The sequence below is a fragment of the Salinimicrobium sp. CAU 1759 genome (assembly GCF_054482715.1).
This window is the reverse complement of record NZ_JBTLRK010000001.1, coordinates 1,689,263-1,746,933: the sequence shown is the minus strand read 5'-3', so window position 1 is coordinate 1,746,933 and position 57,671 is coordinate 1,689,263. Positions and strand designations below refer to the sequence as shown.

The window sequence follows — 57,671 nt, the reverse complement described above, 5'->3', positions numbered from 1 at the left end:
AGGCTCGCATGAGTAATTTCAGCTTTGAATACGCTACCCCTTCCTCCCTGATTAGCTACGGCAGCATTCCGGGCTACGAAAGCATGGAAACCACCCACTACTCTATTGTAGATCCTCAGGGTAATGCAGTTTCTGTTACCACCACGTTGAATGGTGCTTATGGCTCAAAGCTTTATGCTGAAGAACTAGGTTTTTTCCTGAACAACGAAATGGATGACTTTAGCGCCAAACCGGGAGTGCCTAATATGTTTGGATTGATAGGAGCTGAAGCTAATGCCATTGAACCAGGAAAGCGAATGCTGAGTTCCATGACTCCCACTATTGTAGAAAAAGAAGGAGAGCTTTGGATGGTGCTCGGATCTCCCGGGGGGTCAACGATCATTACTTCAGTATTACAGACCATCCTTAATGTAGCCGAATACGAAATGGGAATGCAGCAGGCGGTGAACGCTCCCCGCTTTCACCATCAATGGCTTCCCGATGAAGTGAGATTCGAACCCAATTCCTTTAATGATGAAACTCTAAATGCTCTAAGAAAAAAGAATTACAATATCACAGTTGGAGAATCCACCATTCTGGGTAAAGTGGATGCTATTCTTGTACTTCCCAATGGAAAACTCGAAGCAGGAGCCGATCCTCGTGGTGACGATGCTGCGGCAGGATTTTAAATGGTGAGGGACCGTCAGTTCTGGCATTTTCATTTTGAGCGACAGCAAAAAAAGAAAATGTATCGAAAACAAAGGCAATACCTCAATCTCATTTAAAGGTTGAGGTAAAAAAATTGATAAAGAGAATATTATATTATCAAAAAAAACTTTATTTGTTAGAGAAACCGCCAGTGATGAAGAAGTACAATATCTTATTGGTCTGCCTTTCAGGATTTCTGATATTGCTCAATTTCTTTCTGTTGTGGCAATATGGACCTGAAGTTCATCGCTGGGGCAGGGTAATAAGCACCCTTACATTTTTAATACTTTTTCTCAAACATTTCCACCCAAAGAAGATCTTGTTATTAGGGGCATTAGTTCTGCTTATCATTGCCGATGCATTTGCTCTGGAATATCATCAAGCTCTGTCACAGCAGGCTTTCTTTGCTTTACAATCCCTGGCCTATCTCTTCCTTGTTTTTCACATAAGTAAATATCTGGTAAAGCAAAAACTGAAACCTTACCAGATCGGTTACACCGCAATTGTGATCTTTTTAAACTGTTCGTTTATAGTAATTCTGGGAGATTTACTCGCCGAAGAAGTTAAAGATCAAATGGTACAAAACCTCTTCTACGTCTATGGAATTGCTACGATCTTCTTCATAAGTGGAGGTATCCTGTACTATGACAGGTTTCCTAACGATCTCTCTGCTTCTTTCCTTATTGCAGTTGCAGGATTTGTAGTCTCCAACCTCATGGGCTTTCCCGCACATTTTATGGAATTTGGGGAATTCTATTACCTTGACCGAATGTTCTATGTTCTAGGTACAGCCGGACTTGTCTCTTACAGCTATTACGCCGGCAAGGCACTTTCCTCGGTCTCTGGAAATACATCTCCGGAATATCTTGAGGATCTTCAGAGGAGAACTTTTACAAGGGAAGTGCTTGATGAACAGATGGAAGAGCAAGATTATCTTTAGAAAAATCATACCCGAAAATGCACTTTTTGAAAGGTGATATTCCGGCATTATATTTCTATTTCTAATAAGTCTTTGTAATTTCATGGCAATCTAGAACGTAAAAAAATGTCTACATCAGCTAAACAAGATGAGCGTATCGCAAACCTGACCTTTGCCTCTGTCTATCCGCACTACCTTTCAAAAGTTGAGAACAAAGGCAGAACCAGGGAAGAGCTTGATAAGGTGATAGAATGGCTAACCGGGTTTGATAAAGACCAAATTCAACAACTGGTGCAGGAAAAGGTGACCTTTGCAAGCTTTTTTCAGTTGGCTTCACTAAACCCTGACTCATCTCTTATCACCGGAGTAATTTGTGGATACCGGGTAGAGGAAATTGAAAATCCTTTGACCAGGCAGGTTCGATATCTTGATAAGCTCGTTGACGAATTGGCTAGAGGGAAAAAGATGGAAAAGATCCTTAGGGGTTCTTGAAAAAAAGTCTACCAAAAATGCCCTTTTTGGCAACTGTAATTCTACGAATGTCAATTTACGAAATACTCTTATCTTGCTTGCCCTAACTAACAAGTACATATGGCCTCAGGATTTTTTGCTCTGCTGGATGATATTGCAGCTTTAATGGATGATGTGGCGGTGATGGGAAAGGTCGCCGGAAAGAAAACAGCAGGAATTCTGGGCGATGATCTTGCCGTCAACGCCGAAAAAGCTTCAGGATTCATGTCTTCCCGGGAGATCCCGGTGCTCTGGGCCATTACTAAGGGCTCATTCTTAAACAAGCTTATCATTCTCCCTCTGGCATTCCTGTTAAGCGCTTTTCTTCCTGCAGCGGTCACTGTCATCCTTATTCTCGGCGGACTTTATTTAGCCTACGAGGGAGCAGAAAAGATCTACGAATTTTTTTTCCCCCACGCACATGCGCAAAAAACACCAGAACTAAAAGAAGTTACCGAAGAAGAAGCATTAAGACTGGAAAAAGAAAAAATTAAATCGGCCATTGTGACCGACTTTATTTTATCTGTTGAGATCGTGATCATTGCTTTAGGCACGGTTACACAAGAAACCTTGCTCATCCAGATCCTGGTAGTTTCACTTATTGCTTTAGTCGCTACAGTGGGCGTTTACGGACTGGTCGCCCTAATCGTAAGAATGGACGAGTTCGGCGCAAAACTGATCAATCTCAATGAAGAGAAAAACAGTATTTCCGATAAGATTGGTCAATTCCTCATAAGTGCCTTACCAAAGGTGGTAAAAGGTCTTTCTATCATTGGAACCTTAGCCCTGCTCCTGGTTTCGGGTGGAATTTTTGTTCACAACATACACATCTTCCACGACCTGTTTCAAGGCATTCCTTCTATTATAGTAGAATTCCTAACCGGACTGGTTGTAGGTTTTCTGGTGCTGTTGATCATCAAGCTTGCAAGCAAGTTGTGGAAAAAGATAAAGGGTTAAAATAGACCCGGGCAATATGATCTCTTAATCCATTGCGCCTTTTCCCTCTACAATTTATGATGCGGCGGGATGAGGGATCTCTGTGATCCGTGTCAAATGATCCCCCGACCTCTGCCGCAACGAATGCAGATTAAATTTTAATGCTGTAGGACTATAAACTGGTTAGGAAGGGTCTGGTAATTCAAAAAATTATTTCAGCTTTCAGAAGAAGCCTTTATTTTTCTAATTCAACAAAATTACGATTCATCCTGTTTTTCCAACAACTCGGTCTAAAAAAATTCAGCTTGCGTGGGTTCTCCCTCATCTTTGGTAAAAATTATTAAGATGAAGATCCCGGCATTATTCTTATTCCTGTTTTACCTCACAAGTTTTCAGGCGCAGCACCAGGTCACCGGAACGGTGAAAACCAAGTCTGGGAACCCTGTCATGGGTGCCAATGTATATCTTGAGGGCACTTATGACGGTGCAACTACAGATGAACATGGTAATTTTTTATTTCAAAGTTCTGCCACAGGGGTGCAAACCCTGGTGGTTTCTTTTATTTCCTTTGAAACCTTTCGAAAGAAAATGGAGGTCACACAAATGCAGGACCTGCAGGTGGTGCTGCGTGAGGACGTTACTTCTTTGGGAGCCGTGGTGCTGAGTGCAGGAACCTTTTCGGCCGGTGACAACTCAAAATTAAATGTCTTAAAGCCCCTCGACGTGGTAACTACAGCAGGAGTAGCAGGAGATTTTATCGCGGCACTTCAAACCCTTCCCGGCACACAGAACGTAGGAGAAGACGGCCGAATGTTTGTGAGAGGCGGTACAGCCGATGAAACCGCAGTTTATATTGACGGCTTACAGGTATTTCAGCCTTACACTGCTTCGGCTAACAACCTCCCTTCCCGGGGGCGCTATTCTCCTTTCCTGTTCGACGGCATCACCTTTTCTACCGGTGGCTATTCCGCAGAATACGGGCAGGCGCTTTCGAGCGTACTGCTTCTAAATACCATTAATGAGCCCGATCAAACTGAGACTAATATTTCATTGATGACCGTAGGCGCCGGACTTGGACATACTCAGAAATGGGAAAATTCATCGTTCTCGCTCAACACCAGTTACATCAACCTGGCTCCTTATCTAGAGCTAATTCCCAACAATGAGCAGGCAAATTTTACTCGACCTTTTCAAAACCTGGGAGGGGAGTTAATTTTTAGAAGGCATTTCAAAAATGGTATTTTCAAATGGTATACAGCTTACGAAGCTACAAATTTTGAGGTCCTGCAGCCCGATATCGACCGGACAGATCCTGTTCGTTTTGATCTGCGAAACAGGAATTTCTATTCCAATATGTCTTACCGCGGAAGGATTGGAAAAGGCTGGAGTTTTAATCCCGGGATCAGCTTTTCAAAAAGTAATAATGATATTAAGATCGATGCTGCTGAAGTAGAGAACTCTGAACTTGCTGCAAACCTTAAATTAAAAATGAGCAAACACTTTAGTAACCGCTTCAAATTGCATTTTGGAGCCGAGAGTGTGTTGCGAAATTTTTCCGAAGTATACCAAGATCCCGTAGTTAAAGCTGAAACACTTCAAGTTTCTCCCGACTTGTTTGCGGCCTTTACAGAAGGTGATCTCATCTTCAGCAAAAGTTTTGCGATGAAACTTGGCTTAAGAGGTACGTATTTGGACCTGCAAGAAGAACTGCACCTTGCACCACGTGCATCTATGGCTCTAAAAGCGGGTGATCATGGGCAGTTTTCTTTTGCCTGGGGAGAATTCCTTCAGCAGGTACCGGTAAATGCTTTAAAATATGATGCTGCTCTCAAACCTGAAGCTGCAACTCATTACATCTTAAATTACCAGTGGACGAAACCCGGCTACACTTTTAGAGCAGAAACTTATTACAAGCAGTACGATGAACTGCTCAAATACGATACAGAGATTCCGGCATATAATTCCATTTTCAGCAACCGGGGAGATGGCTTTGCCCGCGGGATCGATCTGTTTTTCAGAGATAATGAGAGTTTGAATAATATAGAGTACTGGGTCTCTTACAGCTTTATAGATTCTGAACGTAATTTTAGAAATTATCCCAAAGCTGCAACTCCCCAATTCATAGCCGATCATTCGGCCAGCCTGGTCACAAAATACTGGATCGACAGCTGGCAGAGTCAGATAGGTTTCACCTTGAATTTTTCCTCCGGAAGACCATACGAAAACCCGAATACCCCAGGGTTCCTGAATGAAAAAACCCGGAGTTACAACAGCCTCAGCTTCAATTGGGCATACCTCTTAAGTCGGCAGAAGATCCTGTACTTTTCCGTTTCTAATGTCCTTGGAAGAAGGAACGTCTTCAATTATGACTACGCAAACACTCCCGGTGAAAATGACATTTTTGAGAGGCGGGCTATTGCACCTGCGGCCGATAGATTCTTCTTCGTAGGATTCTTCTGGACCATAAGCAGTGATAAGAGCAGGAATCAATTGGACGACCTATAGTCGCCTGGTTCACAGTTCATCCTTTAATTTCTACAGTTCAGAAAGTAAAAATTCCAAACCTGCACGATTGTAGGCACCTTTGAACTATAATCTTAAACAAATAAAGACATGAAAGCGATTATCCACACCATCATTATGAGCCTCTTTACATTCATTGCCGCTCATTCTCAATCCCAGTTTGACTCCGGTATGGAACAAGCCTTTGAACTATGGCAGCAAGGGGAATCGACCCAGGCCGCCAATCTTTTTGAGCGAATAGGTCGTGCCGAAGAAGAAGAATGGTTGCCACTCTATTATGCAGCGCAGATCAAGATTGTTGAAAGTTTTGAAATGAGTGATCGCGCACAAAAAGAACAACAGCTGGAGGTAGCACAGGAACTGCTTAACGATGCAAAAACGCTGGCCGGGAATGATAATGTTGAACTAAAGGTCTTGCAGGCAATGTTACACACCTCCTATATCACTCTTGATCCTTCCAGTTACGGAATGAAGCTCTCCCCTGTCATCACGAACATTTATGCCACTGCTGCTTCCCAGGCACCAAAGAATCCGCGGGTGGCGCTTTCCAGGGCCGAGTGGAACATGGGTTCGGCTAGATTCTTTGGAGAAGATCCTGTGAAATTCTGTCCAGATCTTGAAGCAGCTCTCCTGTTATTTGAAGCCGAAGAACCTGCTGAAAACTTTGCTCCCCGCTGGGGAAAAGACCGGACAGAGATGTTGATCGCACAGACTTGTAGTAATAAAAGCAATGAATAAATGGCCTTTTTGGCAAGTATTGACAACAAAGTCTTTAAATAATCGAAAAAGAAACAGAAATTAGCACAAAACCGGGCCAATGAGAATTTTTCTAAAAATATTAAAGATATCTGTTATCATCTGTGTCGCGGTGATGAGTCTCAATTTACTGTTTGGAGGTTTAAGTCTTGAGGCAATAGCAGAACTTAAAACCTGGAGCATCTATTTCTTTTACTGCTTTGTGCTCACCCTGGTTAATGCCATGTATTTTACATTTTTTGAAAGAAAGATAGGTTGGGAAAATGCTACTTTAAAGAGGGTTCTTTTGGCCGCAGCGGGATCTGTCATTCTTACCCTGGCTGCCTATTTCTTTTGCCGCCTGGTAGATGAGACCCTTTTTCAGGGAAATGACCTGCAGGAATTCCTTGAGAATGAACGGGCACAATATTACCTTTTTCCCCTCCTGTTCACAGCTGTTGTATCTCTCGTATTTCACCTCATCTATTTCTATAAGGCCCTGCAGGAAAAAAAGGTTACCGAACAAAAGATCATAGCGGGAACTGCTTCGGCTAAGTTTGAAAGCCTAAAGAACCAGATCGATCCACATTTTTTGTTCAACAGTCTTAATGTGCTAACGTCGTTAATAGATGAGAATCCCGAAAAGGCTCAGAAATTTACTACTTCCCTTTCGAAGATCTACCGCTATGTGCTGGAACAAAAAGACAAAGAGTTGGTAAGCCTGGAAGAGGAACTGTCTTTTGCGGTCACGTATATGAACCTCTTAAAAATGAGGTTTGAGAACAGCCTTTATTATGAGGTGCCCGAAGAATTAAAACTTTCAGAAGCTAAAGTGGTACCGCTTTCCTTGCAACTCCTGCTTGAAAACACGGTAAAACATAATGTTCTAAGTGAAGCGCGACCACTACACATCAAGATCTATGAAGAGCATGGTTATCTCGTGGTAGAGAATAATTTTCAGAAGAAGGAAGTTTTAGGAAACAGGAATGGGGTAGGTCTTCAAAATATAGTGGAACGTTATGGACTTGTAACCCACCGGAAAGTCTTGATCGATAAAGACCCTAAAATATTTGCAGTTAAACTGCCAATATTAACCAAACAGATTACAGCTAGGAATACTGAACAGATTCAGGAAAACAACTCGTATTACCGGGCAACACAAAGAGTAAAGGAGCTTAAAGAATTTTATGGGCATCTAATCTCCTATTGTTTAATTATTCCTCTTTTGATTTTTATTAATTATCGCACCTATTGGGAATTCCAGTGGTTCTGGTTTCCTATGTTAGGATGGGGCCTGGGGCTCACTTTTCACGGGGTTTCAGTTTTTGGATACGGTTCCCGATGGGAAGAAAAGAAGATCAAGGAGATAATGGAAAAAGAACAACAAAAAAGTAAGTCATGGAATTAAATGAACCAAATTTTAACCAAAGTGTTGAGTACAAGCGGGCAGTTAAAAAAGTAAAGGCTCTAAAAGGTTTTTACGGGCACCTTTCAGTTTACCTCATTATCAATCTTTTCCTACTCTTTTTTTACACAAGAGAAGAAGGATTTCTGGAAGGACTACAGGATCTTTCGAACTACTTTACTGCTTTCTTCTGGGGGATTGGCCTATTAGCCCATGCTGCCGGGGTTTTCATGCCAAACATCCTTTTTGGAAGAGAATGGGAGGAGCGAAAGATTAAAGAGCTAATGGAAAAAGAAAAACGCAACCGCTGGGAATAAAGCAACTAAGATGATACAGACCGTAATTGTAGAAGATGAAAAACCTGCAGCTCGCCGACTGCAACGCATGCTGGAAAAACTGAATGTGCAGGTGATCGCTACCCTAAGTTCTGTCGAGGAGGCCACCAATTGGTTCCTGCAACACGAGCATCCCGAATTGATATTTTTGGATATTCAGCTAAGTGACGGTCTTTCTTTTGAGATCTTTGAGAATGTAGATATAGGCTGTTGCATCATCTTTACCACGGCCTATGATGAATACGCCCTGCAGGCATTCAAGCTCAATAGCATTGATTATCTTTTGAAACCAATTGATGATGAGGAGCTGGAAGCAGCTATAGAAAAATTCAGGAAGACCCGTCACTCCTCCCCTGCAGCAATCGACCTTAAGAACCTCAAAAACCTGCTTAACCTTCCCACTTCAAATTACCGGAAACGCTTCAGCATTCAGGTGGGTCAGCATTTGAAGCTCATTAATTCTGAAGAGATAAGTTGTTTTTATTCAGAAAATAAAGGCACCTACCTCCAAACCACAGAAAATCGCAGTTACCTGCTGGAAAGCAGCCTGGATAAGCTGGAGCAGGAGTTGGATCCTGAAAAGTTCTTCAGGGTAAGCCGAAAATTCATCATCAGGATGAAGGATATAAGCGACATCATCACCTATTCAAATCAACGGTTGGAGGTGCGCCTTCAGCATTACAACGACCAACAGATCATCGTGAGCCGGGAACGGGTAAAAGATTTTAAGGAATGGCTTGAGTAGCTACAGAATATGTTGATAAAAAGTAATTTCTAAATAAAATTATCTAACGACTCCCGAATGTCTACCCCTCCCAGCCGGGGAAGGTACCTTTGTATTTTCGGCCAATGGGAATCTCTGTTTTTCCTAATTCTACATGATAATTTGTATAAGCTGTGACTTTTTGAACAGAAATAATGAAGGACCGGTGGATTCTTAAAAACATCTTCTTTGGAAGCATGAATTCCACAGAATTGATGGTTTGTTTTGCCCTTAATTCAGAATCATTAAGCCGGTGAATTACGATATAATCCTTAAAGCTTTCAATAAAGGTGATACTCTCCAGAGGCACCCTAACAGTCTTTCTATCTGTTCGAAAACTTAGATAATCATTTAAGCATCCTCTACCCTCGAGAGAAGCATTTATGCTTACACTGTAAAACCTGCTAATGGATTTTAAAAAGCGTTCAAAGGAGAAGGGCTTGATGAGATAATCTACTGCTCCGAGCTCAAAGGCCTCTGCAGCAAAGTTAGGATGCGCCGTTGTAAAAATGATCTTTGGAGAAGGTTGTAATATTCTAGCCAGATCTGTTCCTATTAATTTCGGCATTTCCACATCCAGGAAGAGCAGGTCGGGTCTTATATTATTCACAGTGTCTATCGCCTGTAGTGCATTACCGCAGTCTCCTGCCATTTCAATTTGTGGAACACATTGAAGGTAATGGGCCAACACCTTTCGAGCAATGGGATCATCATCCACAATTAAAGCCTTATAATGCATAGCCAGATGATTTTAAATGCAATTTAATACCAGATGGTTAGACATGAAATGACTCAATTGCACTTTCCCCCTACTCAAATATAGATCCAAAAAACTAAATAAAATATTAACAAAAAACCGTAAGATCCTAAAAATCATACAAATGTGATATACAGGATAGATGATCATCATAAGATGACTAAAGTCCAATTTCGTCCTGTCAAAAGTAAAAACCCTTGCTTTTAGCAAAAACATTGCAAAAAAGGGTTTTTGGTCTTCAGAAGCTATCCTTACATCTGCTCATAAAATTGTGAGCAGGTATTTAGTTTAATTTTAATTAAACCAATAAAAAATACTGTTATGAAAAAGTCACTATTCTATCATTGTACCATTCTACTTTTTGTAGGGTCAGTGATTTCATCCTGTTCCCAGGAAGAGCCCGAAGTTCTTTCTGGAGTAAATACTGGTGAGGCTAGTTTAATTTCCCATAGTCAAAGTGAAAAGTTAAATGTTTTTAAAGGTCCGCAGGTGCAATATGGCTCAGGTAAAGCGAGATCCTGGATAAGCATTGATGCTGAAGGCAAACCTGTAGAACTTGCGCTGGTATTCACTCATGAAGTATTTGACGATTTGGATATACTGCCAACAGATAACTCTACAACTGTTTTACCCCTCCACAAAAAAGCCAAAGAAGTTACTCCTTTTGAGCACCTTGGAGTCAACTGGTCCCATCACGGCCACTTACCGGTGTTCCTTGTCCCGCACTTTGATCTTCATTTTTACATGATCACAAACGAGGAGCGATTAGCCATTCCCGAATACTCTGTAGAAACAGATGCTTTGTTCAACCTTTACCCGCCTGAAGGATACATGCCATCAAATTATTTCACTCCACCGGGACAGGGTTCTGTATATCCCCAAATGGGCAAACATTGGTTGCCTTTGAATTTAGCAGATTACCTGCCGTTTTCAGAGATCATGGTGCTGGGCACCTATAATGGCGAATTTACGTTCATTGAACCTATGGTAACGGTAGATTATCTGTTATCCGGTCCTAATTTTAGTGCCAGCTTTTCCCAACCGGAATACTTTCAGGAATCTACATACTATCCTACTGTCTATAATATTTATGAAGATGCAAAAACCGGCGATATTGTAGTTAGCCTCAGTGATTTTGTATACAGGTAGAACTTCATGGAAACATTTGAAGATACAGACATAGCAACTCCTCAAAAATGACATTTTCAAGGCCTCTCTTGGGGCTACGTTAAAAGAGAAAAGCACCTTCTTCATACGGAGGTGCTTTTCCCTCATTTAAAAAAGACTGTAATTATTAAGCCACAGTTTCAGCTTCCTCTTCTGTAGATGGTACTTTTTCAACCGGCTCTTCTTCTTCCCCGCTAAAGTATGGGAATACATCTAAGATTGGAGATTCGGTAATTGATGGAATGGTGTAATCTCCCATGGTATTTGCCATGGCTGTCGTGGTGTTCTCGAAAGCCTCCTTGACATCATTCGCCTGTACCAGCATGTACATGTTGGTCTTTTTTTCCTTTCCGCTTTCCTCGTCTAGAGCTATAAGTGATATTTTGGATTTAAACCATCGATCGGAATTCTCAAAAGGGTGAACTTCAGAAAAATTCGCCACTTTAATATTCATGATCCTAAACTCTTCGCTCGTATAGGCAGTCATTTCTTCGCTTATCCTTGCCTCAGCTTCAGTATAAGAAACCGCATCAAGAAGATACGTATCTGTAGTTACTTTCTGCTCTCCGGTCTCGTGTGTTTTTCTGTATTTCACCTTACATTCATACCAAGTAACGCTCATAATTAAATTTTTTAGGGAGCCAAAAATAGGATTTCCTAAAGGCCTTCAGGAAAAAATAGCCGCAGAGATATTCACAATTTTCTCTTCGGAAAATTATGCTTTACGGAACCATCTGAAACCCAAAAAAGTATCAGGAATGTCTAGCAGTATTTTAAAATTTAAAAATTTGATGCTAATTTCTTTTATCGTAATATTGCAATGAACAATCATTAATACTTGTTGAATATAAAAACTTAGTGCCATGAAACACCAACAGCAATTAAAAGATTCGGTTAAAGAGCGCTATTCTAAAATAGCGGGGCAGGGAAAAGCAGAGAATGCTGCATCCTGCTGCGGAGCGACTACACCTTCCAACAAAATATATAATATCATGATGGACGATTATACCGGAACAAGTGGCTATGTAGAGGATGCCGATTTGGGTCTGGGATGTGGCCTTCCCACTGCATTTGCAGGAATACAACCGGGCGACACTGTTATTGACCTTGGATCGGGTGCAGGTAATGACTGCTTTGTAGCCCGTCATGAAACTGGTGCAGAGGGGAAGGTCATTGGAATTGATTTTACTCCTGAAATGATAAAAAAAGCACGTGAAAATGCTGAAAAGTTGGGTCTGAATAATGTTGAATTTCGGGAAGGAGATATTGACGATATGCCGGTGAGCGACAATAGTGCCAATGTGATCGTAAGCAATTGTGTGCTGAACCTGGTTCGCGATAAGCAGAAGGTCTTTAAAGAGACCTACAGAGTTCTAAAACCCGGTGGTCATTTCAGTATTTCCGATATTGTACTGGTGGGCGAATTACCCGAGGCCTTACGCGAAGATGCTGAAATGTATGCAGGTTGTGTGGCCGGTGCCATTCAAAAAAAGGATTATCTGCAGTACATTAAAGATGCAGGTTTTACGGGTCTACAACTTCAAAAGGAGAAATCTATTACTATTCCCGACGATATCCTGGAGAAATATCTTTCACCTAAAGAAATCTCTGATTTCAATAAAGGCGAAACCGGTATCTTCAGCATCACTGTCTATGCAGAGAAACCGGGGGCTCAAATGGCTAAGCCAAAGCTAAAAATGTCTGAGCTTCAAAACAACGATGCCTGCTGTTCGCCCGATTCGGGATGTTGTTAATGCTCCTTGCCCTAAGTCCAGCTCTCTTTTCATAATTAAACTTGTTATAAATTTACAATTACAAGTCTAAAGGAGTAATTCTTTTGAAGCGGGAGCGGAAAAATAAATTGTATCGAGAACAGAGGAGTGAACCTGTGCCGTCATTCTCGCTACTAATCAATCCTGCTACCGCAGTTTCAATTCACCCGGTTCTCGATACAAATCTGTCCCTGCTGTCGCAGGTCCAGATTCACTGGAACTGACAACGCATTGGGCACAAAAAAAGCAGGCAAAAAATTGCCTGCTTTTTTTGTCATTTTTGGAACCTGAGTTATAGCTTCTTCAAACCTCTGGTTTCAGATTTATTTGCCTCCATAATGCTGATCGCATAACCACCACCCGGTGCCGACCATTGGGAAAGTTTGGAGTCACTATTCACCACCACTTTCCTGATCTTATACGCCTGGGGATTATCCCTGTAATGCGCATCTTTAGCATCTGAATAGATCGTTGCAATATAGGTTTTATCCTCATCCAGAAAATCAAAAGAGATCTTTGATGTTCTTGGTGTCTCCCCGTTTACATTACCTACAAACCAATCATTAGTGCCTTTTTCTTTACGTGCAATAGTGATATAATCTCCCGGTTCGGCTTCGAGGTAGACACTTTTTTCCCAATCCATTCCAACATCCTTAATGAACTGGAAAGCATCCATAAAACGCTCGTAGTTCTCAGGAAAATCGGCGGCCATTTGTAATGGAGAGTACATGGTGACATACAATGCCAGCTGGTTAGCAAGAGTACTGTTCACCCACGAATCGTTATCTGGATTTGCTTTACTAATGTCCATTTCAAAGATACCCGGCGTATAATCCATAGGTCCTCCAATTAGCCTGGTAAAAGGCAGGACAGTCACGTGGTTTGGCTTGGAACCTCCAAAAGCCTGATATTCTGTCCCCCTTGCCGATTCGTTAGCAATAAGGTTTGGCCAGGTACGGGCAATCCCTGTAGGTCTTACTGCTTCATGCGCGTTTACCATGATCTCATAGTCTGCCGCCTTTTCAATGGCGTACTGGTAGTGATCCACCAGCCACTGACTGTAGTGGTTCTCTCCTCTTGGCAAAATATCACCCACATATCCACTCTTTACAGCATTGTAACCGTGATCCTTCATGAACTGATACGCAGAATCCAGGTGACGCTCATAATTCCTAACTGAAGAAGAAGTTTCATGATGCATTACCATTTCCACACCTTTGCTTTTGGCGTAGTCTCTTATCTCTTCCAGATCAAAATCGGGATAAGGAGTCATAAAATCAAAAACATAGTCTTTAGAATTCCCAAACCAATCCTCCCATCCAATGTTCCAGCCTTCCACTAGAACGCCGTCAAAACCATGCTCTGCAGCAAAGTCTATGTAGCGTTTCACGTTTTCTGTAGTTGCGCCATGGGTATCATTTGGAGTGGCGTTCTCATAATCTGTTTCGCCAAGTTTTACCGCAGGAAAATCGTTCGTGTAATGCCAGGAGCTTTTGCCGGTGATCATCTCCCACCATACTCCCACATATTTCATGGGCTTTATCCAGGAAGTGTTATCAATAGCCACGGGATCATTCAGGTTGTAGGTCATTCGGGAAGCAAGAATGTCACGCGCATCATCACTAACAATAATCGTTCTCCAGGGAGTTTTTCCGGGGGCGATCATATATGCCTTATTTCCGGTAACATCGGGAGTGAGCCATGATGTGAAGACCATGTTCTCATCGTCCAGCTCCAGGTGCATGGCTGAATAATCAAGTAGTGCAGCCTCGTGCAGGTTGATGTACAGGCCGTCATCTGTTTTTAGCAGAAGGGATGTTTGCACGCCGGTATCCGAAAATGAGGTTTGAGAGAGATTATCTGTTATTGAGGTTTCCATCAATCCTCTAATTTCTGAAAGTCTTGACTCAATATAATCGTATTCCTGGGTGTCGTAATCTCCCGGGATCCAAAAAGCCGTATGGTCACCTGTCATGGCAAACTCAGTTCTTTCATCTTCAACAATGAAATGTCCAAGATTTTGTTGCTGCGGAAATTCATACCTAAAACCGAGCCCGTCATTGAAAACCCTGAATCGTATGATCATTTCACGACTTGTTGGCTTTTGGTTAAGTACAACAGCGAGCTCATTGTACTGATTCTGAATCTTGCTTTCTTCTCCCCAAACCGGTTCCCAGGTTTCATCAAAACCTGACTCTTCGCGCTCAATTACTTCAAAATTGTGAAGCAGCGAGTGCTCATCATTCTTTAGTCTAAGCCCCAGTTTACTGGTTTTGACCACAGGTCTTCCTTTATAGGATAGACTATAAGCCGGAGTTCCATCCTCCAGCAGTTCAAAATGCATTTGCACTTCCCCATTGGGAGATGCTACTTTTTGAGCCAGGGCCAATGATGTAAAAGTGAACCACAGGCAAACAATTATCAATAGATTCTTCATCTTCATTTCTGAAAAATTTTAATTAAGGACACAAATATAAGCTTCTTGAAAGGATGTTCAGCAAAACAAAAAAGCAGGATTCCCTCCTGCTTTTTTGTTTAAGCCTGTCAAATACCTACTGAAGCTTTTCAGGAAAAAACTGAAGTAGTTTCGGATTAAAGTTAAGCATTACCCACGCCCAGTTCTGGGTAGCATCCTTGTCCCCTCCCTTCAGGGCTTCTAAAGATTCTGTACCAAACATCTGAGAGTACCCAAAGCCTACCGTGAAATCTTTCCGAACTTTATAAAGTCCTACCAGGTCTATTTCTGTGCCTAAAAATTGGTCACGTCCTTCCCCCACTTCAGCTGCCGACGAAAAGAAATGAGGAGCTATAGAAAACTCTGTTTTTGGAGATTTCCAGGAAAACTTTCCGTAGATATCGAGGAGTCCGACATCATTTTGATGGTTCCCCACGTAGAAGTAATCCATTAATCCATTGTAAGCATGATTTGTTCCGAAGAGTGGCGTAAATGAAAAAATTCTTTCTGAGTCCTCATCCCTGTCAGTACCTGAAAAATACTCTCCTCCTATGCCCAATGTCCAGGTAGTGCTCAATTTATAATTGAGATTCAAGCCGGAGTACCAGGCCGCCACTTTTCTGTCATTTCGCTCTCCCGTTTGACCGTAGGCAGCCACATTTCCAAAAAGATCACCAGAATTAAAGTTGTGAAAAGCACCATATGTCTGCAAATAATCTATTTCAGGTGAGGCACCATTCAGAAAAATGTTCATAGCCAGTATTTAAAAGGAGGAAGCTAAAGCCAACATTATTTACATCAAAATGATACCAGGCAAACTGCATGTTTTTGTATGAATTGATATTATAAGGTACTCTGGTCAACGTTTCAGCCGATGCATTGTAGGCTGCACCTAAATCGAGCCTGTGATCAAGTGCCGGCAACCAGGTAAAAAGGGCAGCATCATGACTTTGGCCCTGTTGTGCCCAATCGAGTCCTCCAAGGATCCTTTGATTATCATAGGATAAAACCTGCCTTCCAACCCGAAGCATAAGTTCCGGACTCACCTGGTATTGCGCAAAAGCTTCAAAGACCGAAACCGCATTATTATCTTCAAGCCTTGTGGTGGGAGAATTCCCCCAAACTCCAACACTTTGAAGAGAGAATCGTAGTTGCAGATCATTATCACCGTATCCCATAGAAAGCCTGGAACGTTGTGATATAAAGGAAGCAGATTCCTGATTTTCTGTCAATAGGGTTTTAAAACCGTTTCTAAATTCATAGCGGGGTCTTATTTGCAGGTCGGCTTCAAATTTTTGGGCTGTAGAAGAAAGGGATACAATAAACGCTAAAGCAAGCAGTAGAGAACGTTTCATAGAGATTAAAGATTTTACAGTGCAAAAAAAGATAAAATTGTCCATGTTGTTTATGATTTTGCTCAGGTTCAGCAAAGACTATTTAATACAGAGGATTAATTTTTTTATACATTTGGCGCAACAATTGCCCCTCAAAAATGACAAGAAATCAGCTCCTTTTTTTTGCCCTTGTTTTCAGCAGTTTCCTAAGCTATAGCCAGGAGATAGACACAGATAAATTGTACCTGCAGGCGCTGCAGGAATATCGTGAAGGAAAATATGAGGAGACATTAAATCTTACCACAAAGGGACTTGAGGTCGCTCCCGGTTATCACGACATTAGGATCTTACAGGCGCGAACACTTTTTGCCCTGCAAAGATTTGAAGAAGCCGGGCAAGACATTGATCTGCTACTATCTACAGCACCAGCTTATGAAGGTGTCCAAACCATTGCGATGCAGCGCCTATATCAGCTGAAAGGAAGTGAAGGCATGGGGTATGTCGAAAGTTTATTAAAAATTTATGGCCCCGATCCAGATCTGAACATAAGAAAGGCCAGGTTGCTCCTGGAAAGCGGTGAAAAAAATAAAGCCCGTGAGCTGGCATCAAAGACCTATAGCACAGGACAGCTTAATGACGGACAGCGCTATACACTTCAGCAGCTCATCAACCTCACAGTTAGTAATGCAGTGCAGGTTACAGGGCAGTATATTTCCTTTAGCGACAACTACTCGCGCAACGACTCCTGGTATGGCTTAAGTGCTGAATATCAACATAACTTCAGCAGGTTTGCTCTTATTGGTCGTGCAACCTATTCCGACCGCTCATATAATAACGGCAGCCTTTATGAAGTTGAAGCTTATCCCATTTTTTCTGAAAAGGTGTACGCTTTTGCCAATATCGGAATTTCAGAAGGAAAGATCTTCCCCGATTACAGGGCCAGTGCTTCAGTTTTTTTCAACTTCGCCTCTTCCTTTGAGGCTGAAGCCGGGTTTAGAAGTCTTTTTTATAATGACAACAGCTATTTCACTGGAATTGCAGGACTAACAGCCTATACAGGAAGCTTCTACCTCAACGCCCGGGCATTTGTAGGTCCGCAGCGTCATGAACAGCTGGTTCAGAATTACCAGTTCAATGTGCGTTACTATTTAAGCACTCCCGAAAATTACATTTTTGGAAGGATAGGTAGCGGGATCTCCCCAGATGAACCTACCCTCTACACAAGGGCGCAGGAGAATCCCACTCTGGAAGCTTTATATTTTAATGTTGGGATTTCTAAAACTTTTGGGCTTCATCACGTGGTCTCCCTTAGCGGCGGTGCATTGTCTGAAGACCTGCCAAACAATGAGACCGGCACCCAATTCACTACCGGACTGAGTTACCGCTATAAGTTCTAAGAAGCTGAGGTTTCCGCACTAAAACCTTTCCTGGTCATATTCCCCCAACCCGATTTTATTCCGAAGAGTTTTTTATAGAGACCTTTTAACTGTCCAAACACAAGAATCGGGTGAAAAAGGAAAGGCTCAAGGTAAGCAGCAAGCAATAATTCTGAAATCTCTTTTGCAGAGGAATAATGCCGGAAGTTCATGATGTAAAAGAAAACTGCAACCGATGAAAAGATGCATCCAAGCAAATAGACAGCAGTAAATAGTAGGATCGCCGAAGGCCAATCTATCAAACCATAATACCCGAAGACCATCATAAATATTATTCCCAGGAATTCTATTATTGGCGCTCCAAATTCAAAGAAGCACCAGTAAGGAAAAAAGATCATTCCCATTTTTCCAAACTTGGGGTTCATAAAGAGATATTTATGAAGCTTCAGCGTCTCCCAAAGTCCCCTGGCCCAACGGTCTCTTTGTTTGACAAAAATATTATAGGAGTGAGGCACTTCGGTCCAGCACAGGGTTTCCGGAATATAGACCACCTTATATTTTTTCTTCAGCTTTTCCATGTGCACTCGTAGTCTTATACAAAGCTCGAGGTCCTCACCTACTGTTTTCGTATTAAAACCTCCTACCTCCAAAAGTCGGGTACGCGGATACATTCCAAATGCGCCGGAAACAAGCATCAACCCATTGACTTCCCCCCAACCCATGCGGCCAATGAGGAAAGCCCTTATATATTCTACCACCTGCGTAGTGGTCAAAAGATCTTTTGGCACCCGTAATTTCTTTAAGATCCCTTCCCTGATTTCGGAATCGTTGGCCACACCAATGGCCCCACCACATGCAATGATCTCTTTATCACCTTCCTCAAGATAAGGTCGCACCATCTTAAGTATTGCGTCCTGTTCTACTATACAATCGGCGTCTGTACAAAGCACCAATTCTGTCGTAGCGAAATTAATTCCGCAGTTTATTGCATCACTACGGCCACCGTTGTTCTTATCTATGATAGTAAGATGCTTGTATTGTACTTCTGTACTTTTATAAACAGCTCTCACCATTGCGGTGGGAATAGGCTGGACCATAAAAGTCGAATCTATTGGCTTCAGCTTGTATTCCTCAATGAGCAACTGCATGGAATTGTCTTTGCTGCCGTCATTGACAACAATAAGCTCATAAAAAGGATATTGGATAGAAAGCAGGGATTTGACATTTTCGACTATGGTAAGGCCTTCATTGAAAGCAGGTGCAACCAGGGTTACCGAAGGGATATCTGTAGCACTCACGATATCTTTCACCTCCAGGAATCTCGCTCTGCGCTTGTTTTGCTTTACAGCTCTTGCCGAAAGAATAACCCCAAGAAAGTAAATGGTTAGAAGGAGGGCTCCATAGACAAAGAATATCCAGCTGATCTTTACATAGATGCCTTGTAAAAACTCGGTCATATCACCTCTTTTAGAGTGTACTGGCTGTAGTAGAATTCACGCACCAGTTCTTCATGACCATTCCTCCAAAGCACTTCGGCAGCACTTAGCTCCAGAATATCATTTCCTGTTTGCAGGACCTTGTTATAAAACTCCAGGTCGGGTTGAGGAGATATACGCGCTACATATTTTAAGAGCTGTACCTGCTGTTCTGTATTTGTGATTTTAAAAAGCTTGTTCTTTACTTCCTTAAGTTGTTCCTGCGTAAGTTGGAATGAGCTAAGGCAGTAGATCGCGGTTTCCCGGCGATCAAAACTTTCGTGGTCAAGAAAGTCTATAATATAATCTACTTCTGTAAAAAGATTGAACTTCCTTATGATCCGCATGAGTAACTCCTGGGCATATGGTCTTTGGGTCCCGTAGGTTTTTTTCAGGTACTTGATCTGTGCATCGGGATAATGAGCAAAAAGTTTTTCCACGATCTTGATCTGTTGCCATAAAGTCATATCTCTTTTGAGATAGGGAAGAAACCGGAGGCTCTCCCAACCCAGAAAGACCACCATGGCGATCTGCGCTTCCCGTCTCACAAAGATATTAGGATTGTTTCGTTCCCGGGTGATTTCCTTGATGTGCTGGACCTGTTCCATTTCATAGATCTCCCTTATCCCTCTCGCTTTTATGTACCATTTCCTGCTATTTAGTTTTGATAAAGAGGCACCATAGGGAGGTATTTGCCTAAAGAGAAGGCGTAATTTATTGTAATTTGTTCCTAACATTGATCTTTGAGCCCTGATCATTAAATCAATGAGATACTGAATGTTACCCTTTTTTGAGGGCTTTGCCCCAACTGCCTGCAGTGCACGTTGCACGTTCAAATAATGATATTCCCCGCCATTAGGAGGGTAGAGAAATTTTGCTATCTCCCGCGCAAAGGTCCTTTCGATTTTTTCTAACTGACTTTTCCGGATCTTTCTATAAGCAAGGCTGAAGCCAATGATAAACCAGATCATTATAAGAATGCAGATCAAGAACTGAATAAGTAGAAGTAATTTTTCCTCCATATTAAGACAGCATTTGTTCTACTTTATCAAAATTGAGAGGAATGCCAAAAAATCCGGAAATATTCCCGATGTCCAGAATTTCCTGCCGCACTTTACGTTGCCCCATACTGGTAATGATAAGCAGGGACTTATGAGGAATGATCTCCTTTAGTTGATGAACATAATCCAAAGGTGCTATTCCGTCGAAAAGAATATCAGAAATGATAAGGTCAAAATTCTTATTCTGGTCCTCGATATCCAGCTCGTCCAGGGCACGAATTGCCTTGCATCTGTAATGATGCGTCAAGATCATTCGTTCCAGGACCTGCAGTAAGATAAGATCCTGCTGAATTATCAGGGCCGTTTTTGCCATTTTAGGTTAAGTAGGGGGTATAGAATTGGGGCTCTATACAAGGCAAATCTAAGAAATTTGTGTTACAAAATTGTTAAAATTAAGATAGCTTCTATTGATATTATGAGAGTTGCAAAAATTTTTATCCCTGCCAGCCGTGGAAGGGGGAAACAAAATTTGATTATCTCATTAAGCTCATAAGCATTTTCTGCTTTGAGACAGTTCGTCTATTTTTCCGGTAAAAGGGGTTAGGATCCTGCAGTTTCAGAAGTTTTTTTTGATCTATTTCTCAGATTTATTTTCCTGCCAGTCCCCCGGGCGGAATTGGCGCCGGAACAACATTATCCACCGGTTTCGTACTTTGCAGGTAAACAAACATAGCTTCGAGGTCCTCATCTGTCATGTGCGCAAAGTTGAACCAGGGCATAGGAGGTAAAAGATCTCTCGAATTTTCAAGGCCTTTAAATTTCCCTTTGCGCATCGCAATTTTAAATTGATCAAAACTCCAATTGCCAATTCCCGTCTCGTCGGATGTTATATTGGCAGCAAAAGAAGTACCCCAGGGACCAACAGCTGCGGTGATATCTTCATTCACGACCATATAACCGGGCGGAAGTTTTGACATATCAATTTTTGGAAGCTCTTGTCCCTGTTGAAATCCGGAGAGTTGTAAACCTTCAATTTCTTCCGGCCCCTTTGCACCCATTTTCTTGGGAGAATGACAATCTGCACAACCAATGGTTGTAACAAGATATTTGCCTCTCTTTATTTTTTGATCCTGGGTAACTTCTGCAATAACAGGTTCTTCGGGAACTTTAGCATAATTCTTATCCTGGCATCCTGTAAATAGTATAACTGAGCAAGAGAAAAGCAAAAAGATCAAGAATGATCTTTTCAATTCAATAGCATTAAAATAAACAACAATATTTTTCATAAGAAAAGTTTTTTATCTCATAAATATCCTTAAAATTAGAGCCGAAAAAATCATAAAACGTTAAGATGTAAAAATATTTGTCGTACTGCTTCTTCAGAGCTTAAAACAGCTGACTGTCAAGGCGCTGTGTAAGTTTTTTAACACATCCTGAATTACATCTCTCTTCAATTTCATAAGCCTTCCTAACCCGAAGTTTTAGCTGTTAATATTTTCCTAATAGAATTAATAGTGTTAGACTTGCTGTTTATTAGCTAAAACCAGCATGAGCTTTATAAAACCAGGATTTCCCCTAAAATCCGACAAACCGGTACTGGCCGGATTTCTAGTTTTTCTCACCGTTTTGCTTCTGGGAGCATTCATCTACTGGCAACGATATCTAATTTTGCATGAGGAACGGGGACGCGAAATGCGCGGTATCATACAAGTGATAGATAATAATATTTCCCAGGTCTTAAAAAGCAGCTATTCGGCTGCCTTAAGTCAGGCTTTACTGATAGGTGACAATGGAGAGATCCATGATTTCGAAGCAAAGGCTAAACAACTCCTGCAGGCGAATCCATATCTTGATGCTATTCAATTGGTTCCCAACGGCGTGATCACTCATGTATATCCTCTGGAGGAGAATAAAGCCGCTCTCAACTATAATATTCTTAAGGACGAAACGCGCAACAAGGAAGCCTTTCGAGCCATTAGAGAGAAGAAAATGTATTTTGCGGGACCTTTTGAGCTTAAACAAGGAGGATTAGCTGTGGTAGGAAGATTACCTGTTTTTATTGAAAATGAATTTTGGGGTTTCTCTGCAGTGATCATAAAGTTCAAAAATTTGTTGGAGTACGCAGGATTTAATAAGCTGAATTCCGAAGAATATAAATTCCAGTTTTCCAAGGTTGATCCCGATACTGGAGATATCGCTTATTTCCTTGATGAAGACGTTTCATCTGATGCTTATTCGGATGAGGTCCTTTTCACCGATGGGAACTGGAAGATACATATAGCTCCTAAAAACCGATATCTTCCTTTTCTTAGTCTCTTGCCTTTAGGCATACTACTATTATTTTTAGCCTTCTGGTTGAAACATCTCACCATTAAGGTAATGCAACGCCCCCAGAGACTTCAGGCTATGGTTGATGCTCAGAACATCGAGATCTTTAACAGTAATTTTCGGTTTAAAAAAATATTCAATCAGGCGGCAGTAGGGATGGCCAGAATGGATACCAGAACCGGAACTTTCATAGAAACGAACAAACGCTTTAGAAATTTTTCGGGCTATTCAGAAACAGAAATTACCGGAATGAATTTCAAGCAGCTTTCGCACCCCGAAGATATTGAGGAAAACCAGAAACTCATGCAAAAACTACTGCAAGGAGAGATTAAGGAGTACAGCCTGGAAAAAAGAGCAATTAAAAAGAATGGAACGGTAGGCTGGATAAAACTTACTGTTTCTCCTTTGTGGAACCCGGGGCAGGAGCCTTCCAATCACATTGCAATTATTGAAGATATCACAAAAAGCAAGGAAGCAGAATTACAATTGACGAAATCTTATAAGGTGCTGCTAGATCAAAACAAGAGACTGGTCAATTTTTCCTACATCATCTCACATGACCTGAGGTCGCATTCCACTAACATTCAATCTATACTTGACTTGTACGGCATGAGCGAACTCCCGGAAGAAAAGGAGCATTATGTTGAACTTCTTTCTAAGGTCACCGCAAATCTTAACCAAACCTTACATCATCTCAATGAAGTAGTTTCTATTCAGAACAGCCCGAATCTAAAAAAGGAAAATCTGAACCTTCAGGAGTTTGTGAATAAGACTATTGAAAATCTTTCTATTCAAATTCGTGAAAAGAAGGCAGCAATGATTGTGGATATTCCGGAAGATGCGAAGGTTTATTTTAATTCAGCTTATTTAGAGAGCGTGTTGCTCAATTTTATTTCAAATTCGTTGAGGTTCAGCGATGAAAACAGGCAACCTGTTATTGAGATCAAGGCAGTTGACAGAGACGGAAAGTGGACCCTTCACATTTCGGATAATGGAATTGGAATCGATCTCAATAAAAATATGGAAAAGTTGTTTGGCCTGTACAAGACCTTTACCAACCGAAGAGATTCCAGGGGCATTGGACTTTTTATAACTAAACATCAGGTAGAAGCCATGGGTGGCGAGATCGAAGTGGATAGCACTCCCGGATGTGGCACTACATTTAAAATCAATTTCAAGTGAAAAAAACGATCGCTGTAGTCGACGACGATGAAATTTACAGGATCATCGTTAGGAAAATGATAAGCATAAGTGGCCTTTTTGAAGCCGATCATTTGTTCAATGATCCTCAAATTGCTCTGGACTCTTTTAGGCAGGAAGGAATAAATCCCGACATTATCCTGCTGGACGTCAATATGCCAAGTCTTGATGGGTGGGAATTTTTGGATAACCTGAAAATGAATTGCCCCAATGTTTATCACGGTTGCGATATCTATATCGTCACTTCCTCTATTTATAGCAAAGACCAGGAAAAAGCGAGGTCTTATAAAGAAGTAAAAGGCTTTATTAGTAAACCCATCACTCAGGATATCCTGACAAAAATAGCTTCAACTGCAGCTCTGTAGGGAGGACCTTTAATCCTCAACAAGAAATCTAAGTCTGCCAGGGTCCACCTCCACTACTATTTTTTCATTATTGTAATGCTCTACCAGGTCATCATCGATATGCACTTCCTTACCTTTCCATTGCAAAATTGCTTTTTTCCCGCGATAGGTTGTAGAGAGAGACCTTAAGGAGGTCTCGTTTTTTCTTCCTTTAAGCACTTCCTGCAGGTACTGCACCAATAAAGCCCTGTTTTCTTCGGGAATGACCACAAGATCAAATTTTCCATCTCCAGGATCTGCTTCCGGGGCCAGGTAAAACTGAGGCCCAATAAACTTGATATTCAGCAATTCAACCAGAAGAAATTTAGCCTCTATCTTCTCGTCATCTATAATGATCTCTGCTTCTTTTGCCTCGAAATCTTTTACTATGGAAATTAAATTCATAAGGATGACCTTTAGCTCCTTATCGGGATCTTCAATTTCCACTTCGTTTTTTTCCATTTCCCTGATAAGCTTGGGAAATATCCCGAATCCCATTCCCTCTATAAAAAAATCAAAGGTGTCAATTCCTGAAATCGCACCTATATCGAAACCCTTTACCTGCTTTTTCTTTTTTAATTTTTCACTGTGTATCTCTAGAGGAATCTCCAGCGTATGAGCGATGTTATTGGCGGTTCCAAAAGGGAGGATCTGAACAGGAATTTTTGAGACCTTAAAATTTTTGGAGATCAGTAAGGTCTGTGCCATTTTTTGAACAGTACCATCTCCTCCTGCTACGAAAATGACCTCAGGATCTTTTGAAGTAAATTCCTGCCATCCCGGTTGATCTGTAGAAAAATATTCTACATCATGATCTGCAGAGGCGATCATTTTCATCAACTCTTCTTTCTCGTGTTCTCCCGAACCTGCTGTAGGATTATGGATGAGTACGGCCTTTTTCATCTCACTGCTTTCTTCAAATATAAGACACAGAAAAGAGTATGATGTCTATGTTAACACAGACTTATAATTAAGCCGTTTTATCTTAATACAAAGTTTTGTAATTTAAGCTATGAACCTGATTAAAAACAACTTGACTATGAAAATCCTTGTAACCAACGACGACGGAATATATAGCCCCGGCCTCTCCTGCCTGGCCAAATGCGCATCAAAATATGGTGATGTTATAGTCATGGCGCCTGACGTAGAGCAATCTTCTATGGGGCAGGCTATAACCTCGGCTAAGCCAATTACATATAAAAAATCCCCAATACATTTTGAGGGAATGGATGCTTTTCGTGTGAGTGGAACTCCGGCCGACTGTGTGGCCCTTGGAACACATTTGTTTGACGATATTGACATGGTCCTTTCCGGAATAAATATTGGATCGAATCTGGGGAACTCAGCCTGGCATTCAGGAACCTTATCTGCTGCGCGACAAGCGGTGTTGTTCGGTATTCGCGGAGTCGCTCTCAGTGTTTCAGTTGGTGAAAACGAACCTGATTTTGAAGCACTTGAACCTTATGTAGAAGATTCATTAAAAGAGGTGATGCACGAATCAACTATGGAACTTCTTAATATCAACTTTCCCAGGAAACCTCTGGGCGAAATCGTCTGGACCTGCCAGTCTGTTCGCCACTACGATGGAAAGGTAATCCAGCAGGAAGATCCTATGGGGCGTGAGCATTACTGGTTCACAGTATTCCCCATTGAAGAAGTAGAAGAGAATACCGACCGATGGGCTATCAAAAATGGCAAAACCAGCATTACTCCTATGATCCTGGATTTAACAGACAGAAAAATACTGAGTTCCAAAAATGGCAAATTCAAATAGAATTTTTATTCCAGGCTTTCCGGAATAATACCTAAGCTCCTGAAGAGTTCAGCTTTGGCTAAGAGATACTTAACAAGGATTTGATTTTGCTTTAACTGAGCTTCTATCAATTTGTTTTCCCGGGTATTGATAAGGAAAAGAGAACTTTCTCCAAAGCTGAATTTTCTTTCTTCAGCCTGTAGAAGTCGTTGATAATTTTCAACCATTTCTTCACTGATGTTGATCTGGTCGACATATGATTCCAGCTCCTGCAGCAGTGCCTCTACCTTGTTATCTATTTTTCGCCTGTTTAGTTCAAGCTCCAGAGAAGCATCTTCAAGTTTATACTTTGCCAGCTTTAGCTCACCCCGTTCCTTCCGTAGAAAAAGAGGAAAACTGAATTTCACTCCGGCTTTATAGTTAGAAGTGTCAAAGTTGTCGACCAGTTCAGGCTCGGGAGTCAGGAAATTATATTCCAGATCCACTTTAGGAAGAAGGTTATTGATTTTGAGCCTCCGCTCAATTTTAAGAGCCTGTAACCTTGCCTGCAAAGCCTGTAGCTTAGGATGCTCGCTTAGATCGTAACCCTCTAACCAATCCTCTATCTCCTCACCAAAATATTCACTGTCATCCAGGATGTCTTCAGGAACAATACCAGGCTGAAGTTCAACAGGCACATTGTTTTCCAGCCAAATAAAATTTGAAACTTCAAGTCTCTGCTTCAGTAATTTTACCCGTGTTTGCTCCAGCTGCAAAAGCCTGTCCTGCAAAGTAATACCTGCCTCTACAGTATCAATGGCAGGGATCTCCCCTGCCGCTGCACTCTTGCTGATCCCGGTAAACCGCTGCCTTGCATTTGCCACGAATTCATTATAGACCTGGTTTTCACGGTGCAGTTGCGCCCACTGCAGATATGCAACAGCAGCCTCATAAAGTACTTCACTTACCATAAGATCCCGCTCTGCAGCGGCCTGATCCATCAAAGCTCTTGCTGAACGCAAAACGGCCCGTCTTTTATCTATTACCAAACCCTGGGCAGCAGAAAGTGAAACACCTGCACTAAAAAGGCCTTCCGGAGGGACTGTTCTTTCAGGATTTAAGTATACACCTTCCGCCTGATCAAAGCCCGCTTTCAGCTCTATTCCATACCACGTAGGTATTTTAAAGGTAGAATTCAAAATGTCGTAATATTCTGTTCCTTTGAATTCTTTCCGGGTGTAATCTACTTCCAGTTTAGGATCAAATGCTCCCCTGGCTCTAAGCAACTCGGCCTCTCCCATTTCCAAATGTAGGTTTGCCTGCCTTGCTACAGGATGATACTGCTTGACATAAGCCAGATATTCGGTAAAGCCGAGTACCTGCTCTGGGGGCTCTTGCCCCAGCAGGAAAACAGATTGAAAAAGAAGAAAGAATGTAAGCTGATACCTCATTTTGTGTTTGGCTCTTAATTTTCAACAACAATTTCGGGCTCATAATAATCGGGTGGGAAACCGTTGAGGTTTCGCCATATTTCATACCAGATAGGCACCTCATCAAGCAGCGCCAAAGTAGTAGCTCCAGATCCTATACGGACCCCTTTCGGCCAGGGTTCATCCTCTGGGTCCGGCGCCAGGAGCACGCGGTATTTTCCATTCTCACTAATGAAATTATCTACAGCAACAATGCGGGCACCGTAAGTACCATATGAAAGATTTTCCCAGCCGTTAAAAACAATTGAAGGCCAACCCTCAAATTGCACCCGTACCCTTTCCCCCTGGTGAAGGAGAGGAACATCCATAGGCTTTACATAAGTTTCCACTGCCAGTTCAAAATCGGCCGGCATGATCTCCACCAGCCTTTCTCCTTCTTTAAAGGTCTCCCCCAATCCGGCTTTAAGAGCTTTGTTAATATAGCCTTTTTGAGGCGCCAGCACATAGTACATCTCATTGCGAATCGAGTAATTACTGTATTCGTTCTGTAATTTGCTCACCTGCGCCACAGCATCATATTGATTAGAACGTGCAGTTTGCAACTCACTCTGGGCCTTAGAGACTTTGTCGCTGTATTCAGCCCCGATCCTGTTGATCTCGATCTCAGCATTAATAACTTCATTTTGGCTGGCCAGCAATTTATTTTCCTGGGAGATAAGTTTAGCACGCGCTTCCTGTAGTTTTTGCCGTTTCTCCTCAACATCGGGCAATGCCTTTAGACCTTCCTGTTGCAGTTGTTGCGTACGCTCATATTGTGCTTTTGCGATCTCAAGATTTGCCTGCACCGCCTGGAGATCTATACTGTCACTTTCAACTTTTAGCCTCGCCTGCCGCAGTTTGTTCAAAGCCTGCTGTTCCTTTAAAGCTCTTTCATTAGCCAATGCCGCCATTTGATCTGTAAGCGCCTGTATCTTTCCTCTATAAGAGTCTACAGAACCCGATTTCGCATTCAGCTGCTCGGCGGTACGTTCTACCAATAAAGGATCAAAATACTCACCCTTCACTTCAGAAATATGCAGGATGGTATCTCCTTTCTGTACAAACTCTCCTTCCCGTACATACCATTTTTCGATCTTTCCGGGGATTGGTGACTGAATCGTTTGCGGCCTGTGCTCGGGCATTAAGGTGGTAACGTATCCTTTCCCGCTTACGTTCTGTGTCCAGGGAAGAAAAAGGATGATCAACAAAACAATAGTAGCCCCCAGAAGAAACCTGTTGAAGTACTTGTAGTGCCTTTTGTGAAGGGCTTTTCTTCCCGCCTCAAACTGCCCGAGATCTACTTTGTTTCCTAATGAATATTTCGAGATGTTAAGCATGCTGTAATTCTATTGTATCTTTAATCCTTCCACTCTCCAGAATTATTTTCCTGGTACATATCTTTTCCCAAACCTCATTCCTACTGGCTACCAGAAGAGAACACTCCTGTCTCTCTTTGGAAAAATAATCTATAAGCCTTGAGGCTTCTTCCTTGTCGAATAATTCAAGTGGTTCCTTGAGGATCAAAAGATCAGGTTTTTTCAAAATTGCTCTTGCCAAAATGATCTTCTTGCGCTCAAGGTTGGAAATGAATTTACCTTCAGGATAAATAACACTTTTAAGACCATTGGATTGTTGTCTCAAAAATTGAGAAAGACCAACAACCTTTATAATTTCATGCACCTCTTTTTCGGTTACTGAAGGATTACTGAAGGTAAGATTTTCAAGAAGTGTGCCTTCAAATGGCACTTCTTCAGGAAAGAAAACCCCCACCCGGCTCCTGAATTCGTTTATTTTTAAACTTTTAAGAGGAAGGTCATTTACATAGACATTGCCCGAAGAAGGCTCTGTAATTCCCGCAATCAGCTTTAACAGACTGCTTCTCCCACTCCCCGTGTTTCCATCTATCATTATTTTCTCCCCGGGCCCTATCTTTAGGTCAATATCCTTCAGAATCGGCCTGTTGGTGTCTTCGGAATTGTAATCAACGTCTGAAAACTCAATCTGAAGTGGATCTCCTTCGAAAAGAGAATTTTCAGCTTGCTGTGTTTCAATTTTCATATCCAGTACCTCACCAAGCTTTTCGAGAGAAGTAAGAACATCATAAATAGAATCCAGACCTTTGGTAAGCTTCTCCACAGATCCCATGATCAAAAGGATGATGATCTCTGCCGCTACAAATTGACCAATATTCATTTCCTGATTAAGCACCAGCAAGCCTCCAACTGCTAACAGACCCCCAGTTACCAAGACCTTGAAAACGACCATTTTGATATATTGGATCTTAAGGATCCCGAAATGCCCCTCCCGTGCCGTCAAATATTTTGTTGTGTATTTGTCATTTTTGGCAAGTGAAAGATTTGTACTGCCCGAAAGTTTAAAGCTCAACAACGACCGGGCAATCTCCTGCAGCCAGTGGGCTACCTTGTATTTACTCTTTGACTCATCAAGACTGGTCTCCATTCCTTTGCGGGCCGTAAATTTGAACACCAGATAGATCAACCCGACCAGCAGTAGTCCAAAAACGATAAAAAGAGGGTGATATAAAGACAACAGAATGAGCCCGAAAAGGATCTGAATAAGGGCCGCAGGAAAATCCAACAATAACTTGGAAACCCCTTTTTGAACGGTAAGTATATCAAAGAACCTGTTCGCCTGTTCCGGAGGATAAGAGTTTTTGAATTCGTTCATTTTTATCTTCGGAAATCGGTAAGCAAATTCAAACGAACCCCTGGTAAAGATCTTTTGCTGAATATTCTCGACTATTCTTATCTGCATGAGTTCAAGAACACCTACAAAACCAACTGCGAGAGTCACAAGTATTACTAAAATGATCCACGAATTACTTACTCTTCCCCCCTGGATGAAATTCACAATAGCCTGAATTCCCAAGGGTACCGAAAGATTCAAAAGTCCCGCAAAAACGGCATAATAGAATGTTTGCAAAATATCTCTGCGATCCAATGAAAGTAGCCTGTACAGGCGACGTAATGGTGAAATTTCAGCTTTAGGCATTCTTGTCAGATTTTAAAACCCTATTTATCATATGGATAAAATATTCAGAAGGAGAAATACTGGAGTTACACTCCGTGAGAACCGGAAAATGTTCTTTCAAAAAATGTTGATGCAGGGAACCTTCCAGAATGGTACTAGCCAGAGATGAAGGATATGCATAATCTGGATCTACCTCTTTAATTAGATCCTTAAGTCTAAGTACAAGTCTGTTATAGACCGCAAAAAATCCTTCCTTGTTCTCCTTCTCCACCTCTTTTGTAAGATAAGATTTTGAGAATTCATTGACAACTACTCTATTAAGGACCACTTCATCCACGTGAGATACAAAAGAATCCTTCTCCACCTGTCTGGTTAGTACATGTACAGCTTTTTCAAGTTTAATCTGAGGGTCTGGAATATTTGCTGTGGAAAATACAAGTTGATACTCTTTCCATCCCCAATACCAGGAAGCGAGGTATAACAATAGTTTGTGCTTGTTCTCAAAGTAGCGGTAGACTGAGCTTTCATTGGAATTAATTTCCCTTCCAAGCTTCTTAAAAGTGAACTGTTCAAATCCAATATTATCGATTAACAGGATACTGTTTTGCACGATCCTCTTTCCAAGATCAGATGATTCGGGATCTTTCAAGAACAGGTTTTTATTGACCTCGATCTTGATTTGAGAAAGTAATTGCTTCATAGGTTCAAAATCTAAAGATGCAAATCTAATAGTTTTACTATTATTTTAGAAAGTTTAACTTCCTTTTTTGAGTGAACCTATATCAATTACTTTGCCAAAGCCCTACTGATAAAGCAACGGGGCTGATTGGAATTACACCACTAGTGCCGAAGCACACTTTACCCTCAAAAATGCCATTTTCGGGAAGAGAACATGCATAGAGTTGCTGAATAAATGCATCATAGCTGATATACTGACGGTTAATCCATGGAGGGTATTTCCAGAACATCATTTCTAACAGAAGTATCAGTCCCATCTTTCAAGGTCAAAAATCTTATGAGCAGAATAGAAAATACAGGGAACAGAACAACCTGGTACAGCAGTGAAATTATACTACCAAACGTTCCGATTTCATTGTCAGTAGAAGAAATGAGCAGTTGATCTTCCGCAAAAATCCCCTGGGAAAAGATAACAATGGTAACGAAGTTCCATCCAAAATGTAATCCAATGGGTAAGTAAAGAGATTTTGTTCTTACATAGGCATATGCGAAAACAAAACCGCCTATTCCTGTTAGTATAAAGGTGTAGATCATTTGAACCAGATCTCCAAAGACGTTATAGGAGAACCAGTGATAGATACCAAAAACAGTAGCGGATAGAAGAATTCCCTTAAGCTTACCCAGATATTTGAGCGCCAAAAACAACAGAGCTCCCCTAAAAAGAAGTTCCTCATAAAGCACAGATTGTATGGTCCACCAGGATCCTTTTAGAAAGTCCAAAAAAGAATAATTTGAGTTGACCGAAACTTTTGCTTCGAGAACCAGAAGAAGGCCAAGGAAGTAAACTGCAGCTAATACCGCGGTGAGCAGAAAACCTGAAAAAAATTGTCGGCTCCTTAAGCGGGTAGGAAACAACCCCAGGACTTTTAAATCACTTCCCGAAAATTTTAGAAGCACCCATGATAGAAGTAACAATAAGAGATTGCCAAGCATTTTGGAAAGTTAATTTAAAGTGTAAAAGTAGACAAAATAGCCTTTTAGAAGTCGGCGGCTAAAGCCGTGCACCGATATGACAGTAAGGATTTCACAAACCTGATTCCATCCCGGGCCGCGCCCGGTGATAGTTCCTTTAAAATACTATTTTTGGAACCTGACGTTGAAATGGCGTATAAATGGCATAAGATAAAGCTGAAAATGCTAGCAAAATGAAGATAAAAAAGCAGACATTGGCTGAAGTAGTCCGGGCGAAAAGAGAAGCAAAGGGATATACTCAAACAGACCTGGCAGAAAAAACGGGAATTAGCCTACGCTCCATTCAGCGGATAGAAAAAGCTGAAGTACTGCCCCGGCCCTTCACCATAAAATCCCTGGCGACTGCTTTAGATTTTTCAGACCTTGAAATTAGAAACGGAGACTCCGCAGACAAAGATTCCGGGAGTACCAAAAAAGCCAAAAAGATCATTCTATCAGCTGTTTCGCCCCTCATAATCTTTTTACTGGCCTTTGCATTTCTCATTCAATCACCTGAATTTCCTGAAAACAATTTTGAAGCTGCCCTTTTCTGGGCAGGAGTAGTGTTTATAATTGGCCTTGCTCAATGGGTGATTTGGACTCACCAGAAACCTAAGGCTTAGATTTATTAAATTGTCACACTGATGTTAATCCAAGCTGAGTGGACCCTTAGTGTAAGAAGTATTTTTGCAGACTTTTCTTAAAAAAAAGAGTAGAAATACCTTAGGAAAGTAAAGTTCTTTCCTATATTTGCAGCCGCTTAAGGAATCCAAAATTGGAATCTGAAAGTTTAAAAGTTTTCAGCATAAGCTGATTTCGGGGTGTAGCGTAGCCCGGTTATCGCGCCTGCTTTGGGAGCAGGAGGCCGCAGGTTCGAATCCTGCCACCCCGACAAAACAAAGCCTTGCACGAAAGTGCAGGGCTTTTTTATTGGACCGAGGTGAGAGCTCTTTAATAAGCGTAAGGACAACAGAAAAGCTCGAGCAGGTTATGCCTGCAGGCATTGTTGTAATTGTAATTTTTCTCTAAAACTCCTTTTCTACCGGTAAATTTCATATTTATACTTACTGATCGTATCAAATTTTTCAAGCATGGGAATTACGGTCTCAAACCACATCTGAAAGTTTAATACAAGATTCTTGGGTAGGTTGGGAAATCAGCTAATTTTCGACATACGGCTATAAAAACAAGATGAAGTACTGAAATCTGATATTATTGGTTATTTTTGGGAAATATTTAACACATTATAATATTGTTGGTTTTAATCCTTTTTTTTGCTGCAGAAGTGTTATGTTGGTAGACCAAAGGCAGATTAAAATCAAAGAAATCGGAAATAATTACTGATTAGGGCGGGTATGAAAATTAAAAAGTGTAGCAGTAAGAAACATCCTGTATATTCAAAATCAACTTCAGATTTAAAAGAGGATAATAAAAAGGGGCAATGGAATATTTACAATATTCTGCTACAGGATGAGGAGCTATTTGATGCCCTTCAAAATAATGCATTACAGGGTTATATACTCTTTTATCCCTCTACACCTGAAGAAAAATGGATCAGTCCAAAGTTGATCCAAACTTTGGATTTAATTCATAAGCCAGATGAGGCTCCCCGGTGGAATAAAATTGTCGACAATGAAGATTTTGAAGTCTTAGACAGTTTATTGGAAGTACAAAACTATAAAGCTGGTGAAAATAAAGGAATCCTGAGATTGAGGCACTCCCGGGGGTACCTACTAACCATGGATTACTCCTCCTATTACTCAAAAGATGAAGTAGGTGAAGACTTAATTGTTCTGGCATTCAGTAGGAAAAATTTTCGATTGGGAGAATCATATGAACTGGATTTCGAAAGGGAAAGAACTGAAAATGATCGAATAAACAGGGAAATTTTCGAAGGCAGCTTCAAAAATGCGGCTATTGGAATGGCTTTGCTAGACCCAACAGGACGTTGGCTCGAGGTTAACGACAGACTTTGTGAGATAGTGGGCTACAATCCAGAGGAATTGAAGGAATTAACCTTTCAGGATATCACTCACCCCGATGATCTAGAAGCCGATCTCTCCCTTTTGAACGAACTGGTAGGAGGTAAACGCAGTTTTTATCAAATGGAAAAGAGATATTTCCACAAAAAAGGCCATACCATATATATAATTCTTTCTGTTTCTCTTGTCCGCGATTCAGCTGGAGATCCACTTTACTTCATCTCACAAATTACCGATGTCACATCTTTAAAAGAAACTGAAAAAGCTTTGGGTAAAGCATTAGGTGACCTGGAGAATATTTTAGAAGCGAGTTCACAAGTCAGTATAATAGGCTTTGACCAGAGGGGAATCATCACTTCCTTTAACAAGGGTGCCGAAAATTTACTAGAGTATTCAAAAGAAGAAGTAATTGGAAAATTACCCTATGCTATATTACACCTGGAGCAAGAAATTGAGGAAAGAAGACATGAACTGGAAAATTTTAACAACCAAAGCTACAAACCTTCCGATATCCTAAAGTTCCTTGCAGATTATGGATTACCTCATACTAAAGAATGGAAGTTTAAAGCCCGTAGCGGAAAATTAATGCCTGTACAGGTAACCATTACTCCTATTAAAAAAAATAATCAAGTCACTGGTTATCTTTCGGTAGCGACAGATATTGAAGACTTAAAAAAAGCTCAAAAAGAAATTGCTTCAATTCTTCACATTACACAAGAACAGAATGATCGCCTAAAAAACTTTGCGAATATTGTTTCCCACAATCTCAGAAATCATTCAGCAAATTTTAAAAGTTTACTCAATTTGTACCTCGAGGAATTACCGGAGCAGGGAGAGAATGAAATGGTACAGATGCTTGTTCTAGCGTCTGCACAATTAGAAGATACGGTTTTTGATCTTGAGAAGATAGCTACTTCAAATAAATCCACCTATGAAGATTTAGAGAGCTTGAACCTCAACAGTGCAGTGGAAAAAGCGATATCTTCTGTTCATCCAATTCTTTCAGAAACCGGGACGACAGTTATTAATAATACTCCAGAACATTTAGAGGTCATGGCTTTGCCTGCCTATCTTGATAGTATAATTTTAAATCTTGTCACTAATGCTATTAAGTACAGAGAAAATTCTAAGAAATCTTTTATAAAATTTTCTGCCTTTCCAGATTCTGACAAAGTGGTAGTGAAGATTGAAGATAATGGGAAAGGAATAGATATGGAAAAATTTGGACATAAGATCTTTGGTATGTACAAAACCTTTCACGGAAATGAAGATGCACGAGGAATAGGACTTTTTATTACGAAAAATCAGGTGGAAACAATGGGCGGAAGAATTTCTCTTAAGAGTACAGTTGGTGAGGGCACTGAATTTACAATTGTTCTCAAACAAGGGAACTATATTCCCCTTCGCGAAGGTGCAAAGGCGTAAAAAAACCTCTATGGAAAAACACTTTCAGGAATATCCTTAAAAGGTGTAAGTCAGACTATTAAGCCTCACACTCTCTAGTTTACAGTTTAGGCTTAACAATTGAAGATCCAATAAATTATTGAACCGTAAAATTTTTCCGAATATTCACAGGAGTTCCACTTGCTGTAAAACCTTCCAGCACAACCTCAAATTCCCCATCTACATCTGAGGTAAAAAAGCTGATCTCCTTATCTGACTTAATCGGAGACAATTGGGGTTTCCACAAAAGCTGATAACGATAATCTGGTATTCGATTGTCTCTGTTCTCTTCGTTATAGACCTGCTGGAAATACTTCTTAGCGATCTCTGGATGCTCCAACTCAACCTTTACAGAATTTGGAGACTGGTATTGCTCCGGGAAATCTCCATCAATAGTTTCTACAAGAATGGCACCCTGAAAGATCTCCGGCCCCAGATAGATCTTATCTCTTATGATCTTTATGGTTTGTATCCTGCGTGAGTCGTAATTTATCAAGGCAGAATGATCCTGAAGTAAAAGTCCGTCTACCATCACCAGGGGTTTAAGACGCATTGCCAGATGACCTATAAGTCCGCGGACTTCAAACACACGGTTGTCCCGCCCTTCTCTCTTTACCCAGGCAGACTTAATGATCTCAACGAAAGTCTCCGATACACTCTTAAATCGCGTATAATCATCAAGATCGTATGTTTCCACAATACTTTCAGGGAAGATCACTTCCTCCTGAACAGGTGCAAGAGTATCGGGTTTAACAGAGAAGTAGGCATTTTCTATCTGGTTGTATAGGCTCCTTTCCACGATCTCCTCCTCCATAGCCGGAGTGATGAAGTAATCGGGAAAATCGAGATTTTCGGTCTCCATCCCTTCATTTGTGTCAATTTTGATCTCCAATTCACTTCCAGCCTCTCCCAATATTTCAAGTACTGCATCTTCGTCCCGCAATTCCCTATCCAGGTTAAAAAAGAATTGTCCATTTTGATTGGTGACTGCTATTTGTGCAAATCCTTTATATGAGGGAATAGATAAGGCGACCTTAATATTCTCTATTGCTGCAGCATTGGCTGAAACCACACTACCGCTAATTAATTGCCCACGTAGTTCAGGTAAGAATACTTTCTGAGCGCTATTCATTTGATCAGGCTTGGATCCTCTCACCAATACCTTTGCAGGATCACTTTTTTGAGGAGCAGGTAGATCTCCTATTTTTCGGACGGAAAGTGAATATCTCCCTGCAGCCGCATCTGCACCTTTGCCTATCAATTCTATTACAACCTGTTCCCTGTTGGAAAATTCACTTTTGTTCAGTTTGAGCTCAAAGACATCTCTTTGCTCCTTTTCAGCAACAGTGGTTAAAGAACTTGGAGCTCCCTCTAACTCAACTTCTCCGGAAGGATCTAGTAATTCTTTCTGATTACCCTGATAAGGATTTATCACCACAAGATCCCCTTCAAAAAAGGCATTTTTGAGGTTCTTCATCCAGTTGGTATAAGCGATCAACTTATAGGTTCCAGAAGGAGTGTCTGTAGGAATAAAGAAATCTGCACTTCCCCTCCCATTTTCCAATTTAATTTTTTGGCTAAAGACAGTTTCACTGTCTTTCCCTATCATTTCCACATAGGCTATCTTACTGAAATTAGATGCCTCGCCGGAACCATTTTTCAGGCTGTATACGCTGTAAAGAAAATATTCCCCGGGAAACAGCAAGGAAGTGTTGTAATGCAGGTAGATCTTCTCATCTATGGAACTTTCAGATAAACCTTCGGCTAAAAGAGACTTTTCTACAGCCTGTCCCTTAACTTCCGCAGAAGAAAAAAGACAGAAAAGTGCAAGTATTGTAAATGGTATTCTCATAAGTTTATTCTATTCTACCCAGAAGTCTGGTGCTACGTTAGATCCATATTTCGTGCAATCCAGGCAGCCAGATTTGGCAAACCTGTAGCCGCCTCCCATTTCAAATCCAAAATATTTTAAAGATCCTACTTCCAACTGTTCTCCGATCCATTCTCTTTGCGGCCGGGTCATGGTGGGAGGAAATAAAACTTCACACTCTACATGAGCATTTGGCATAAAATCATCACGATCATAGAAATCTTCAAAGTTGAAAAAAATCCTCTCCTGGCTTAGCCCGGCTACAGAGAACATTCCCACCACAGGCTCATCGGGATCGCTAACCGAAAAAACATTCCCATTGATCAATCCTAACTGGTTCTGTGAGAACAGGTTCTCTGATTCTGAAAAATCCCTGAGGGTCTGATAATAAGAATAGGTCTCGGCAGAAATTGAAAATTGCCTTACAAGGATACTGTATCTGTGAGCAGTTTTAAAGCTCTCCTTTGGCATAAACTTAATCAGGTTAGCATCAAGATCATTCCCCTCCTGTGCATTGGTATTGGCTAATAGCACTTCTTTAGAAGCCTCGGTAGTATAACAAATGGCTTCTTCTCTTGTCTTTTCTACTTCCACAAATTCCCCATCAATCACTTTTAGATCCAAATTTATCTGGTATGGAGAAACGATCTTGTAGGTCTCCACATAGTCGTATAAATAATAGCCTGAAGTTTCTTTTGGAACATTTACATCCACTAGAATTGCCACTCCTGTTTTGTCTTCATAAATACTTTTTTCAACATATAGGGAGGTAATATCAGAACTGGCGGGAAGTTCTTCAGCTTCCGAGCTGTAGTGTCTTCCATCTGCAGTGGTGATCTCAAGAGTGTATGCTACCCCCGGTTCAGCACAAAAGGGCTGTACAGAAATATATCTGCCCGGCTCTGCTTCCCGGAATTCGTATACATTGGAATTTCCAAGGACCTCGACCATAGCGTTACTCTCCCTGGATGGACCATCTTCCGCAAGTTCATAGGTTCTGCTTATAAGGATCTCCTGCTGCGACAATTCGCTGGTAATGGTACCTTCTATTACGAGTGCATTTTCATAGGTTTCGGTCTGAATTTCGATGGGCTCTACACATCCGGAAAACAATCCTACCAATGTTACAGTTGCCAGAAATCTTCTTAAACCTTTTAATTTGGCAATCATCATGGAGTACTACTAAAATTTAAAGTTATAAGTTATTGTAGGCACAGGAATGGAGAAAATTGAAGTCTTATAAGCTTTCACCTCTCCATCTTCGGTCACAAAGAAAACTGAATAAGGATTATTTCTTCCAAGCACGTTATAAACTGAAATATTCCAGAAGCTGTGAGCAAGCTTCTCGATCTTATGGTTTCCTTCAATATTCAAGCTAAGATCCAGCCTGTAATAGTCAGGAATCCTGAATTCGTTTCGGTCACTATACATAACATATTCGGCCCCGTTGTAGTTATATTTTCCTACCGGATAAGTAATAGGTCTTCCCGTTTGGTAAACGAAATTTGCCGAAAGACTAAACCTCTGAGTAAATTTATAATTAGCTACCATGGAGAAATCATGAGGCTTATCAAAGTTTGACGGAAAGAATTCTCCATTATTTACGATCTCCTCATTGAAATCCCCTGCCAGCTTCACGAAAGAACGTGAATAACTATAACTCAACCAGCCATTAAGGTCTCCTTTGGTTTTCTTCAAAAGGAATTCACCTCCATAAGACTTACCTTCTCCCTGCAAGATCTCTGTTTCAATAGTTTCATTAAGGAAGAGCTGAGCACCTACTTTATAATCCAGAATATCATTGGAAGTTTTATAATAACCCTCCAGGCTTAGTTCATACATATTATTGAACATGTTCTTATAAAATCCAAGAGAGTACTGATTTGCCTGCTGCGGCTTAATGATCGCATCGGAAAGTTTATAGGTATCTGTAGGCGAAGCAGTAGTGTTGGTCGACAGAGTGTGTATGTACTGATAGGTACTGTTATAACTTGCCTTTACTGAAAGATCTTCCTGTAAAAGGTACCGGCCCGACACCCTGATCTCTGGTCCACCGTAAGTTTCGATCACCTCGTTGTTCCCATATTGAATTCTGTCAACTACCGAACTTTCCCTTCTCGGAGCACCTTCCTGATAAATTCTTTCCTCTCCTTCTCCCAGTACTGCAAACATGGAAAATCTAATTCCTGCACTTAATAGAAGTTTGCTGTTTATCTCGTAATCATCACCAAGGAAGATCGCAGCTTCAACGCCTTTTTCCTGTGGCACTTCTCTCGCCTCAATAGGTGAGTCCCCGCGGGGTTCGATCTCTCCGGGATTTACCACATAAAGTTTCGCTCCCAGGCCATAATCCAGCCTGTGCTTATCATTTAACTTGTACTTAAAATGTGTTTTTAGACCTGTTTCATTTATTCCATAGCCCGATCTAAAATCGTTTGTAAATTCTCCTGCGTAATCTATATCGAATTTATAATCTGAATTTGTCACCTGTAGGTTTCCCTGATGCCTGTTATTGAACCTGTGAACCAGGTCAAGGGACAACAACCTGTTACTGTAACTGTAAAGTGAGTCGGGAGTAATATTGAATCTGTCATCACTATAATATCCCATTACATCCAGGTCGGTATCATTACCTATCCTATGATTGTATTTTGCTACCACATCATAGAAGGATGCTTCGTTATCTCTTAGGGATTCTTCATCTAGAGATTTCAGGATCCAGTCAGAATAGGTGCTTCTCACCCCCACCAGAAATCCGGCTTCGTCTTTTACGACAGGCACCTCAAGGGTAAGGTTACCGGTAACCGGGCCTATAGCTCCTTCCCCGGCAAATTCTGTAACATTAGCATCTTTGGTCCTTATGTCGAAAACCGAAGACAACCTACCTCCAAAATGTGCTGGCATGTGACCTTTATATATATCCACTGCTCCCGTTGTAAAGGGATTTAATGCTGAAAAGAGTCCAAAGAAATGGGCAGGGTTATAGATCACTGCATTATCCAGAAGAATAAGGTTTTGATCTGCCCTTCCACCCCGCACGTTAAACCCTGCAGCGCCTTCTCCAGCCGAAGATATCCCCGGTAAAGTTGTACTCACTTTTAATATGTCCCTTTCTCCAAGAACAAGAGGAATATTCTTGATCTCCTCCACGTTGATCTCTTCTTTACCTCCACCCGCATCATTGACATTGCTATCTGGATTGGATTCCAGCACCACCTCTCCCAGCTGCTGGAAGTCCTCTTTAAGGTTGAAATTGAGTTGCCCGTCGTTATAGATCACAACTCTTTTTGCAACATCTTCATTTCCGAGCGATCTTGTTTCCACAATGTTCACCCCGGGTGGTAATCTTAAGCTGTAAAATCCATTCTCATCGGTAACAGTTCCTATCTCAGAATTTCTTACCGATATAGCCAGGTTTGGAATTGGTTGGCCATCTTCGGCACTGGTAACTCTTCCGGTGAGGTTTAGCCTTGATTTACTGCTTGACCTGCTGGCCCGGCCAATATTAACAGTTTCAGCTATGGCTTGTGTTGGCCTTTGTACATCTTCGTAAAAAACCGGATTATACATCTCTTCTTCCTCTACTACCTGCACTTCCTCTTTACCAAAAAAACTTTCGGGCAGTTCATCGTAGATCACACTGTTTTGAGTGAGGATAATTCTATTATCCAGGAAATGATAATTTAAAAGTGTCTCTTTCAAAAGATCATTCAGGATCTCGTCCAGACTTACGTCATTATAGCTACCTGAAATTAATTTCTCTGGAAGCCAGCTTTCATTTACATAGAATTTATAGTTGGTCTTGCTCTCAATTTGCATCAACACTTCCTGAAGCGGAAGATTTGAGAATTGGAGATCAATTCTTTCCTTATTCTGTGCCCCTGCTGTAAATACAATCAGGAAGAACATACAAGCCAAAAAGTTTCTCATTGGGCTGTGTCATTTGAGAGGTTCGATAATCTTTGAAACATAGCAACCAGTGCATCATCCTGCTGCACTCTTGCCTGTTTCCTGTAATCCCTGTAAAAATCTCTAACTTCAGCTTTATGAGCAGGGAAAAGTTCTAATAGATTTCCCCGGTTTAATTCATAGTAATTGTCCCTGTATTTGAAGTAGTATTCGGGAGATTTGGGTTTGAATTCGTAATGAACCAGATCGCGTCTTGAGATCCTTTGTTGTGAAAGCCTGTATTTTTTAAGTACCTGCATTTCGGTATTTTCATATAGCAGCTGATAAAACCCTGAAAAACCCGAACCTGCTTCATAAACATTAATAAACCTTCTGGAATTGAGGAAAAAGCCATCAAGGCGGTTGCTAAGTAGCTGGAAATCTGTATCTCCACGTTGACTGGGAAGTTTTACCAGGAGAAGATCGTCAAATATATTATACCTAACAGGTATTTTGAAGTAGGGCTGACCTTCATAAAAAACAGTAGTGGGAACGTATTCATCCGAGCTGTAAAACTTGTGTCTTTCGTTGACCATTCTATGCTTTTCAATGTATTCAACTCCAGTAAAAATATCGGTGTTCTGAACCCCGATGGTTGCATCAAAACCTTCATAAGCTTGCTGCAGCTCAACGGGAATTTCCTGTGCTTTGGCAGAAGTTCCACAAAGAAATATCAAGGAAAATAAAATTCTGTTGAAGTAGATCATTAGTCTCTAATAATACCTAGTCAGGTAAGAAAATGTGTAATAAATATTTCTTAAAAAATTGTAGGGCGGACCCAAAACTAAACAATTATTTATAATTCATCATTTTTTAACGCAACAATTGATGGGTCATTAATCCACTGTAATTAACAGTTTCAGCGAGATTGTTAATCCGGGGGAGGCTTAAATCTCTCTATTTCCATAATGATCTGCAAAAAGCCATCAAGAAAATTGGGTATTATAAATACCTTTTTTGACACCTATTTATCAAAAAGGTTGAAAATCTCTCTAATTATTCTTCCCAGAATTCCGGAGCTGTATTTGATCCATAAAGGGTACAATCTACACAGCCCGCTTTTATGAACCTGTAAATATTAGCCGGAAGAGCCTTTTCGTAACCGAGGTATTTTAGGTCTCCAATCCGCAACTGCTCACCTAAAGCATTTCTCTGCGCCACTGTAGCGGTGGGTGGCAGGAGGACTTCACATTCTACATGAGCGCTGGGAATAAATTCCTGACGCTTATAAAAATCCTCAAAATTAAAGAAGATCCTTTTCGAGCTTACTCCGGCAACAGAAAATATTCCAACCACGGGTTCATCTGGATCATTCACAGAATAGACATTTCCGTTAATCAATCCCAATTGGTTCTGAGCAAACAGGTTCTCAGATTCCGAAAAATCTTTTAAAGTTTCATAGTAAGAAAAAGCCTCTTCAGAAATGGAAAACTGGCGGACTAGTATACTATACCTGTGGGCCGTTCTATAATTTCTGCGTCCCATAAATTTGATCAAATAAGCCTCGAGATCATTACCGCTCTGGAGGTTGGTGTTTGCCAGCAAAACTTCTTTAGAAGCCTCTGTTGTATAACACACTGTCTCCTCCCGGGTCTTGGGAATTTCAACGAATTCCCCGTCTATTACCTCCACGTCAAAACTGTAAGAGAAAGGAGAAACTATTTTATAAGTCTCTAAAAACGCATATTTATAAAAGCCAGACGTTGCTTCGGGGCCGGTAACATCCACAAGAATGGCAATTCCTGTTTCCCCTTCAAAAGTTGTTTTCACAGCATAAAGAGAAGTGATCCCGGAGCTTTGAGGTAGTTCTACCGGTTGAGAGGAATATTGATTCCCATTTAATGTAGAAATTTCCAGGGTGTATTGCCTGCCCTGTACGGCCTGGAAAACCTCAAGAGATCTATACCTGCCGGGTTCAACTTCTATAAATGAGTAGATATCTGTTCCACTCACCACTTTGACAACTGCATTTATTTCGTGCGAAGGACCGCTTTCTTCCAGTGGGTAGGTTCGGCTCAAAAAAATTTCCTGGATTGAAAGTTCGTTAGTAATATTACCCTCTATCACCAGAGCATTTTCATAGGTGCCGGTCTCTATATCCACTGGCTCAACACAATCTACAAAAAGTCCCATTAGAGCAACTACTAAAATCTTTGTCCATAACCTGGATATATTTATCATTTGCTCTGTCGGAATGGGATATCTTCCAAAATTACTTAAATAATTAAGATGTAGCGTGATAATATTAATTTAGAATCTACCCCAAATTTAAAAGAACCCAATATTAATATCTGGTTGGGCGGGAATTTATTTTTCCTTAGCCATACAATAACCTAGATAAGCCTCCAAAAATATCTCATTAGGGACTTTATTTCTTTGATGAATGGTTATTCTTCCCAGAAATCAGGCGCGACATTAGAGCCGAAGATCGTGCAATCTACACATCCTGCTTTTATGAACCTGTAGCCCACACCCATTTCAAACCCCAAGTACTTTAATGATCCGTTTTCTAATTGTCCTCCTATTGCCTTTCTTTCGTTGACAGTTGAAGTGGGTGGAAAAAGCACCTCACATTTCACATGCTCATCTATTCCAAAATCAAGATCACCGTAAAAGTCTTCAAAATCGAAGAATATTCTTTCTGAGCTTACTCCTGCCACGGTGAACATTCCCACTACAGGCTGGTCGGGATCACTTACAGAAAAGAGATTTCCATTGATCAAGCCTAACTGGTTTTGAGTGAACAGGCTCTCCGAATCCGAAAAATCCTTCAATGTTTGATAGTAAGAATAACTTTCTTCAGAAATGGAAAATTGGCGCACAAGAATACTATAGCGATGGGCAGTCTTAAAGCTGGAGAACTCCATGAACTTAATGAGAAAAGCATTTAGGTCATTTCCAGCCTGCACATTGGTATTTGCAAGAAAGATCTTTTGTGAAGCTTCAGTTACATAACACACCGTCTCTTCCTTTGTCTTTGGGAACTCCACGAACTCGCCATTGATGACCTGAGCATCGAGATCGAATTTAAATGGGGAAACGATCTTATATGTTTCAGAATAATCATATCTGTAATATCCCGAAGTTGCTGCAGGTCCTGTGACATCTACCAGAATAGCAACTCCGGTTTCTCCTTCAAAAGTGGTTTTTTCAGCATATAAGGAGCTTATCGCCGAATTCTGAGGCAGTTCTTCAGGCTCGGAGGCATACTCATCTCCATTTGAAGTTGTGATCTCCAGGATATACTGCTCGCCCTGTACAGCTCTAAAAGGCTGAACAGAAGCATATTTTCCCGGTTCAACCTCCGCGAATTTATAAACAGTAGATTTGCTCACCACTCTCACATCTGCATTTCTTTCTTCTGAAGGGCCGCTTTCTTCGAGAGGATAGGTACGACTCAAAAGAATTAGTTGATTTGTTAATTCATCTGTTATAGTACCTTCTATTACGAGCGCATTCTCATACGTTTCCGTCTCAATTTCTATAGGCTCCACGCACCCTAATGAAGATCCCAAAAATACGATCACCAAGATCTTTAACCATGCACCTTTATTATAGTTTATCGTCATACACTCCTTTCAATTTGGGATATCCTCCAAAACTACTTAAATATTTAAAAGTCCAAAGTAATAGCATAAAAATGATTGCGATCTTCTCAAAAAAAAGAAAAGCCCCGCGAGAGGGGGCTTTAAAATGTCATTTTCAGAGATCTAGTTTCCCGGGAATGCCGGCTGCCTGTTGTCTTGAGTCCTGAACAGGAAAGCATCAACAGAGAACTCTCCGCCGCCGAGAATGAGCAGAACAATGTAAGACAAGAGGTAGTGAAGTCCCAGTTCCTGGTTTGCAAAAGGATCATTAGCGTGAACAACAAAAACGGCAACTAACATAGCTATTATCAAAGGGACAGAAGCAAGTCTGGTTCTAAGACCAATGATCAAAAGAATTGAACAGAGGAATTCTGCAAATACTGCAAGTCCTAATGACAATGCAGGACTTAGTCCCATCACTCCCGGAAATTGGATCTCTCCACCCGCAAGCAGCATTTGCAATTTGGGGAAACCGTGCACCAACATCATGGCACCTATTCCTACTCTTATGATCAAAAGCACTATATCCACCTGGGCAGTAGCAAAATTTGAATTAAAAAACTTTTTCATATTTCTAAAGAATAAAAGGAACCGGAACGGACATCTAAAGCAGGGGGATAACCGTCACCGGCTCCGTCATTTACAGTTTAGCTCTTTTTAAATTCGGCGTCTACGTCAATAAGGACCTCATCGCTTAAAACAGCTTCCGGAAATCCCGGGCCCAGATCAAAATCTGATCTCTTTACACTTCCGCTTATGGCAAACCCTGAGATCTTTGTGCCTTTTTGGTTTTCCACAGTTCCGCGGTACCACACATCCAGGGTTACAGGTTTAGTGATCCCGTGAAAGCTAAGGTCACCGGTCACTTTGTACTTACCCTCCCCTACTTTTTTTGAAGAAGTGCTAACAAATGTCATTTTTGGATACTTTTCAGCATCAAAGAAATCGGCATTTTTTAGGTGGTTGTCCCTCATCTCCACACCGGTGTCAACTGAAGGCACCATGATCTCCACAGTGTATTCAGCATCACTAAAGTCTTCATTAGAAGCTATTATAGTAGCATCAAATTCGTTGAAGAGCCCTTCAACTTCAGAGATTCCCAGGTGCGTAATTCCAAAAGAAACTTGTGAATGTGCTTTGTCGGCTTTCCAGGTAGTTTGAGCAAATACTGTTGTGCTCACAAGAGCAATAAATAGAAAAGAGAATATTTGTTTCATGTTAATCATTTTTAATTGTTAATTATTAATTCTTTGTTGTTAATTGTTAATTGCTAATTGTTCATTGTTTTCCCGAGTGTCTCTAAAAAAACCTCGACGGGTTGTGCTCCTGAAACCGCATAGCGATCGTCAAAGACAAAGAAAGGAACTCCTCTCACCCCAATGTTCCGGGCTTCCAGCTCATCCTGCTTAACCTCATAGGCAAAGGCATCAGAATTGAACATCTCCCTTACTTCTGCTTCACCCATTCCTACAGAAACAGCTGCAGAGACAAGTACTTCCCGATCGTCAATATTTTTAAACTCTTCAAAATGAGCTTTGAAAAGTGCTTCTTCAATCTCATCTCCCAGTCCTTGCGTCTTTGCCATTTGTATAAGTCGGTGCGCTTCAAAAGAGTTTGCTAAAACCCCTTTTTCAAGATCAAAGTTGAGCCCAACTTCAGCAGCCATTTGGGTTGCGCCGCTTAGCATTTGCCTCGCCTGCTCTGCAGTGACTCCCTTGGTATCGACAAAATAGTCGATGACATTAATGTCTGTCCTGGTCTCTAATGTTGGATTTAACTGAAAGCTCTTCCAGGTGATCCTCACTTCCTCCTTGTCCGAAAATTGTTCAAGAGCAGCCTCTAATTTCCTTTTGCCTATATAGCAGAAAGGACAACGAACATCAGACCATATTTTTATTTCCATAACTCATTATTTTCGTGATAACCTGCGGCTTTAAAAAAATCCCTTACCTTCTCATTCACTTCACTTTTTCCTCCAAAGATGCCGAATTCTGCCGCTGCTAATTTAAGCTCTACTACCTGCGAATGCGGCAGAAAATCCTGAAAGCAAACTTTTTTACATAATTCTTCATTCTCTTCCAAACTTCCAATTACCAGCACCGGTTTTTGTGTGGCAACTTTTTTAATTCTTGTCAAAAGAGCAGGTTCGATTTCATCTGGTCGCGTAAAAGCAATAGCATCGGCTTCCCAACACCCTTCTTTTTCACAGGTGAGAAATTCGACCTCGGCTGCAGTCGGAAGCTTCTTCAACTCCTGCTCAAAAGTGGAATTTTGACGGGAGATAAACAGCAGGCGCAAGTCCTGCTGTACAGCCGCCTTTGCCAGGCCGGGGCAAAATTTCCCGGTCCCGCCAATAATTGCTACTGTTCTCTTTCCCATCTCTTAAATTTTTCACGAAGCCTAACAGGCCTATTTTAAGCTTGCTTTACAAACTGAACTTCAACATTCAGCTTAATTTGATCTCCCAAAACCACGTTTCCTGCTTCGGTAACCGCGTGGTAGGTCAAACCGAATTCCTTACGGCTAATTTTTCCTGAAACAGTTAGTCCGGCCTTTGTTTGCCCATAAGGATCGACAACCACTCCTCCAAATTCCACGTCTAGAGTAACAGGTTTGGTCACGTCTTTTATAGTAAGTTGCCCTTCAACAGTATCACTGTTTACGTCAAAAGTTTCCGCTTTGAAAACAAGGTAAGGATGCTTTTCAACCTCAAAGAAATCGCCAGATCTAAGATGCTCATCTCTTTGCTCATTACTGGTGTCAATTGACTTAACATTAGCCTGGAATTCGATGTCTTTTAAAGTTTGAAACTCTCCTCCTTCACTTTCAGCCGAACCTTCAAAAACCTTGAACTTTCCGGTAACTGTAGAGATCATAAGGTGCTTTACCTTAAAAGTCACTTCACTGTGCGTTGGATCGATAGCCCATTTTGTAGTTGCGATGTTTTCAGTTTCTGTACTCATATTTTCTGTTTTATGTTTAGAATTAATTACAGTACAAATTTACAGGCGCACATCTCTGTAACCAATGACCTATGATAATAAATGAATGTGATCTATGTCACGGTTTTTATAGAAAAGGCTGATGATGAAGAAAATGAACCTTCAGGAGAAGAGGTGTCAAAAATGACATTTTTGAAAGGTATACTAAGAACCCGAAGCCATCTGGCTTCGAATACGGCTAAGGGTTTCCCGCGTCACACCCAGGTAAGAAGCGATCATATGCAATGGCACCCGCTGAATGATATCGGGAAATTCTTTAAGGAGTTTTTGATAGCGTTCTTCAGCAGTAGTACTGAATGTACCCATCAATCGCCGCTGAGTGGCAATAAGATTATTCTGAATAAGGATCCGGAAATAGCGCTCAAAAGCCGGAACTTCGTTCAGAAGTTGATCCCAGGATTCTTTGGTGATCAGCAGCAGTTCACTATCTTCAAGAGCCTCAATATTATATTCTGAAGTCTCTCCCGTAAGAAAGCTGTAAAGATCTCCGCTCCACCAGCCTTCGAGTGCAAACTGCAGGATATGCTCGTTTCCTTTCTCGTCAATGGTGTAGCTCCTAAGCAAACCCTTCTCTACAAAGGTCGTGTAGATACAAGCCTCCCCTTCTTCCAGTAAAAAACGCCTTTTTCGAAGCTTTTTTGGCTGAAATAAGGTTTTGGCATATTCAAATTCCTCCCCGGTTATTGAGATGGTTTCATTTACCTTTTTCTGAAGAAAATCGAACATATTAAAGCAAGTAATTCAGGATTTAAAGATAGGTATTATTCCGGAAGTTAGTTTGCACATGAATCTCTTCCTCCTATTGCTGAATAAGCTTCTCAAATGTCATTTTTGGAGCTCCTGAAGCTCAGAACCTTTTGTGAATTCTGAGGTGGAAAGATCGAATTAAGCTGAAGTGTTTTAAGTAAAAAGGCTTAGCACTTACCTTCCAAAAATGATAAAACGAACATCTTTTATGAGAAACAGGATGGCACTTCCAATTTCGTTTCTTCATGTTTTTCTTGTTATCTTTGGGTTTCCCTATAAAAAGGGCCAATTCAAAAACATTAAAATGAAAAGACTCTTAATTCTTAGCCTTGCCCTTAGCCTTATTGCTTGTGGTGAAAATGGTACTAAAGCCGAAAAAACCGACCAGGAAACCGACAATGAAACTGTTGGCCAAAATTCTCCTGTAACCATTCCGGAAGAAGAAGTCACTACTGCCCAATACGATTATGAAGTAGTGGTTCCCGATCTACAGATCGCATGGGGAATGGCTTTTCTTCCCGATGGCAGCATCCTCATTACCGAAAAAAGTGGAGACCTTATTCATTTTAGTAACGGCCGGAAACAACAGGTAGAGGGAGCACCCGCAGTCTATAACCGTGGCCAGGGTGGCTTCCTTGATGTAGCTATTGGTCCAGATTACGAAAGTGATGGCTGGATCTATTTCACTTACGCTTCTGAAGAAGGGGAAGGCGAAGGCGGAAATACTACTTTAATGAGAGCAAAATTAGAAAACAATAAATTGACCAATAAAGAGGTACTTTACAAGGCCACTCCAAATACAACCCGCGGACAACACTTTGGCTCCCGAATAGAGTTTGACGGCCAGGGCCATCTTTTCTTCAGTATTGGTGACCGTGGAGATCGCGATGTTAATCCTCAGGACCTTACCCGCGATGGTGGAAAAGTTTACAGGCTTAACCTTGACGGTAGCATCCCTCAGGACAATCCATTTGTTGGTCAGCCTGAAGCTGTAGAAGCAGTTTATTCATATGGACACAGAAATCCGCAAGGAATGATCTATAATAATGAGACCGGAGAGATTTGGGTTCATGAGCACGGTCCCCAGGGAGGCGACGAGATCAACGCGGTTGAAAAAGGAGCTAATTACGGTTGGCCTTTGGTAAGCTACGGGATCAATTATGACGGGACCAGGTTTACAGATGAAACATCGGGGCCAGATTTTGAAGACCCGCTATACTACTGGGTGCCTTCTATCGCTCCCAGCGGATTCGTACATGTATCTTCAGACAAATATCCCGATCTAAAAGGAGATCTTCTCGTTGGATCCTTGAAATTTCAATATGTAGAACATTTAACTTTAGATGGTGAAACTGTAACGGCACGTGAAAAGATCCTGGAACAAATAGGACGCGTTCGTGATATCGTTCAGGCGCCTAACGGTGATATCTATGTTTCGGTTGAAGGAAAGGGAATAGTAAGAATAATTCCGAAGCAGGCATAATGAGGAGACTATTAGTGATTTGCTTGCTTACTGCGATCTTTGGGTGCAAGAACAAATCCCAGGAAAGTACTACAGCATTATCACAGCAGGAGTTCCCTCCCCAGGTGAAAGAAAGCATTTCAGGTGGCGCAGAGATCTATAACAATTTTTGTGCTTCCTGTCACCTTTCAAATGGAGAAGGCATAAAAGGAGTTTTTCCGCCTTTGCAAAATTCAAATTGGCTCTCAGAAAAGCGGGAAGAGTCGATACATGCTATAAAATTCGGGTTGCGGGGCCCTATAGAGGTCAATGGTGTAGAATATGACAATCTTATGCCTTCTCTTGGCCTTAGCGATAGAGAAATTGCCGATGTCATGAACTACATCAACAGTTCGTGGGGCAATAAGCTCACAGATCCTGTTACTGAAGAAGAAGTTGCGGCCATAAAAAAATAAACCATATTTGGTAACTCGGTAAATAATTACCTTTGCCGAAAATTTAGAATATGTTGATTATTGGAATTGCCGGAGGTACCGGGAGCGGAAAAACTACTGTAGTTAATCAAATTATCGAGGAGCTAAAGAATGAGGAAGTCGATGTTATCTCCCAGGATTCTTACTACCAGGACACCAGCCACCTCACCTACGAGCAGCGTACAAAGATCAATTTTGACCATCCTAAATCCATAGATTTTGACCTGCTGGTCTCTCATTTAAAAGATCTTAAGGCCGGGAAGAACATTCAGCAACCCGTTTATTCTTTTAAGGAGCACAACCGCACCGGGGAAACCATCACTATTGAACCTCGCAAGGTCATCATCGTGGAAGGGATCCTCATCCTCACCCATCCCGACATTCGCGAAATGTTTGACATCAAGATCTATGTACATGCCGACAGTGATGAGCGGCTTATTCGACGCCTTAAAAGAGATATTGCCGAGAGAGGTCGTGACCTGGAAGAAGTTTTGAACCGTTACCAAACCACTTTAAAGCCTATGCATCAACAGTTCATTGAGCCTACCAAGGAGTTTGCAGACATTATTATTCCTACCAATCGATATAATACGGTGGCTGTTGATATTGTTCAAACCATCATACGTCAACGTTTACTGTAATTTTGTATATTTCGGGTTATGAAGTGGAAAGACATCCGCAGTAACAGATGGTTTCGCATCATCGCCAACAAATACACGCTGGTGCTGGTCGCGTTTAGCTTTTGGATGCTTTTCCTGGACAGCAACTCCTGGCTTATTCACAGGGAACTCGATCTTGAGATCGACGACCTGGAAAAGAATAAGGAATATTACCTCAACGAGATCTCACACGACAAAGCCATTATAGAAAATCTAAATGATTCCCTCGAACTCGAAAAATTTGCCCGACGCGAATATTTTATGAAGAGGGATAATGAAGAGATTTTTATCATTGAGTACAGGGAGGAAGAAGATTAGGTTCTAAAAAATGTGATTTTAGAGGTCCTTTAATTTGATGAAAAATGAAAGAGAATTTATTCAGTGAATTTGAAGAAGTATCGGCGAAACAGTGGAAACAGAAGATACAGTACGACCTAAAAGGTGCCGATTATAACGAGAATCTTGTGTGGAAATCCCTCGACGGGGTTGATATAAAACCCTTTTACCACCAGGAAGAGTCTCCCGAGCCGGTGCAACTAAGCACTCCCCTAACCTGGACTATTACTGAGCAGATCTACGTGACTTCTGCTGAAAAAGCCAACAAAAAAGCTCATGAAGCCCTTCGGAAAGGTGCAGAGAGCATCTGGTTCATATTACCTTCAGAAGAAGTTGACCTGAAAGCGCTTTTCTCCGGACTCGATCTTTCCGGACTACCTGTATACCTGAAGCCAGAATTTGCTTCCGAAGATTTTTTCCTTCGCCTGGACCAACAGGTTGGGCCGGGATCCCAGGTTTACCTTCAATTTGACATAGTAGGAAATCTCGCTCGTAGCGGAAACTGGTTCAAAGATCAAAAAGAAGATCATAGGGTGCTGGACATCCTGCTTCAAAAATGTCAAAATTTAAAATCCTTTATTTCAGTAGATACCGGGCTTTACCAAAATGCAGGGGCTAACATTCCGCAGCAACTGGCGTATGCCATGGCACATTTGAATGAATATTTCAACCATCAAGCTCAGAATACTGAGGTGTCAAAAAGGACAAAATTTCAGTTCCTTGTTTCTGTAGGACCAAATTACTTTTTTGAAATTGCCAAGCTAAGGGCGCTAAGGTTATTATTTTCTACGCTTAGTCATGAATATGATCTTGACAGCGAATGCAATATTTTGGCGCAGCCTACCCGCCGTAACAAAACCCTTTATGACTTTAATGTGAACCTGCTTCGCACCACGACAGAAAGTATGAGCGCGGTGCTTGGAGGTGCAAACAGTGTTTGTAATATGGCGTATGATGCCATTTATCACAGGAACAACAGCTTTGGTAGCCGCATTGCCCGGAATCAACTCCTGGTGCTAAAACATGAGAGTTACTTCGAGAAAGTAGCAAATCCTGCTGAAGGCAGTTATTATGTCGAAACCCTGACCCACGACATGGCCGATAAGGCGCTGGATATTTTTAAGGACATTGAAAAAGGAGGCGGATTCGTCACTCAATTAAGAGAGGGAATAATCCAGAAGAAAATTTCTGAAAGTGCAGCCAAGGAACAGGAAGAATTTGATGAAGGAAAGCTGGTGCTTGTTGGAACAAACAAATATCCTAACCCACAGGATAAGATGAAAGACGAATTAGAGCTGTACCCATTTGTGAAGCAAAAACCGCGAAAGACTTTGCTGCAGCCGGTGATAGAGAAGCGTTTATCAGAAAGATCGGAACAGGAAAGACTTAAGAAAGAAGAAAGTATTAATAGCGAAGAATAAAATATGAGCAGAAAGGATCTACAGCATTTAAAGCTGAAAAACACACAAAAAGATTCAAAAACCCCTGAAAAGACCTATGAATTTCAGGCTCTGCCTCATCTAAATTTCGCCGCCGGAATCCCTCCTTTTTTAAGAGGACCCTATAGCACCATGTACGTGATGCGACCGTGGACCATCCGCCAATACGCGGGATTCTCCACTGCCGAAGAAAGCAACGCCTTCTATCGAAGGAATCTCGCTGCAGGTCAAAAAGGATTATCTGTTGCATTTGACCTTCCCACCCATCGCGGTTATGACAGTGACCATGACAGAGTCGTGGGAGATGTAGGAAAAGCAGGAGTTGCCATAGACTCGGTGGAGGATATGAAGATCCTCTTCGACCAGATCCCGCTGGACCAGATGTCGGTTTCGATGACCATGAACGGTGCAGTATTACCTATCCTGGCTTTCTATATTATTGCCGCCGAAGAGCAGGGCGTAAAACCTGACCAGCTATCAGGAACCATTCAAAATGACATTTTAAAGGAGTTTATGGTGAGGAACACTTACATCTATCCTCCCACTCCTTCAATGAAGATCATCTCAGACATCTTCGAATATACTTCCAAAAACATGCCCCGCTTCAACAGCATTAGTATTTCGGGATATCACATGCAGGAAGCAGGTGCAACCAGTGAGATAGAGCTGGCCTACACCCTGGCTGATGGGTTGGAATATATCCGCAAAGGATTGGAGGCAGGAATGGATATTGACAGCTTTGCACCGCGTTTATCATTCTTTTGGGCTATAGGCCTGGACCACTTTACAGAGATCGCAAAAATGAGAGCAGCACGCATGCTGTGGGCGAAACTTGTAAAGCAATTTAATCCAAAAAATGAAAAGTCATTGGCACTAAGGACCCACTGTCAAACCAGTGGCTGGAGCCTTACCGAGCAGGATCCTTTCAACAACGTAGCCAGGACTTCTATTGAAGCCGCTGCGGCAGTCTTTGGTGGGACACAGAGTCTGCACACCAATGCACTTGATGAAGCTATTGCGCTGCCTACAGATTTTTCGGCAAGAATTGCAAGAAATACTCAGCTACACCTGCAACAGGAAACCCAAATCACCAGGACGGTAGATCCCTGGGCAGGAAGTTACTACGTTGAATCATTAACAGATGAGATCGCACACAAAGCCTGGGAACTATTACAGGAAGTGGAAGAGCTCGGCGGCATGACCAAAGCCATAGAAGCCGGGATCCCAAAACTCCGCATCGAGGAAGCTGCAGCCATAAAACAGGCACGCATCGACAGCGGGCAAGACATCATAGTGGGAGTGAACAAATACCGCAGGGAAAAAGAAGATCCTATAATCACCCTGGAAGTAGACAATCAAACCGTGCGCAGGCAACAAGTCGAGAGACTTGAGCGTCTCAGGTCCGAAAGAAATACTGAAGAAGTGAAAGCAGCGCTTGAAAAACTCACTGCTGCGGCCAAATCGGGTGAAGAGAACTTGCTGGCTTTGGCTGTAGATGCTGCTCGTAAGAGAGCTAGTCTTGGCGAAATAAGTGATGCGCTGGAAGAGGTTTTTGGAAGGTATAAAGCACAAATAAAATCATTTAGCGGAGTGTATTCAAAAGAGATAAAAGATGACTCTTCCTTTAAAAAGGCAAGAAAAATGGCCAATCAATTTGCCGAGCAGGAAGGTCGACGACCAAGGATCATGATCGCCAAAATGGGGCAGGATGGGCACGACCGTGGAGCAAAAGTAGTGGCTACGGGTTACGCAGATGTGGGTTTTGATGTGGATATAGGTCCGTTATTCCAGACCCCGGCAGAAGCTGCAAAACAGGCAGTTGAGAACGACGTACACATCCTGGGTGTCTCCTCCCTTGCTGCAGGTCACAAGACCCTGGTGCCACAGGTGATCGAGGAGCTCAAGAAGTACGGCCGCGAAGATATTATGGTGATCGTTGGCGGGGTGATCCCGTCCCAGGATTACCAGTTCCTGTTTGATGCAGGAGCAGTAGCTGTATTTGGCCCGGGGACAAAAATTAGTGAGGCAGCTATAAAGCTACTGGAGATCCTTATCGATGAACCCACCGCATAAGGTTTAAGGTTTAATCAAATAATTTTGAAATAGGAAATTCATCTCCCATTTTAGGTCCAATGAAAAATAAAATTTTTTTTAATTCTCTTCCAGTCTAAAATTTCTCTTTTTTAATTTCTAACTTCTCCCTTCTAAAATCTTACTTCTAAAAAAATGGATTACACGAAAAAAATGCTTCGAGACGATGCTCTGGAAGGTAAAACTATTGTGGTTACAGGTGGCGGCAGCGGACTTGGTAAAGCCATGACAAAATACTTCCTCGAATTAGGAGCCCAGGTCGCCATAACCTCAAGAAACCTTGAGAAACTTCAAAATACGGCCAGGGAACTTGAGGAACAGACCGGCGGAAAATGTTTACCCCTGCAGTGCGACGTAAGACACTATGACCAGGTAGAACATATGCTACAGCAAACAATTGAGAAATTTGGTTCCGTGGATATCCTACTGAACAATGCTGCAGGGAATTTCATTTCCCCTACAGAGCGATTAAGCGCAAATGCATTTGATACTATAATAGATATTGTTCTCAAAGGAAGTAAGAACTGTACCCTCGCCTTTGGAAAACACTGGATCGATAAAGGTGAAAAGAAAAAAACAGTATTGAATATCGTCACCACCTATGCATGGACAGGTTCGGCATATGTTGTCCCCAGTGCTACAGCAAAGGCCGGAGTTCTTGCTATGACCAGATCATTGGCTGTAGAATGGGCAAAATACGGAATTCGTATGAATGCTATCGCCCCCGGACCTTTCCCAACAAAGGGAGCCTGGGATAGATTGTTACCTGGAGACTTGAAGGAAAAATTCGATCTCGCTAAAAAAGTTCCACTAAAACGCGTGGGTGAACACCAGGAACTCGCCAACCTTGCAGCTTACCTGGTATCAGATTTTTCTGCTTATGTCAATGGAGAAGTAATTACTATAGATGGTGGAGAATGGCTTAAAGGAGCCGGGCAGTTCAATTTACTGGAAGCCATTCCCGAGGAAATGTGGGATCAATTAGAAGCCATGATCAAGGCTAAAAAAGGAAATTAGCTTCTGCTGCTGCCGCGGCACAATGTTTGTTAGTAAAATTTTAACTCTTTTACTAACTAATCCATACTAAAATGAAAAAAATCATTACCCTTTTTATTTTTACTTCGCTTTTAATTTCCTGCGGAAGTAGTCAGCCAAGGCAGGCTGCTGATCCGTCCCAGCCTTATACAGTTTATGAAAACATAGATGTTCAGGCTGTTTACCAAACCATGCCTAAAGGAATGTTCATTAGAAGGTTAAGTGGACCGAGGGAAATGTATAAAGTCTCTGTTCCTTTAGAAGATGGCAAACGATACAGGGTGACCATAAGAGTTCCCAATTATAGCGCCTCCAACGTCAAGGAAGCAGAAATCATTGCATATACTCAACTGTAAAAACATATTTTGTTTTGTAAAACCGGCTATAACACATGTTGTTACAGCCGGTTTTTTTCTGAACAACCTGTTAACAAAAGAATTTTATATACCTGCAATAAATTGTATTTTTACCCTTTAAATCCAAAATACTTGAATGGGTAAAATTATTGCCATTGCAAATCAAAAAGGAGGCGTAGGAAAAACTACCACTTCAGTTAATCTGGCGGCATCCTTAGGGGTGCTGGAAAAAAAAGTTTTGCTCATCGATGCTGATCCCCAGGCAAATGCCACTTCGGGCTTAGGAATAGATGTTGAGTCGGTTGAGCTGGGGACTTATCAGTTACTGGAGCACTCTATCAAGGCTGAAGAAGCTGTTATAAAAACCGATTCCCCTAATCTGGATATCATACCTGCACACATTGACCTGGTTGCCATTGAGATCGAACTGGTAGATCAGGATGAAAGGGAATACATGCTTAAGAAAGCTATTGGGCATCTTAGGGAGCAATATGATTATGTGATCATCGACTGTGCTCCTTCCCTGGGACTTTTGACCCTTAATGCACTTACTGCAGCAGATTCTGTGATCATTCCAATTCAATGTGAATATTTCGCTTTGGAAGGATTAGGCAAACTTCTTAACACGATTAAAAGTGTTCAGAAAATTCACAATGCAAAACTCGACATTGAAGGGCTGCTTCTCACCATGTATGATTCCCGATTAAGGTTGTCAAATCAGGTTGTAGAAGAAGTGCAAAAACACTTCGATGAGATGGTATTTAAAACAATCATTCAGCGAAATGTACGTTTAAGTGAAGCCCCAAGTTATGGGGAAAGTATTATTAACTATGATGCCGGCAGTAAAGGAGCAAGTAATTACCTGAGCCTGGCACACGAGATCATAAAGAAAAATTCATAGGTAGAAGATGGCTAAGGCGACGAAGAAACAGGCGTTGGGAAGAGGACTATCGGCATTACTGAAAGATCCTCAGAATGATATTAAATCGGCCGAAGACAAAAATGCAGATAAGCTGGTAGGACACATCGTGGAGCTGGAGTTAAGCGCTATCGAGGTCAATCCTTTTCAGCCAAGAACCAGCTTCAACGAAGAGTCACTGCGCGAGCTTGCTTCTTCTATACGGGAGCTTGGGGTTATTCAACCTATTACAGTCCGCAAATTGGACTATAACCAGTATCAGCTGGTATCGGGAGAGAGACGATTTAGAGCTTCAAAGCTTGTTGGTCTTGAGACAATTCCAGCATACATAAGGATTGCCAATGACCAGGAATCCCTGGAGATGGCACTTGTTGAGAATA

Annotated in this window: 54 protein-coding genes and 1 tRNA gene (2 of these 55 running past the window's edge); 28 read left to right on the top strand and 27 right to left on the bottom strand. The window is 41.5% G+C overall.

From position 1 onward, the window contains the following. The 9 genes from ggt to ACXYMT_RS07835 form a co-directional block, all read left to right on the top strand. A protein-coding gene (gene ggt / locus ACXYMT_RS07875) for a gamma-glutamyltransferase (RefSeq protein ID WP_459058532.1) crosses the window boundary here: on the top strand, positions 1 to 668 show its end. The gene continues 1,042 nt to the left of window position 1, outside the view; only the last 668 of its 1,710 coding nucleotides appear in the window; its start codon lies beyond the left edge, outside the window; it ends in the stop codon at positions 666 to 668. Positions 669 to 841: 173 nt separating this feature from the next. Continuing rightward, the gene (locus tag ACXYMT_RS07870; RefSeq protein WP_459058531.1) at positions 842 to 1,627 is read left to right on the top strand and encodes a hypothetical protein; all 786 of its coding nucleotides are present in this window, start codon (positions 842 to 844) and stop codon (positions 1,625 to 1,627) included. Between the two features lie 105 nt (positions 1,628 to 1,732). Beyond that, positions 1,733 to 2,098: a DUF2200 domain-containing protein gene (locus ACXYMT_RS07865; protein ID WP_459058530.1), complete on the top strand. Its 366-nt coding sequence runs from the start codon at positions 1,733 to 1,735 to the stop codon at positions 2,096 to 2,098. 99 nt (positions 2,099 to 2,197) lie between these two features. Beyond that, entirely contained in the window at positions 2,198 to 3,073 is an 876-nt protein-coding gene (locus ACXYMT_RS07860; protein WP_459058529.1) for a DUF808 domain-containing protein, read from the top strand. Between the two features lie 324 nt (positions 3,074 to 3,397). Then, positions 3,398 to 5,557: a TonB-dependent receptor gene (locus ACXYMT_RS07855; protein WP_459058528.1), complete on the top strand. Its 2,160-nt coding sequence runs from the start codon at positions 3,398 to 3,400 to the stop codon at positions 5,555 to 5,557. Between the two features lie 108 nt (positions 5,558 to 5,665). After that, positions 5,666 to 6,313: a hypothetical protein gene (locus ACXYMT_RS07850; RefSeq protein ID WP_459058527.1), complete on the top strand. Its 648-nt coding sequence runs from the start codon at positions 5,666 to 5,668 to the stop codon at positions 6,311 to 6,313. A gap of 79 nt (positions 6,314 to 6,392) precedes the next feature. Further along, positions 6,393 to 7,718 (top strand): 2TM domain-containing protein, encoded by a 1,326-nt coding sequence (locus ACXYMT_RS07845; RefSeq protein WP_459058526.1) that lies wholly within the window; start codon positions 6,393 to 6,395, stop codon positions 7,716 to 7,718. Next, complete coding sequence (locus ACXYMT_RS07840; RefSeq protein WP_459058525.1) at positions 7,709 to 8,032, top strand: 2TM domain-containing protein; 324 nt, start codon at positions 7,709 to 7,711, stop codon at positions 8,030 to 8,032. The genes ACXYMT_RS07845 and ACXYMT_RS07840 overlap by 10 nt, the downstream gene beginning before the upstream one ends. Positions 8,033 to 8,045: 13 nt before the next feature. Continuing rightward, positions 8,046 to 8,795, top strand: a complete 750-nt coding sequence (locus tag ACXYMT_RS07835) for a LytR/AlgR family response regulator transcription factor (protein ID WP_459059161.1) — start codon at positions 8,046 to 8,048, stop codon at positions 8,793 to 8,795. A 61-nt stretch (positions 8,796 to 8,856) separates the two neighbouring features. Here the strand turns inward: ACXYMT_RS07835 and ACXYMT_RS07830 are convergent, their stop codons facing one another. After that, positions 8,857 to 9,552, bottom strand: a complete 696-nt coding sequence (locus tag ACXYMT_RS07830; RefSeq protein ID WP_459058524.1) for a LytR/AlgR family response regulator transcription factor — start codon at positions 9,550 to 9,552, stop codon at positions 8,857 to 8,859. Positions 9,553 to 9,891: 339 nt separating this feature from the next. Between ACXYMT_RS07830 and ACXYMT_RS07825 the strand changes: the two genes are divergently transcribed. After that, positions 9,892 to 10,719 (top strand): hypothetical protein, encoded by an 828-nt coding sequence (locus ACXYMT_RS07825; RefSeq protein ID WP_459058523.1) that lies wholly within the window; start codon positions 9,892 to 9,894, stop codon positions 10,717 to 10,719. A gap of 145 nt (positions 10,720 to 10,864) precedes the next feature. Here the strand turns inward: ACXYMT_RS07825 and ACXYMT_RS07820 are convergent, their stop codons facing one another. Then, on the bottom strand, positions 10,865 to 11,359 hold the full coding sequence (locus tag ACXYMT_RS07820) for a DUF4494 domain-containing protein (protein ID WP_459058522.1): 495 nt from the start codon (positions 11,357 to 11,359) through the stop codon (positions 10,865 to 10,867). A gap of 241 nt (positions 11,360 to 11,600) precedes the next feature. On the opposite strand from ACXYMT_RS07820, the gene ACXYMT_RS07815 reads away from it, so the two are divergent. After that, positions 11,601 to 12,491 (top strand): arsenite methyltransferase, encoded by an 891-nt coding sequence (locus tag ACXYMT_RS07815; protein ID WP_459058521.1) that lies wholly within the window; start codon positions 11,601 to 11,603, stop codon positions 12,489 to 12,491. A 310-nt stretch (positions 12,492 to 12,801) separates the two neighbouring features. Here the strand turns inward: ACXYMT_RS07815 and ACXYMT_RS07810 are convergent, their stop codons facing one another. The 3 genes from ACXYMT_RS07810 to ACXYMT_RS07800 form a co-directional block, all read right to left on the bottom strand. Then, positions 12,802 to 14,946, bottom strand: a complete 2,145-nt coding sequence (locus ACXYMT_RS07810) for a glycoside hydrolase family 97 protein (protein WP_459059160.1) — start codon at positions 14,944 to 14,946, stop codon at positions 12,802 to 12,804. Positions 14,947 to 15,061: 115 nt separating this feature from the next. Then, a complete protein-coding gene (locus ACXYMT_RS07805) occupies positions 15,062 to 15,718 on the bottom strand; it encodes an alginate export family protein (RefSeq protein WP_459058520.1) in 657 nt (218 codons plus the stop codon). Beyond that, positions 15,687 to 16,319, bottom strand: a complete 633-nt coding sequence (locus tag ACXYMT_RS07800) for an alginate export family protein (protein ID WP_459058519.1) — start codon at positions 16,317 to 16,319, stop codon at positions 15,687 to 15,689. Before ACXYMT_RS07800 ends, ACXYMT_RS07805 begins: the two co-directional genes overlap by 32 nt. A 137-nt stretch (positions 16,320 to 16,456) precedes the next feature. Between ACXYMT_RS07800 and ACXYMT_RS07795 the strand changes: the two genes are divergently transcribed. Next, positions 16,457 to 17,695 carry a YaiO family outer membrane beta-barrel protein gene (locus tag ACXYMT_RS07795; protein WP_459058518.1) on the top strand — a complete coding sequence of 413 codons (1,239 nt, stop codon included), beginning with the start codon at positions 16,457 to 16,459 and terminating at the stop codon, positions 17,693 to 17,695. Here the strand turns inward: ACXYMT_RS07795 and ACXYMT_RS07790 are convergent. From ACXYMT_RS07790 to ACXYMT_RS07775, 4 genes are all read right to left on the bottom strand, one after another. Further along, on the bottom strand, positions 17,692 to 19,131 hold the full coding sequence (locus ACXYMT_RS07790) for a glycosyltransferase family 2 protein (protein WP_459058517.1): 1,440 nt from the start codon (positions 19,129 to 19,131) through the stop codon (positions 17,692 to 17,694). The genes ACXYMT_RS07795 and ACXYMT_RS07790 overlap by 4 nt on opposite strands. Further along, positions 19,128 to 20,171 (bottom strand): hypothetical protein, encoded by a 1,044-nt coding sequence (locus ACXYMT_RS07785; RefSeq protein ID WP_459058516.1) that lies wholly within the window; start codon positions 20,169 to 20,171, stop codon positions 19,128 to 19,130. The genes ACXYMT_RS07790 and ACXYMT_RS07785 overlap by 4 nt, the downstream gene beginning before the upstream one ends. Position 20,172: 1 nt before the next feature. Beyond that, positions 20,173 to 20,523, bottom strand: a complete 351-nt coding sequence (locus ACXYMT_RS07780; protein ID WP_459058515.1) for a response regulator — start codon at positions 20,521 to 20,523, stop codon at positions 20,173 to 20,175. A gap of 274 nt (positions 20,524 to 20,797) precedes the next feature. Continuing rightward, complete coding sequence (locus tag ACXYMT_RS07775) at positions 20,798 to 21,436, bottom strand: c-type cytochrome (protein WP_459058514.1); 639 nt, start codon at positions 21,434 to 21,436, stop codon at positions 20,798 to 20,800. Between the two features lie 262 nt (positions 21,437 to 21,698). On the opposite strand from ACXYMT_RS07775, the gene ACXYMT_RS07770 reads away from it, so the two are divergent. Both ACXYMT_RS07770 and ACXYMT_RS07765 read left to right on the top strand, forming a co-directional pair. Further along, complete coding sequence (locus tag ACXYMT_RS07770; RefSeq protein ID WP_459058513.1) at positions 21,699 to 23,660, top strand: PAS domain S-box protein; 1,962 nt, start codon at positions 21,699 to 21,701, stop codon at positions 23,658 to 23,660. Continuing rightward, positions 23,657 to 24,043 carry a response regulator gene (locus ACXYMT_RS07765; RefSeq protein WP_459058512.1) on the top strand — a complete coding sequence of 129 codons (387 nt, stop codon included), beginning with the start codon at positions 23,657 to 23,659 and terminating at the stop codon, positions 24,041 to 24,043. The genes ACXYMT_RS07770 and ACXYMT_RS07765 overlap by 4 nt, the downstream gene beginning before the upstream one ends. A 9-nt stretch (positions 24,044 to 24,052) precedes the next feature. On the opposite strand, the gene ACXYMT_RS07760 is transcribed toward ACXYMT_RS07765, so the two are convergent. Next, the gene (locus tag ACXYMT_RS07760) at positions 24,053 to 24,964 is read right to left on the bottom strand and encodes a diacylglycerol/lipid kinase family protein (protein WP_459058511.1); all 912 of its coding nucleotides are present in this window, start codon (positions 24,962 to 24,964) and stop codon (positions 24,053 to 24,055) included. Between the two features lie 136 nt (positions 24,965 to 25,100). Between ACXYMT_RS07760 and surE the strand changes: the two genes are divergently transcribed. Then, a complete protein-coding gene (gene surE / locus ACXYMT_RS07755) occupies positions 25,101 to 25,835 on the top strand; it encodes a 5'/3'-nucleotidase SurE (RefSeq protein WP_459058510.1) in 735 nt (244 codons plus the stop codon). A 5-nt stretch (positions 25,836 to 25,840) separates the two neighbouring features. On the opposite strand, the gene ACXYMT_RS07750 is transcribed toward surE, so the two are convergent. The 5 genes from ACXYMT_RS07750 to ACXYMT_RS07730 all read right to left on the bottom strand — a co-directional run bounded on the left by ACXYMT_RS07750 (position 25,841) and on the right by ACXYMT_RS07730 (position 31,924). Then, positions 25,841 to 27,244: a TolC family protein gene (locus tag ACXYMT_RS07750; protein ID WP_459058509.1), complete on the bottom strand. Its 1,404-nt coding sequence runs from the start codon at positions 27,242 to 27,244 to the stop codon at positions 25,841 to 25,843. Between the two features lie 14 nt (positions 27,245 to 27,258). Next, positions 27,259 to 28,599 carry an HlyD family secretion protein gene (locus ACXYMT_RS07745; protein ID WP_459058508.1) on the bottom strand — a complete coding sequence of 447 codons (1,341 nt, stop codon included), beginning with the start codon at positions 28,597 to 28,599 and terminating at the stop codon, positions 27,259 to 27,261. Further along, entirely contained in the window at positions 28,592 to 30,274 is a 1,683-nt protein-coding gene (locus ACXYMT_RS07740; RefSeq protein WP_459058507.1) for a peptidase domain-containing ABC transporter, read from the bottom strand. Before ACXYMT_RS07740 ends, ACXYMT_RS07745 begins: the two co-directional genes overlap by 8 nt. Further along, positions 30,267 to 30,953, bottom strand: coding sequence for a TetR/AcrR family transcriptional regulator (locus ACXYMT_RS07735; RefSeq protein WP_459058506.1), 687 nt, complete (start codon positions 30,951 to 30,953; stop codon positions 30,267 to 30,269). The genes ACXYMT_RS07740 and ACXYMT_RS07735 overlap by 8 nt, the downstream gene beginning before the upstream one ends. Before the next feature lie 239 nt (positions 30,954 to 31,192). Beyond that, positions 31,193 to 31,924 (bottom strand): CPBP family intramembrane glutamic endopeptidase, encoded by a 732-nt coding sequence (locus ACXYMT_RS07730; RefSeq protein WP_459058505.1) that lies wholly within the window; start codon positions 31,922 to 31,924, stop codon positions 31,193 to 31,195. A 212-nt stretch (positions 31,925 to 32,136) separates the two neighbouring features. Between ACXYMT_RS07730 and ACXYMT_RS07725 the strand changes: the two genes are divergently transcribed. From ACXYMT_RS07725 to ACXYMT_RS07715, 3 genes are all read left to right on the top strand, one after another. Further along, positions 32,137 to 32,565, top strand: a complete 429-nt coding sequence (locus ACXYMT_RS07725) for a helix-turn-helix domain-containing protein (RefSeq protein WP_459058504.1) — start codon at positions 32,137 to 32,139, stop codon at positions 32,563 to 32,565. 194 nt (positions 32,566 to 32,759) lie between these two features. Then, positions 32,760 to 32,834 (top strand) — tRNA-Pro (locus ACXYMT_RS07720). A gap of 463 nt (positions 32,835 to 33,297) precedes the next feature. After that, a complete protein-coding gene (locus ACXYMT_RS07715) occupies positions 33,298 to 35,349 on the top strand; it encodes a sensor histidine kinase (protein WP_459058503.1) in 2,052 nt (683 codons plus the stop codon). Between the two features lie 115 nt (positions 35,350 to 35,464). Here ACXYMT_RS07715 and ACXYMT_RS07710 read toward each other — a convergent pair whose 3' ends face one another. The 12 genes from ACXYMT_RS07710 to ACXYMT_RS07655 form a co-directional block, all read right to left on the bottom strand. Further along, positions 35,465 to 37,219, bottom strand: a complete 1,755-nt coding sequence (locus ACXYMT_RS07710; protein WP_459058502.1) for a hypothetical protein — start codon at positions 37,217 to 37,219, stop codon at positions 35,465 to 35,467. Positions 37,220 to 37,228: 9 nt separating this feature from the next. Then, positions 37,229 to 38,410 carry a DUF4249 domain-containing protein gene (locus ACXYMT_RS07705; protein WP_459058501.1) on the bottom strand — a complete coding sequence of 394 codons (1,182 nt, stop codon included), beginning with the start codon at positions 38,408 to 38,410 and terminating at the stop codon, positions 37,229 to 37,231. Between the two features lie 9 nt (positions 38,411 to 38,419). Then, complete coding sequence (locus tag ACXYMT_RS07700; protein ID WP_459058500.1) at positions 38,420 to 41,167, bottom strand: carboxypeptidase-like regulatory domain-containing protein; 2,748 nt, start codon at positions 41,165 to 41,167, stop codon at positions 38,420 to 38,422. Next, positions 41,164 to 41,892, bottom strand: coding sequence for a hypothetical protein (locus tag ACXYMT_RS07695; protein ID WP_459058499.1), 729 nt, complete (start codon positions 41,890 to 41,892; stop codon positions 41,164 to 41,166). Before ACXYMT_RS07695 ends, ACXYMT_RS07700 begins: the two co-directional genes overlap by 4 nt. A gap of 289 nt (positions 41,893 to 42,181) precedes the next feature. Continuing rightward, positions 42,182 to 43,366: a DUF4249 domain-containing protein gene (locus ACXYMT_RS07690; RefSeq protein ID WP_459058498.1), complete on the bottom strand. Its 1,185-nt coding sequence runs from the start codon at positions 43,364 to 43,366 to the stop codon at positions 42,182 to 42,184. A gap of 206 nt (positions 43,367 to 43,572) precedes the next feature. Then, entirely contained in the window at positions 43,573 to 44,754 is a 1,182-nt protein-coding gene (locus ACXYMT_RS07685; RefSeq protein ID WP_459058497.1) for a DUF4249 domain-containing protein, read from the bottom strand. Between the two features lie 141 nt (positions 44,755 to 44,895). Then, the gene (locus ACXYMT_RS07680; protein WP_459058496.1) at positions 44,896 to 45,342 is read right to left on the bottom strand and encodes a DoxX family protein; all 447 of its coding nucleotides are present in this window, start codon (positions 45,340 to 45,342) and stop codon (positions 44,896 to 44,898) included. Positions 45,343 to 45,419: 77 nt separating this feature from the next. Beyond that, positions 45,420 to 45,989 (bottom strand): YceI family protein, encoded by a 570-nt coding sequence (locus ACXYMT_RS07675; protein ID WP_459058495.1) that lies wholly within the window; start codon positions 45,987 to 45,989, stop codon positions 45,420 to 45,422. A 53-nt stretch (positions 45,990 to 46,042) separates the two neighbouring features. After that, a complete protein-coding gene (locus ACXYMT_RS07670) occupies positions 46,043 to 46,675 on the bottom strand; it encodes a DsbA family oxidoreductase (protein ID WP_459058494.1) in 633 nt (210 codons plus the stop codon). Continuing rightward, positions 46,666 to 47,151 carry a hypothetical protein gene (locus ACXYMT_RS07665; RefSeq protein ID WP_459058493.1) on the bottom strand — a complete coding sequence of 162 codons (486 nt, stop codon included), beginning with the start codon at positions 47,149 to 47,151 and terminating at the stop codon, positions 46,666 to 46,668. The genes ACXYMT_RS07670 and ACXYMT_RS07665 overlap by 10 nt, the downstream gene beginning before the upstream one ends. A gap of 35 nt (positions 47,152 to 47,186) precedes the next feature. Then, complete coding sequence (locus ACXYMT_RS07660; RefSeq protein WP_459058492.1) at positions 47,187 to 47,735, bottom strand: YceI family protein; 549 nt, start codon at positions 47,733 to 47,735, stop codon at positions 47,187 to 47,189. Positions 47,736 to 47,918: 183 nt separating this feature from the next. Beyond that, entirely contained in the window at positions 47,919 to 48,500 is a 582-nt protein-coding gene (locus ACXYMT_RS07655; RefSeq protein ID WP_459058491.1) for a Crp/Fnr family transcriptional regulator, read from the bottom strand. A gap of 319 nt (positions 48,501 to 48,819) precedes the next feature. On the opposite strand from ACXYMT_RS07655, the gene ACXYMT_RS07650 reads away from it, so the two are divergent. From ACXYMT_RS07650 to ACXYMT_RS07605, 10 genes are all read left to right on the top strand, one after another. Further along, a complete protein-coding gene (locus tag ACXYMT_RS07650) occupies positions 48,820 to 50,004 on the top strand; it encodes a PQQ-dependent sugar dehydrogenase (protein WP_459059159.1) in 1,185 nt (394 codons plus the stop codon). Beyond that, positions 50,004 to 50,438: a c-type cytochrome gene (locus ACXYMT_RS07645; RefSeq protein WP_459058490.1), complete on the top strand. Its 435-nt coding sequence runs from the start codon at positions 50,004 to 50,006 to the stop codon at positions 50,436 to 50,438. Before ACXYMT_RS07650 ends, ACXYMT_RS07645 begins: the two co-directional genes overlap by 1 nt. Positions 50,439 to 50,488: 50 nt before the next feature. Continuing rightward, on the top strand, positions 50,489 to 51,097 hold the full coding sequence (gene udk, locus ACXYMT_RS07640) for a uridine kinase (protein ID WP_459058489.1): 609 nt from the start codon (positions 50,489 to 50,491) through the stop codon (positions 51,095 to 51,097). A gap of 18 nt (positions 51,098 to 51,115) precedes the next feature. Further along, positions 51,116 to 51,433 carry an FtsB family cell division protein gene (locus ACXYMT_RS07635; RefSeq protein WP_324719624.1) on the top strand — a complete coding sequence of 106 codons (318 nt, stop codon included), beginning with the start codon at positions 51,116 to 51,118 and terminating at the stop codon, positions 51,431 to 51,433. A gap of 44 nt (positions 51,434 to 51,477) precedes the next feature. Then, entirely contained in the window at positions 51,478 to 52,872 is a 1,395-nt protein-coding gene (locus ACXYMT_RS07630; RefSeq protein WP_459058488.1) for a methylmalonyl-CoA mutase subunit beta, read from the top strand. A 3-nt stretch (positions 52,873 to 52,875) separates the two neighbouring features. Next, complete coding sequence (gene scpA / locus ACXYMT_RS07625; RefSeq protein ID WP_459058487.1) at positions 52,876 to 54,963, top strand: methylmalonyl-CoA mutase; 2,088 nt, start codon at positions 52,876 to 52,878, stop codon at positions 54,961 to 54,963. A 153-nt stretch (positions 54,964 to 55,116) separates the two neighbouring features. Further along, positions 55,117 to 55,998 carry an SDR family oxidoreductase gene (locus tag ACXYMT_RS07620; RefSeq protein WP_459058486.1) on the top strand — a complete coding sequence of 294 codons (882 nt, stop codon included), beginning with the start codon at positions 55,117 to 55,119 and terminating at the stop codon, positions 55,996 to 55,998. A 71-nt stretch (positions 55,999 to 56,069) separates the two neighbouring features. Continuing rightward, on the top strand, positions 56,070 to 56,372 hold the full coding sequence (locus ACXYMT_RS07615; RefSeq protein ID WP_459058485.1) for a hypothetical protein: 303 nt from the start codon (positions 56,070 to 56,072) through the stop codon (positions 56,370 to 56,372). Between the two features lie 136 nt (positions 56,373 to 56,508). Then, positions 56,509 to 57,273: a ParA family protein gene (locus tag ACXYMT_RS07610; RefSeq protein ID WP_459058484.1), complete on the top strand. Its 765-nt coding sequence runs from the start codon at positions 56,509 to 56,511 to the stop codon at positions 57,271 to 57,273. Between the two features lie 7 nt (positions 57,274 to 57,280). Then, positions 57,281 to 57,671: the 5' end (the start) of a ParB/RepB/Spo0J family partition protein gene (locus tag ACXYMT_RS07605; RefSeq protein ID WP_459058483.1), read on the top strand. Its footprint extends 515 nt past the window's final position; the window shows 391 of its 906 coding nt (coding positions 1-391); it begins with the start codon at positions 57,281 to 57,283; its stop codon lies off the right edge, out of view.

Bases quoted from the DNA above. Each gene is read 5' to 3' on its own strand.
- ACXYMT_RS07870 (WP_459058531.1), top strand. From the start codon at position 842: ATGAAGAAGTACAATATCTTATTGGTCTGCCTTTCAGGATTTCTGATA.
- ACXYMT_RS07865 (WP_459058530.1), top strand. From the start codon at position 1,733: ATGTCTACATCAGCTAAACAAGATGAGCGTATCGCAAACCTGACCTTT.
- ACXYMT_RS07860 (WP_459058529.1), top strand. From the start codon at position 2,198: ATGGCCTCAGGATTTTTTGCTCTGCTGGATGATATTGCAGCTTTAATG.
- ACXYMT_RS07855 (WP_459058528.1), top strand. From the start codon at position 3,398: ATGAAGATCCCGGCATTATTCTTATTCCTGTTTTACCTCACAAGTTTT.
- ACXYMT_RS07850 (WP_459058527.1), top strand. From the start codon at position 5,666: ATGAAAGCGATTATCCACACCATCATTATGAGCCTCTTTACATTCATT.
- ACXYMT_RS07845 (WP_459058526.1), top strand. From the start codon at position 6,393: ATGAGAATTTTTCTAAAAATATTAAAGATATCTGTTATCATCTGTGTC.
- ACXYMT_RS07840 (WP_459058525.1), top strand. From the start codon at position 7,709: ATGGAATTAAATGAACCAAATTTTAACCAAAGTGTTGAGTACAAGCGG.
- ACXYMT_RS07830 (WP_459058524.1), bottom strand. From the start codon at position 9,552: ATGCATTATAAGGCTTTAATTGTGGATGATGATCCCATTGCTCGAAAG.
- ACXYMT_RS07825 (WP_459058523.1), top strand. From the start codon at position 9,892: ATGAAAAAGTCACTATTCTATCATTGTACCATTCTACTTTTTGTAGGG.
- ACXYMT_RS07820 (WP_459058522.1), bottom strand. From the start codon at position 11,359: ATGAGCGTTACTTGGTATGAATGTAAGGTGAAATACAGAAAAACACAC.
- ACXYMT_RS07815 (WP_459058521.1), top strand. From the start codon at position 11,601: ATGAAACACCAACAGCAATTAAAAGATTCGGTTAAAGAGCGCTATTCT.
- ACXYMT_RS07810 (WP_459059160.1), bottom strand. From the start codon at position 14,946: ATGAAGAATCTATTGATAATTGTTTGCCTGTGGTTCACTTTTACATCA.
- ACXYMT_RS07805 (WP_459058520.1), bottom strand. From the start codon at position 15,718: ATGAACATTTTTCTGAATGGTGCCTCACCTGAAATAGATTATTTGCAG.
- ACXYMT_RS07800 (WP_459058519.1), bottom strand. From the start codon at position 16,319: ATGAAACGTTCTCTACTGCTTGCTTTAGCGTTTATTGTATCCCTTTCT.
- ACXYMT_RS07795 (WP_459058518.1), top strand. From the start codon at position 16,457: ATGACAAGAAATCAGCTCCTTTTTTTTGCCCTTGTTTTCAGCAGTTTC.
- ACXYMT_RS07790 (WP_459058517.1), bottom strand. From the start codon at position 19,131: ATGACCGAGTTTTTACAAGGCATCTATGTAAAGATCAGCTGGATATTC.
- ACXYMT_RS07785 (WP_459058516.1), bottom strand. From the start codon at position 20,171: ATGGAGGAAAAATTACTTCTACTTATTCAGTTCTTGATCTGCATTCTT.
- ACXYMT_RS07780 (WP_459058515.1), bottom strand. From the start codon at position 20,523: ATGGCAAAAACGGCCCTGATAATTCAGCAGGATCTTATCTTACTGCAG.
- ACXYMT_RS07775 (WP_459058514.1), bottom strand. From the start codon at position 21,436: ATGAAAAATATTGTTGTTTATTTTAATGCTATTGAATTGAAAAGATCA.
- ACXYMT_RS07770 (WP_459058513.1), top strand. From the start codon at position 21,699: ATGAGCTTTATAAAACCAGGATTTCCCCTAAAATCCGACAAACCGGTA.
- ACXYMT_RS07760 (WP_459058511.1), bottom strand. From the start codon at position 24,964: ATGAAAAAGGCCGTACTCATCCATAATCCTACAGCAGGTTCGGGAGAA.
- surE (WP_459058510.1), top strand. From the start codon at position 25,101: ATGAAAATCCTTGTAACCAACGACGACGGAATATATAGCCCCGGCCTC.
- ACXYMT_RS07750 (WP_459058509.1), bottom strand. From the start codon at position 27,244: ATGAGGTATCAGCTTACATTCTTTCTTCTTTTTCAATCTGTTTTCCTG.
- ACXYMT_RS07745 (WP_459058508.1), bottom strand. From the start codon at position 28,599: ATGCTTAACATCTCGAAATATTCATTAGGAAACAAAGTAGATCTCGGG.
- ACXYMT_RS07740 (WP_459058507.1), bottom strand. From the start codon at position 30,274: ATGCCTAAAGCTGAAATTTCACCATTACGTCGCCTGTACAGGCTACTT.
- ACXYMT_RS07735 (WP_459058506.1), bottom strand. From the start codon at position 30,953: ATGAAGCAATTACTTTCTCAAATCAAGATCGAGGTCAATAAAAACCTG.
- ACXYMT_RS07730 (WP_459058505.1), bottom strand. From the start codon at position 31,924: ATGCTTGGCAATCTCTTATTGTTACTTCTATCATGGGTGCTTCTAAAA.
- ACXYMT_RS07725 (WP_459058504.1), top strand. From the start codon at position 32,137: ATGAAGATAAAAAAGCAGACATTGGCTGAAGTAGTCCGGGCGAAAAGA.
- ACXYMT_RS07715 (WP_459058503.1), top strand. From the start codon at position 33,298: ATGAAAATTAAAAAGTGTAGCAGTAAGAAACATCCTGTATATTCAAAA.
- ACXYMT_RS07710 (WP_459058502.1), bottom strand. From the start codon at position 37,219: ATGAGAATACCATTTACAATACTTGCACTTTTCTGTCTTTTTTCTTCT.
- ACXYMT_RS07705 (WP_459058501.1), bottom strand. From the start codon at position 38,410: ATGATGATTGCCAAATTAAAAGGTTTAAGAAGATTTCTGGCAACTGTA.
- ACXYMT_RS07700 (WP_459058500.1), bottom strand. From the start codon at position 41,167: ATGAGAAACTTTTTGGCTTGTATGTTCTTCCTGATTGTATTTACAGCA.
- ACXYMT_RS07695 (WP_459058499.1), bottom strand. From the start codon at position 41,892: ATGATCTACTTCAACAGAATTTTATTTTCCTTGATATTTCTTTGTGGA.
- ACXYMT_RS07690 (WP_459058498.1), bottom strand. From the start codon at position 43,366: ATGATAAATATATCCAGGTTATGGACAAAGATTTTAGTAGTTGCTCTA.
- ACXYMT_RS07685 (WP_459058497.1), bottom strand. From the start codon at position 44,754: ATGACGATAAACTATAATAAAGGTGCATGGTTAAAGATCTTGGTGATC.
- ACXYMT_RS07680 (WP_459058496.1), bottom strand. From the start codon at position 45,342: ATGAAAAAGTTTTTTAATTCAAATTTTGCTACTGCCCAGGTGGATATA.
- ACXYMT_RS07675 (WP_459058495.1), bottom strand. From the start codon at position 45,989: ATGAAACAAATATTCTCTTTTCTATTTATTGCTCTTGTGAGCACAACA.
- ACXYMT_RS07670 (WP_459058494.1), bottom strand. From the start codon at position 46,675: ATGGAAATAAAAATATGGTCTGATGTTCGTTGTCCTTTCTGCTATATA.
- ACXYMT_RS07665 (WP_459058493.1), bottom strand. From the start codon at position 47,151: ATGGGAAAGAGAACAGTAGCAATTATTGGCGGGACCGGGAAATTTTGC.
- ACXYMT_RS07660 (WP_459058492.1), bottom strand. From the start codon at position 47,735: ATGAGTACAGAAACTGAAAACATCGCAACTACAAAATGGGCTATCGAT.
- ACXYMT_RS07655 (WP_459058491.1), bottom strand. From the start codon at position 48,500: ATGTTCGATTTTCTTCAGAAAAAGGTAAATGAAACCATCTCAATAACC.
- ACXYMT_RS07645 (WP_459058490.1), top strand. From the start codon at position 50,004: ATGAGGAGACTATTAGTGATTTGCTTGCTTACTGCGATCTTTGGGTGC.
- udk (WP_459058489.1), top strand. From the start codon at position 50,489: ATGTTGATTATTGGAATTGCCGGAGGTACCGGGAGCGGAAAAACTACT.
- ACXYMT_RS07635 (WP_324719624.1), top strand. From the start codon at position 51,116: ATGAAGTGGAAAGACATCCGCAGTAACAGATGGTTTCGCATCATCGCC.
- ACXYMT_RS07630 (WP_459058488.1), top strand. From the start codon at position 51,478: ATGAAAGAGAATTTATTCAGTGAATTTGAAGAAGTATCGGCGAAACAG.
- scpA (WP_459058487.1), top strand. From the start codon at position 52,876: ATGAGCAGAAAGGATCTACAGCATTTAAAGCTGAAAAACACACAAAAA.
- ACXYMT_RS07620 (WP_459058486.1), top strand. From the start codon at position 55,117: ATGGATTACACGAAAAAAATGCTTCGAGACGATGCTCTGGAAGGTAAA.
- ACXYMT_RS07615 (WP_459058485.1), top strand. From the start codon at position 56,070: ATGAAAAAAATCATTACCCTTTTTATTTTTACTTCGCTTTTAATTTCC.
- ACXYMT_RS07610 (WP_459058484.1), top strand. From the start codon at position 56,509: ATGGGTAAAATTATTGCCATTGCAAATCAAAAAGGAGGCGTAGGAAAA.